Annotated in this window: 41 protein-coding genes (2 of these 41 running past the window's edge); 23 read left to right on the top strand and 18 right to left on the bottom strand. The window is 66.1% G+C overall.

Annotated features, from left to right (window positions below; all coding sequences use genetic code 11):
- From LGY53_RS24720 to secA2, 4 genes are all read right to left on the bottom strand, one after another.
- A protein-coding gene (locus LGY53_RS24720; protein WP_225729083.1) for a non-ribosomal peptide synthase/polyketide synthase crosses the window boundary here: on the bottom strand, nt 1-15,298 show its 5' portion. 13,931 nt of this gene lie to the left of the window's left edge; the window shows 15,298 of its 29,229 coding nt (coding positions 1-15,298); the start codon lies at nt 15,296-15,298; its stop codon lies beyond the left edge, outside the window.
- A gap of 31 nt (nt 15,299-15,329) precedes the next feature.
- On the bottom strand, nt 15,330-16,628 hold the full coding sequence (locus tag LGY53_RS24725; protein WP_225729084.1) for a MupA/Atu3671 family FMN-dependent luciferase-like monooxygenase: 1,299 nt from the start codon (nt 16,626-16,628) through the stop codon (nt 15,330-15,332).
- Nucleotides 16,625-18,325: a fatty acyl-AMP ligase gene (locus LGY53_RS24730; RefSeq protein ID WP_225729085.1), complete on the bottom strand. Its 1,701-nt coding sequence runs from the start codon at nt 18,323-18,325 to the stop codon at nt 16,625-16,627. Before LGY53_RS24730 ends, LGY53_RS24725 begins: the two co-directional genes overlap by 4 nt.
- 544 nt (nt 18,326-18,869) lie before the next feature.
- A complete protein-coding gene (secA2, locus tag LGY53_RS24735) occupies nt 18,870-21,215 on the bottom strand; it encodes an accessory Sec system translocase SecA2 (protein WP_225729086.1) in 2,346 nt (781 codons plus the stop codon).
- Nucleotides 21,216-21,497: 282 nt separating this feature from the next.
- Between secA2 and LGY53_RS24740 the strand changes: the two genes are divergently transcribed.
- A complete protein-coding gene (locus LGY53_RS24740) occupies nt 21,498-21,656 on the top strand; it encodes a helix-turn-helix domain-containing protein (protein ID WP_308102991.1) in 159 nt (52 codons plus the stop codon).
- Here LGY53_RS24740 and LGY53_RS24745 read toward each other — a convergent pair.
- On the bottom strand, nt 21,639-22,433 hold the full coding sequence (locus LGY53_RS24745) for a hypothetical protein (protein ID WP_225729087.1): 795 nt from the start codon (nt 22,431-22,433) through the stop codon (nt 21,639-21,641). The genes LGY53_RS24740 and LGY53_RS24745 overlap by 18 nt on opposite strands.
- A gap of 3,313 nt (nt 22,434-25,746) precedes the next feature.
- Between LGY53_RS24745 and LGY53_RS24750 the strand changes: the two genes are divergently transcribed.
- Nucleotides 25,747-25,995, top strand: coding sequence for a hypothetical protein (locus tag LGY53_RS24750; RefSeq protein ID WP_225729088.1), 249 nt, complete (start codon nt 25,747-25,749; stop codon nt 25,993-25,995).
- 83 nt (nt 25,996-26,078) lie between these two features.
- Entirely contained in the window at nt 26,079-26,828 is a 750-nt protein-coding gene (locus LGY53_RS24755) for a hypothetical protein (RefSeq protein ID WP_225729089.1), read from the top strand.
- Here the strand turns inward: LGY53_RS24755 and LGY53_RS24760 are convergent.
- From LGY53_RS24760 to vanR-Sc, 4 genes are all read right to left on the bottom strand, one after another.
- A complete protein-coding gene (locus tag LGY53_RS24760) occupies nt 26,794-27,108 on the bottom strand; it encodes a WXG100 family type VII secretion target (protein WP_225729090.1) in 315 nt (104 codons plus the stop codon). The two genes, LGY53_RS24755 and LGY53_RS24760, sit on opposite strands and share 35 nt — an antisense overlap.
- Nucleotides 27,105-27,593 carry a YbaB/EbfC family nucleoid-associated protein gene (locus LGY53_RS24765; RefSeq protein WP_225729091.1) on the bottom strand — a complete coding sequence of 163 codons (489 nt, stop codon included), beginning with the start codon at nt 27,591-27,593 and terminating at the stop codon, nt 27,105-27,107. The genes LGY53_RS24760 and LGY53_RS24765 overlap by 4 nt, the downstream gene beginning before the upstream one ends.
- A gap of 815 nt (nt 27,594-28,408) precedes the next feature.
- A complete protein-coding gene (locus LGY53_RS24770; RefSeq protein ID WP_255665140.1) occupies nt 28,409-29,479 on the bottom strand; it encodes a HAMP domain-containing sensor histidine kinase in 1,071 nt (356 codons plus the stop codon).
- A gap of 10 nt (nt 29,480-29,489) precedes the next feature.
- On the bottom strand, nt 29,490-30,167 hold the full coding sequence (gene vanR-Sc, locus LGY53_RS24775) for a VanSc-type vancomycin resistance response regulator transcription factor VanR (RefSeq protein WP_225729093.1): 678 nt from the start codon (nt 30,165-30,167) through the stop codon (nt 29,490-29,492).
- An 86-nt stretch (nt 30,168-30,253) separates the two neighbouring features.
- Here vanR-Sc and LGY53_RS24780 point away from each other — a divergent pair, with 86 nt between their 5' ends.
- Nucleotides 30,254-30,802 carry a M15 family metallopeptidase gene (locus LGY53_RS24780; RefSeq protein WP_225729094.1) on the top strand — a complete coding sequence of 183 codons (549 nt, stop codon included), beginning with the start codon at nt 30,254-30,256 and terminating at the stop codon, nt 30,800-30,802.
- A complete protein-coding gene (locus LGY53_RS24785; protein ID WP_225729095.1) occupies nt 30,799-32,124 on the top strand; it encodes a DoxX family protein in 1,326 nt (441 codons plus the stop codon). Before LGY53_RS24780 ends, LGY53_RS24785 begins: the two co-directional genes overlap by 4 nt.
- An 81-nt stretch (nt 32,125-32,205) precedes the next feature.
- On the opposite strand, the gene LGY53_RS44200 is transcribed toward LGY53_RS24785, so the two are convergent.
- Entirely contained in the window at nt 32,206-33,363 is a 1,158-nt protein-coding gene (locus LGY53_RS44200; RefSeq protein WP_225729096.1) for a sensor domain-containing diguanylate cyclase, read from the bottom strand.
- Between the two features lie 204 nt (nt 33,364-33,567).
- Between LGY53_RS44200 and LGY53_RS24795 the strand changes: the two genes are divergently transcribed.
- From LGY53_RS24795 to LGY53_RS24825, 7 genes are all read left to right on the top strand, one after another.
- Nucleotides 33,568-33,897 (top strand): plasmid stabilization protein, encoded by a 330-nt coding sequence (locus LGY53_RS24795; RefSeq protein WP_225729097.1) that lies wholly within the window; start codon nt 33,568-33,570, stop codon nt 33,895-33,897.
- Between the two features lie 170 nt (nt 33,898-34,067).
- Nucleotides 34,068-35,252 carry an ROK family transcriptional regulator gene (locus LGY53_RS24800; protein WP_225729098.1) on the top strand — a complete coding sequence of 395 codons (1,185 nt, stop codon included), beginning with the start codon at nt 34,068-34,070 and terminating at the stop codon, nt 35,250-35,252.
- A 75-nt stretch (nt 35,253-35,327) separates the two neighbouring features.
- Nucleotides 35,328-36,668 carry an extracellular solute-binding protein gene (locus LGY53_RS24805; RefSeq protein ID WP_225729099.1) on the top strand — a complete coding sequence of 447 codons (1,341 nt, stop codon included), beginning with the start codon at nt 35,328-35,330 and terminating at the stop codon, nt 36,666-36,668.
- 1 nt (nt 36,669) lies between these two features.
- Entirely contained in the window at nt 36,670-37,605 is a 936-nt protein-coding gene (locus LGY53_RS24810) for a carbohydrate ABC transporter permease (RefSeq protein ID WP_225729100.1), read from the top strand.
- Between the two features lie 3 nt (nt 37,606-37,608).
- Complete coding sequence (locus LGY53_RS24815) at nt 37,609-38,499, top strand: carbohydrate ABC transporter permease (protein WP_225729101.1); 891 nt, start codon at nt 37,609-37,611, stop codon at nt 38,497-38,499.
- Nucleotides 38,499-39,779, top strand: a complete 1,281-nt coding sequence (locus LGY53_RS24820) for a 6-phospho-beta-glucosidase (RefSeq protein ID WP_225729102.1) — start codon at nt 38,499-38,501, stop codon at nt 39,777-39,779. Before LGY53_RS24815 ends, LGY53_RS24820 begins: the two co-directional genes overlap by 1 nt.
- 70 nt (nt 39,780-39,849) lie before the next feature.
- Nucleotides 39,850-40,902, top strand: coding sequence for an N-acetylglucosamine kinase (locus LGY53_RS24825; protein WP_225729103.1), 1,053 nt, complete (start codon nt 39,850-39,852; stop codon nt 40,900-40,902).
- Nucleotides 40,903-40,906: 4 nt separating this feature from the next.
- On the opposite strand, the gene LGY53_RS24830 is transcribed toward LGY53_RS24825, so the two are convergent.
- Nucleotides 40,907-41,686, bottom strand: a complete 780-nt coding sequence (locus LGY53_RS24830) for an amidohydrolase family protein (RefSeq protein ID WP_225729104.1) — start codon at nt 41,684-41,686, stop codon at nt 40,907-40,909.
- Nucleotides 41,687-41,782: 96 nt separating this feature from the next.
- On the opposite strand from LGY53_RS24830, the gene LGY53_RS24835 reads away from it, so the two are divergent.
- Nucleotides 41,783-42,136 carry a MerR family transcriptional regulator gene (locus LGY53_RS24835; RefSeq protein WP_225729105.1) on the top strand — a complete coding sequence of 118 codons (354 nt, stop codon included), beginning with the start codon at nt 41,783-41,785 and terminating at the stop codon, nt 42,134-42,136.
- On the opposite strand, the gene LGY53_RS24840 is transcribed toward LGY53_RS24835, so the two are convergent.
- Complete coding sequence (locus tag LGY53_RS24840) at nt 42,137-42,703, bottom strand: MarR family winged helix-turn-helix transcriptional regulator (protein WP_225729106.1); 567 nt, start codon at nt 42,701-42,703, stop codon at nt 42,137-42,139. It lies immediately after the preceding gene.
- A 99-nt stretch (nt 42,704-42,802) separates the two neighbouring features.
- Between LGY53_RS24840 and LGY53_RS24845 the strand changes: the two genes are divergently transcribed.
- From LGY53_RS24845 to LGY53_RS24870, 6 genes are all read left to right on the top strand, one after another.
- Entirely contained in the window at nt 42,803-43,528 is a 726-nt protein-coding gene (locus LGY53_RS24845) for an SDR family NAD(P)-dependent oxidoreductase (RefSeq protein WP_225729107.1), read from the top strand.
- 81 nt (nt 43,529-43,609) lie between these two features.
- A complete protein-coding gene (locus tag LGY53_RS24850) occupies nt 43,610-45,787 on the top strand; it encodes an MMPL family transporter (RefSeq protein WP_225729108.1) in 2,178 nt (725 codons plus the stop codon).
- Between the two features lie 50 nt (nt 45,788-45,837).
- Entirely contained in the window at nt 45,838-47,028 is a 1,191-nt protein-coding gene (locus LGY53_RS24855) for a sensor histidine kinase (protein WP_225729109.1), read from the top strand.
- A gap of 2 nt (nt 47,029-47,030) precedes the next feature.
- Nucleotides 47,031-47,702, top strand: a complete 672-nt coding sequence (locus LGY53_RS24860; RefSeq protein WP_225729110.1) for a response regulator transcription factor — start codon at nt 47,031-47,033, stop codon at nt 47,700-47,702.
- 171 nt (nt 47,703-47,873) lie between these two features.
- The gene (locus LGY53_RS24865; protein ID WP_225729111.1) at nt 47,874-48,305 is read left to right on the top strand and encodes a nuclear transport factor 2 family protein; all 432 of its coding nucleotides are present in this window, start codon (nt 47,874-47,876) and stop codon (nt 48,303-48,305) included.
- A gap of 149 nt (nt 48,306-48,454) precedes the next feature.
- The gene (locus LGY53_RS24870; RefSeq protein ID WP_225729112.1) at nt 48,455-49,165 is read left to right on the top strand and encodes an intradiol ring-cleavage dioxygenase; all 711 of its coding nucleotides are present in this window, start codon (nt 48,455-48,457) and stop codon (nt 49,163-49,165) included.
- A gap of 4 nt (nt 49,166-49,169) precedes the next feature.
- Here the strand turns inward: LGY53_RS24870 and LGY53_RS24875 are convergent, their stop codons facing one another.
- Nucleotides 49,170-50,102: an alpha/beta fold hydrolase gene (locus LGY53_RS24875; RefSeq protein WP_225729113.1), complete on the bottom strand. Its 933-nt coding sequence runs from the start codon at nt 50,100-50,102 to the stop codon at nt 49,170-49,172.
- Between the two features lie 92 nt (nt 50,103-50,194).
- Here LGY53_RS24875 and LGY53_RS44205 point away from each other — a divergent pair, with 92 nt between their 5' ends.
- From LGY53_RS44205 to LGY53_RS24890, 3 genes are all read left to right on the top strand, one after another.
- The gene (locus LGY53_RS44205; RefSeq protein WP_225729114.1) at nt 50,195-51,022 is read left to right on the top strand and encodes an AraC family transcriptional regulator; all 828 of its coding nucleotides are present in this window, start codon (nt 50,195-50,197) and stop codon (nt 51,020-51,022) included.
- Nucleotides 51,023-51,104: 82 nt separating this feature from the next.
- Nucleotides 51,105-52,457 (top strand): hypothetical protein, encoded by a 1,353-nt coding sequence (locus LGY53_RS24885; protein WP_225729115.1) that lies wholly within the window; start codon nt 51,105-51,107, stop codon nt 52,455-52,457.
- Nucleotides 52,457-53,839 (top strand): PQQ-binding-like beta-propeller repeat protein, encoded by a 1,383-nt coding sequence (locus tag LGY53_RS24890; RefSeq protein ID WP_225729116.1) that lies wholly within the window; start codon nt 52,457-52,459, stop codon nt 53,837-53,839. The genes LGY53_RS24885 and LGY53_RS24890 overlap by 1 nt, the downstream gene beginning before the upstream one ends.
- Nucleotides 53,840-53,885: 46 nt before the next feature.
- Here the strand turns inward: LGY53_RS24890 and LGY53_RS24895 are convergent, their stop codons facing one another.
- The 3 genes from LGY53_RS24895 to LGY53_RS24905 form a co-directional block, all read right to left on the bottom strand.
- Entirely contained in the window at nt 53,886-54,329 is a 444-nt protein-coding gene (locus tag LGY53_RS24895) for a hypothetical protein (RefSeq protein WP_225729117.1), read from the bottom strand.
- A 356-nt stretch (nt 54,330-54,685) separates the two neighbouring features.
- Nucleotides 54,686-54,826, bottom strand: a complete 141-nt coding sequence (locus LGY53_RS24900) for a hypothetical protein (protein WP_225729118.1) — start codon at nt 54,824-54,826, stop codon at nt 54,686-54,688.
- A complete protein-coding gene (locus LGY53_RS24905) occupies nt 54,816-55,442 on the bottom strand; it encodes a papain-like cysteine protease family protein (protein WP_225729119.1) in 627 nt (208 codons plus the stop codon). Before LGY53_RS24905 ends, LGY53_RS24900 begins: the two co-directional genes overlap by 11 nt.
- A 289-nt stretch (nt 55,443-55,731) precedes the next feature.
- Between LGY53_RS24905 and LGY53_RS24910 the strand changes: the two genes are divergently transcribed.
- Nucleotides 55,732-56,589, top strand: a complete 858-nt coding sequence (locus LGY53_RS24910; RefSeq protein WP_225729120.1) for a C1 family peptidase — start codon at nt 55,732-55,734, stop codon at nt 56,587-56,589.
- Nucleotides 56,590-56,796: 207 nt separating this feature from the next.
- Here the strand turns inward: LGY53_RS24910 and LGY53_RS24915 are convergent, their stop codons facing one another.
- Together LGY53_RS24915 and LGY53_RS24920 are read right to left on the bottom strand one after the other, a co-directional pair.
- Entirely contained in the window at nt 56,797-57,222 is a 426-nt protein-coding gene (locus LGY53_RS24915) for a hypothetical protein (RefSeq protein WP_225729121.1), read from the bottom strand.
- A 433-nt stretch (nt 57,223-57,655) separates the two neighbouring features.
- Nucleotides 57,656-57,671 carry the final stretch of a hypothetical protein gene (locus LGY53_RS24920; RefSeq protein ID WP_225729122.1) on the bottom strand. 1,481 nt of this gene lie beyond the right edge of the window, so 16 of the gene's 1,497 nt are visible here — the last part of the coding sequence; the start codon falls outside the window, past its right edge — the gene reads right to left on this strand; the stop codon is at nt 57,656-57,658.

Genomic DNA, 57,671 nt, shown 5'->3' on the forward strand with positions numbered 1-57,671 from the left:
CGGCGGGCAGCCGGACCACGACGTGCTGATCGAATCGGTCGAAACCCTTGCCCCACTCCACCATCCACCGCGCCACCGGCAACAGCGGCATCTCTCCCACGCCACCGCCGGCCAACTCCGCCAAACCGCCGCCCTGGCCGTCGTCGAGTCGCGCACATGCCGCCAGCCGTGCCGGGGTCCGCTGCTCGAACACATCCCGCGGGCCGAATACCACGCCCGACGCCCGCGCCCGGGAAACAACCTGGATCGAAACGATCGAATCCCCACCCAGCGCGAAGAAGTCATCGTCCGCACCGACCCGCTGCACGCCGAGCACTTCCGCGAAAATCGCCGCGACGACCTCTTCGGCCGCCGTGGACGGCGCTCGGAACGCATGCGGGCTGAAGACCGGTTCCGGCAGCGCCCGGCGATCGACCTTGCCGCTACTGGTCAACGGGAACTCATCGAGCACCGTCACCACATCCGGCACCATGTATCCCGGCAGCCGCCTGCCGATCGATTGCCTGATCGCCTCCGGATCGACCGCATATCCCGCTTCTCGCCGGACATACGCCACCAAACGTACGGCGGCGTCGGGATTTTCACGCGTGACAACGATCGCCTGCTCGATACCCACGAGCTCGCACAGCGCGGCCTCGACCTCACCCAACTCCAACCGCTGGCCGCGCACCTTCACCTGGAAGTCGGACCGGCCGACGAACACCAGAACACCAGCGCTTGAACCGGTTTCGTCGACAACCCAACGCACCAGGTCCCCTGTTCGGTACAACCGACTTCCCGGCTCACCGAACGGATCGGCGACGAAGGTCGACGCCGTCAACCCGGCCCGGCCCCGATAGCACCGAGCCACACCGGAACCCGACACATACAGCTCGCCGATTACGCCCACCGGCACCGGACGCAACCACGCATCCAGAACCGCCACCGACATACCGCCGATACCCGAGCCGAGGTTCAGCGAATCACCGGCCCGCAGCTCACGGCTGATCATCATGATGATCGTGGCCTCGGTCGGACCATACGTGTTGAAAAACCTTCGCACACCGGCACTGTCGCTATGCGACCACCGGGTGACCAGCTGCGCGGAGTAGCGCTCGCCGCCGACCGTCAGCACGCGCAGCTCGTCCAGCCCTTCCGGATCCATCGATGACACCACCGACGGGGTCAGGAACGCGTGGCTGATCCGCCGCTCGCGCATCAGCTCGGCCAGCGGCTCTCCACCGTATACGTCCTCGGGCGCGATGATCATGGCGGCGCCCGCGGGTACGGCGAGCAGGATCTCGAGCATCGCGGCATCGAAAGTCCTTGCCGCGACGGACAATACACGCGAAGCGGCATCGACCGCGTAGTGCTGGATCTGCGCGGCGGCGACCGCGGCGAGTCCGGTGTGGGCGACCTCGACACCCTTCGGGCGTCCGGTCGAGCCCGACGTGTACACGATGTAGGCGGTATTGCTCGCCCGCAGTACTCCACGCCGATCCGCGTCGGCCACCGACGTTTTCGGGCACCTTCGGATTCGACTTGCCACGGCCGGGTCATCGATAATCTGCCACGACAGACCGTCCACCGGCAGTGTCGCGGCGTATCGATCGAGCGTAATCCCCGCTCGCACACCGGAATCGGCGCACATGAATTGGTTGCGATCGAGCGGATGCGCCGGATCGATGGACAGGAATCCGGCGCCGGTCTTGCTGACCGCCCACACCGCGAGCACCCATTCCAGCGATCGTGGGAGCGCGATGGCGAGGATCGACTCCGGTCGCGCCCCGCATCCGATCAGGAAGTGCGCCAGTCGATTCGACTGTTCATCGAGTTCGCGGTACGAGATGCGACGATCACCGTCGACGACGGCATCGCCATCCGGATTTGCCGTCACCGCCGCGGCCAACAAGACCGGCAGCGTCAATTCGCCCGCGCAGTCCGCGATGCCGAGAACGGTACGGTCGAAACCGCTGTCGCCACCCCAATCCGTGAGCAGCAGTCGCCGTTCTTCCGCCGACAGAATGTCGATGTCCCGCACCGGTACGGTGGGATCGCTGACGACGGCGCGCAGCACCTGTCGCAGGCGATCGGCGAATCCCGCGATCGTGCCCGGGTCGAAAAGGTCGGTGGCATAGCCGAGTTGGACCGGAATGGACCCGTCGCGATCAGGGGTGTCGGTCAGCGTGAGGGTCAGGTCGAACCGTTCGACGCCGGTATCGACGCCGGAGGGGGTCACGTCGACGCCGGGCAGTTCGATGCCGTCCGCGTCGAGGTTGTGGAATGCGAGCAGCACCTGGAACAGCGGATGATGCGCCTGGCTGCGCGGCGGATCCAGCGCCTCCACCACCTGCTCGAACGGAACCTCGGCATGTTCGAACGCGGCCAGGTCCACACCGCGTATCCGGCCGAGCAATTCGGCGAACGACACCGACTCGTCCACCCGCACGCGCAACACGACCGTATTCACGAACATGCCGACCAGCTCGTCCAGCACGGCCGATCCGCGACCCGATACCGGTGAACCCACCGCGATATCGCCGCTGCCGCAAAGGCGCGACAGCACCACCGTCAGGGCCGCGTGGAACACCATGAAGACGGTCGCCCCGTGGGACCGCGCCACCGCGTGCAGTCCGTCGACGACCGCCGGATCGAGTACGAAGCCAGAGGTCCCACCCTTGTGGGATGCGACAGCAGGCCGTGGCCGATCCGTCGGCAGCTCCAATACCTCGGGCAGATCGCGCAATTCGTCGGACCAGTACCGAAGCTGCCGGGACAGCGGCGAATCCGGGTCGTCCGGCGAGCCCAGCGATTCCCGCTGCCACAACGCGTAATCCGCGTACTGCAGCGGCAACGGCGCCCAATCGGGTTGCCGCCCAGTGCGCCTGGACGAGTACGCGGTTGCCAGGTCACGCGCCAGCGGACCCATCGAGAAGCCGTCCGCACCGATGTGATGCACCACCATCACCAGGACGAACTCATCGCGCCCCACGGACAAGAGCCGCACCCGCAACGGAACCCGCTGCGCCACATCGAATCCCACCCGCACTATGCCGGAAATCGCACTCGCCAGCTCGGTCTCGGCCACCGGCGCCGGACTCATGTCCACGTCGACCGCCTCGGCCAGTTCCTCGACCGGAATCACGGACTGGTACGGGACGCCGTCGATGTCCGGGTAGCGGGTACGCAGCACCTCGTGCCGGGCGAGGACATCCCACAGCGCCGCCGACAATGCCGCCACATCCAATCGGCCGGACAGCCGCAGCACCAACGGAATGCTGTAGGCGACCGATTCGGGCGCGAGCCGATTCACGAACCACATCCGCTGCTGCGCGAACGAAAGCGGCACCCGTTCGGGCCGCTCCCGGCGGCCCGGTATCGGGCCGTCGACCGCCGACCGCGCGGAAACCGCTCGCGCCGAGATCAATTCGGCGAGCTCGCGAACCACCGAGGCATCGAAGACGTCGCGCACCGCCACGGCGACGCCCGTCCCCTCGGCCAATCGGGCGGCAAGCCGCGTCGCCGACAACGAATTACCGCCCAGCGCGAAGAAATCGTCGTCGGCCCCGATCCGGTCCGCCCCGAGCACCTCGGCGAATACCGCCGCGACGCGCTCTTCCGACGGTGTCGACGGCGCACGATAATCCGCGCGCGCGAATACGGGCTCCGGGAGGGCCGCCCTGTCCACCTTTCCATTCACGGTCAGCGGCAATTCGTCGAGCACCAGCACCAGATCCGGCACCATGAACCCCGGCAGCCGCCGTCCCAGGGTCCGCCGCACCCGCACCGGGTCGGCGACACCGGTGACATAGGCAACCAGCCGTGCGCCCGAATCGGCCTCGTGCACAACGACAACGGCCTGCTCGATGCCGTCCAGCTCGCACAGTGCGGCCTCGACCTCACCCAATTCCAGCCGCTGGCCACGCACCTTCACCTGGAAGTCGGATCGGCCGACAAAGGTCAAAACCCCGTTGTCCGAACCGGTTTCGTCGAGATCCCAGCGAACGAGATCCCCGGTGCAGTACAACCGGCTCCCCGGCTGCCCGAACGGATCGGCGACGAACCGCGACGCGGTCAACCCCACCCGGCCCCGATAGCCCTGCGCCACACCGGGACCCGACACGTACAGCTCACCGGCCACACCCACCGGCACCGGACGCAACCACGCGTCCAGCACCACCGCCGACATACCGCCGATCACCGAACCCATGCTCACCGGTTCGCCGACGCGCAGCTCCGCACTGCCCGTCACCCAGATCGTCGCCTCGGCCGGGCCGTACAGGTTGTAGACCTTGCGCCGGCCCGCGATGTCCGTCCGCGACCAGCGCGATACCACGGCAGGTTGACAGGCCTCGCCCGCCGCGATCAGTGCTTCCAGATCGTCGAGCCCGACCGGATCCAATGCGGCAGCGACGGTCGGGGTGAGCACCGCGTGTGTGACCCGTTCGATCCGCATCAGCTCGGACAAGGGTTGCCCGCCATAAACTTCCGGTGGAGCGATCACCAGCGCCGCGCCGCCGGAGACCGCAAGCAGCAGCTCGAATACCGCCGCGTCGAAGGTGCGTGCCGCGACGCCGAGCACCCGCGAATCCGGGCCTACCCCGAAACGCGCTCGCTGAGCTTCGCATACGCCCGCCAGCCCGGCGTTGGTGACCTCGACGCCCTTCGGACGTCCGGTAGAGCCCGAGGTGTAGACGACGTATGCCGTACTGCCGACCAGTAATTCGCCACATCGTTCGGCATCGGTCACCGGTGTCTGCGAGCACTCTTCAAGCCGTGCCGCCACCGTGGGATCGTCCAGTAGCAGCCACGAAACCTCATCCCGCGGCAGTGCCTGCGCGTAGCGGCCAAGCGTAATACCAATCCGCACAGCGGAATCCGTGCACATGAAATTGTTGCGCGCCAGCGGATGTCCGGGATCGAGGGACAGAAATCCCGCCCCGGTCTCGGCGATCGCCCAGACTGCCGTCACCCATTCCAACGAGCGCGGCATCCCCACCGCCACCACGGACCCCGGACCGACGCCGTACTCGATCAGCAACCGCGCCAGGCGGTTCGACCGCTCAGACAACTCCGCGTAGGAGATGCGGCAATCGCCATCCACCACCGCGCATCCGGCCGGGTTGGCCGCCACCGCCTCGGCCAACAAGGCAGGCAATGTCGTGGCCGCGATGTCCGCGCTGCCGCCGCCCCAGCGCAGCAGCCGTTCCCGCTCCGATTTCGGCAGGGTTTCGATCGCACGCACTTGGATGCCCGGATCGACGGTGATGGCGCACAACACCTCTCGCAGTCGTTGCGCCAGCATCGCGACCGTGGCCGCCGCGAATGCCTCGGTCCGGTATTGGAGCCGGACTCGCAGGCCGTCCTGCACGGTGACGCTACAGGTCAAGGGGTAGTGCGTGGAATCGGTGGCGGCGACTCCGGCGACCGCGAGATCTCCTTCCTCGGTGAGCCGCCGAATGCCTTGCATATCAACGGGATAGGACTCCAGCACCATCACGGTGTCGAAAAGGCTGTCGTAGCCGGTGAGCTCGTGGATATCGGTCAGGCCGATGTGATGGTGGTCGAGCAGCGCGGCCTGCTCGTGCTGTATCCGGGTCCACAGGCCGGCGACGGTCTCGGTGGGATCCAGGCGGATCCGAGTCGGAATCGTGTTGATGAACAGGCCGATGGTGCGCTCGGCGGCGGGCAATTCGGCCGGACGCCCCGACACCGTGGTACCGAAGACGATATCCGTGCGCCCGCTCAGCTGCGCCACCATCATCGCCCACACCGATTGCACGACGGTGTTCACCGTCACCCCGGCCGCGGCGGCCGTCGCCGCGAGTTCCCTGGCGCCGGTCTCGTCGACCGTTATCCATTCGTCCGCGACGGCACCGGCGCCGGAGTTGCCCGCGACCAGTGTCGGTTCGGCGCCGTCCAATGCGGCCGACCATGCCGCGAGCGCCGCGTCGTGATCCCGAGTAGCCAACCACTCCAGGAAGTCTCGATACGAGCCCGGGGCCGGGATACTGTCGTCGCCCGCGTAGTCGGCGAACAGTTCGGTGATCAGCAGCGGGTACGACCAGCCGTCGAGGATGACGTGGTGGTTGGTCAGGATCACCGCCCATCGATCGGCGCTCAGCCGGGCCACCGTGAAGCGCAGCAGCGGCGGCACTTCCGGATCGAACCGGTGCGCCTTCACTGCGGCGGCCTCTTCCGCCAATCCTGCTTCGGGATCGGGGTGATCCGTGAGATCTATTACCTGCCAGGGCAATTCGATGTCATCGCAGACGAGTGCGACGCGTTGCCCGGTACCGGTGGTGGTGAATGCGGTCCGCAAGCTCGCATGCCGATCCAGAAGGGCGCGTGCGGCCGCGTGCAAGCGGTCGACGTCCAGCCTGCCCGCCAAACGCAGGATCAGTTGCGCGACATAGGCGTCCGGCTCGGTGGCGGCGGTCAGCTCGGTGTGGAAGAGCAGCCCGGCCTGCAACGGTGTCACCGGCCATACGTCGCGCAATGACGGGTGGGCGCGGTCGAGCGCGGCGACTTCCGATTGGTCCAGCTCGACGAGCCGGAAATCGGACGGGGAGTGGATTCCGGCGGGGGCGGTTTCCGCATGCTCGGCGATCGCGGTCAACACCTGCGACCACAGTTGCGCCAACTCGTCGATCTCGTTGGCGTCCAACAGCGTACGCGGGAACCGGAAATCGGCGCGCAAGCGGTCCTCGATGACGATCGCACTCACATCCACCGCGATGGTCACCGGCATCTCTGGGTCGGCGGTGACATTCAGGTCACCCAATCCGCCGTCGATTCCGTCGCGGAAGGCGTTGTCCCCGTTGCCGATCTGGCCGAGGTAGTTGAACCCGATGCGCCCGGGCATCCGGGCGGGCAACAGATCCGCGGTTTCCGGGTTCAGATACCGCAGCATCCCGTAACCGATGCCCTTGTCCGGAATCGAGCGCAGCGTCTCCTTCACCGACATCACCGCCGCCACAACCGCATCCCCACCGGCGGTCACATCTCCCGGATCGATATCGGTCAGGTCGAAGCGCACCGGGAACATCGAGGTGAACCAACCCACCGTCCGCGACAGATCTGCACCGGCAAGCACCTGCTCCTCACGACCATGCCCCTCCAACCGAACCAACACCGACGGCTCGCCGATCCCCTGCCGCTCACGCCAAATCCGAACCGCCACAATCAAACCCGCAAGCAGCCCATCGTTCACGCCACCGTGGAACACCGCCGGAACCCGGGTGAGCAACGATCGCGTCACCGATTCCGGCAGTTCGACCCGCACCCGATCCAGCGTCGCCGCCGTATCGATCGCCGAATCCAACTCCCGCCCGCCCAACACCGGGTCGGCACCCGACACCATCGACTGCCACAACCCCAACTCCGCAACGCGAGTCGGCTCCCCGGCGGCGGCGACCAGCCCGTGCGCCCAGCGCCGCACAGACGTCCCGACCGGCTCGAGCACCGGAACCCCGCCCGCCCGTGCCTGTTCCAACGCCGACATCAAATCCGGCACCAGCACCCGCCACGACACACCGTCGACCACCAGATGGTGCGCCACCACCAGCAACCACCCCGGCACACCAGCCTCGACCGGATCCAGCCACACGAACCGCACCATCACCCCACCGGTCGGATCCAACCGGCTCAGCGCCGAATCCAACTCCGCGGCAGCGATATCCGTCACCACGGCAAGACCGGCCCCGGATTCGATATCAGCACCCGCATCGATCGCGCGTCGGCGCAGCGCCCCACCCGCGCCGGTGTCAGCCGAATCCGATACCTCCCGCCGCATCAGGGCAGCGACCTCGTCCGCCGGGGCAACCACCAGCGACCATTCCCCGGAATCGCTGCGCCGCAACCGAGAACGCAATATGTCATGACGCGCCAGCACCGCGCCTACGGCCGCGGCCAAATCCGCCGCATCTACACCATTCGGCAGCCGCAGCACCACGTGCTGATCGAACCGATCGAAACCCTTCCCCCACTCCACCATCCACCGCGCCACCGGCAACAGCGGCATCTCCCCCACACCGCCACCGGCGAATTCCATCAAACCGCCGGACCCGTCGGCCGACCGCGCATGCGCCGCCAACCGGGCCGGGGTCCGCTGCTCGAACACATCTCGAGGACCGAATACCACCCCCAGCACCCGCGCCTTCGAACAAACCTGGATCGAAACGATCGAATCTCCGCCCAGCGCAAAGAAATCGTCGTCGACACCGACCCGCTCCACCCCGAGCACCTCGGCGAAAACTCCGGCGACGATCTCCTCCGCCGGATTGGTCGGCGCGCGAAACGCCCGCGGGGCCACCACCGGTTCCGGCAATGCCCGACGATCGACCTTGCCGCTACTGGTCAACGGCAATTCGTCGAGCACCGTCACCGTGTCGGGCACCAGGTAACCCGGTAACCGTTCACCCATTGATTCCCGTACGACCGCCGGATCGATCACGAACCCTGCTCGGGCAACGACATAGGCGGCGAGCCGCGAACCGGCGCGTTCGCCCGATGTCTGTAAGACCACGACGGCCTCGGCGATACCTTCCGTCGCGCAGAGCGCGGCCTCGACCTCGCCCAACTCCAACCGCTGCCCGCGCACCTTCACCTGGAAGTCGGATCGGCCGACGAATTCCAAACATATTGCACCCGAGCCGGATTCGTCGACAGACTGCCGCACGAGATCGCCGGTCCGGTACAGCCTGTTCCCCGGCTCACCGAACGGATCCGCGACGAACCGCGACGCCGTCACCCCCGCCCGGCCCCGATAACCCCGCGCCACACCGGAACCCGATACATACAGCTCGCCGACCACACCGGTAGGCACCGGGCGCAGCCACGCGTCCAACACCACCACGGACATCCGCGCGATCGGACCACCGATCCGCACCGGTCGACCGGTGACCAGCTCGCTACCCGTCACCCAGATGGTGGTCTCGGCCGGACCGTACAAATTGTGCACCCGACGCACACCCGCACAATCCGTACCCGCCCACCGCGACACCACCTGCGACGAACACCGATCACCACCGGTCAACACCACCCGCACATCATCCAAACCCACCGGATCCACCGTCATCGCCACCGCAGGAGTCAAAAACGCATGCGTAATATGCCGGTCGCGCAGCAACTCCCAAAGCGGCTGTCCCCCATACACATCCCGGGGAGCCAACACCAAAGCGCCACCACCCGAGACAGCCAGCAACAATTCCAGGATCGCCGCATCGAAGGTTCGCGCCGCGACACCGAGCACCCGTGAATCGGTATCGACAGCGCACCGGCGCACGTGATCGGCGACCACAGCGGCCAGCCCGGCATGCGTCACCGCAACACCCTTCGGCTGCCCGGTCGAACCCGATGTATAGATCACATAGGCCGTATTCGTCGGCCGCACTACCCCGCATCGCTGAGAGTCGGTGACCGCGTCACCCGGGCACAGTTCGAGCTCCGCCGTGATGATCGGATCGTCCAGCGCCAGCCAAACGATGCCGTCCCCGGGTAACGAGGCGCCATCCTGCCGCGTCGTAATGCCCACCCGCACACCGGAATCCGCGCAGACGAAAGCATTGCGCTCGGCCGGATGGTCCGGGTCCACCGAGACGAACGCCGCACCCGTCTTCGCGATCGCCCACACCCCGAGAACCCATTCCAGCGACCGGCCCGATCCGATCGCCACCACGGACTCCGGACCTATCCCCCTGCCGATCAGCAACCGCGCCAACCGATTCGAGGACTCGTCCAACTCCCGATACGAGAGCCACCTGTCCCCGTCCACCACCGCGACGGCATCCGGATCCAGCGCGGCCAGCAAGTCCGGCAGCATCCGATAACCGTCGATGACAGGGAGTTCCACGGTTCCGCTGCTGCACCACTCGCACACCAGCCGATGCCGCTCCATCGGGGACAGGACGTCGATTTCGCGCACCGGGATCGTCGGATCGGCGGTGACCGTCCGAAGTACCTGTCGCAGGCGTTCGGCGAGCACCTCGATCGTGTCCGGGTCGTAAAGGTCCGTGGCATAACCGAGTTCGACCGGTATGGCGCCGTCGCCATCAGGTGCGTCGGTGAGCGTGAACGTCAAATCGAAACGCTCGACGCCGGTTTCGGCGCCGGACGCGGTCGCCACGACACCGGGCAGATCCAGCCTCGCCTGATCCAGATTGTGGAAGCCGAGCATCACCTGGAACAGCGGATGGTGCGCCTGGCTGCGCGGCGGATCCAGCGCCTCCACCACCTGCTCGAACGGCACCTCCGCGTGCGCGAAAGCATCCAGGTCCACGCCGCGGACCTCCGACAGCAGTTCGGCGAACGGCACCGACTCGTCCACCCGGACGCGCAACACCACGGTGTTCACGAACATGCCGACCATATCGTCGAGTTCCGCCGCGCCGCGGCCGGATACCGGCGAACCCACCGCGATATCGGCGCTGCCCGACAGCCGCGACAGCACGATCGCCAAGGCCGCGTGGAACACCATGAACACCGTGACGCCGCGCGCGTGCGCCAGCGCCCGCAGTCGGTGCACCACCGCGGGTTCCACGACGAAATCGAAGGTCGCACCCCGATGCGATGCCACCGGCGGACGCGGCCGATCGGTCGGCAGCTCCAAAACCTCTGGCAGCTCGTGTAATTGGCCGACCCAGTAGCGTAACTGACGGGAGAGCAGCGAATCCGCGTCCGCCGCCGAGCCCAGCAGCTCCCGCTGCCACAGCGCGTAATCGGCGTATTGCACCGGCAGCGGCTTCCAATCGGGCTGCCGCCCAACGGCCCTCGCCGTATACGCCGCCCCGAGATCGCGCGTCAGCGGACCCATGGAGAATCCGTCGGCGTTGATGTGGTGCAGCACCATCACCAGGACGAACTCGTCGGGTCCCGCTGCGAAGAGCCGCACCCGCAACGGAACCCGCTGCGCCACATCGAAACCCGCCGACACCACATCGGCGATCGCATCCGGCAGGTCGGCTGCGGCCACCGGCACCGCGGTCAGATCCACCTCCGCCACCGACGCCAATTCCTCGACCGGCACGATGACCTGGTATGGAATCCCGTCCGCATCCGGGTACCGGGTGCGCAGAACCTCGTGCCGGACAAGCACATCCCACACCGCCGCCGCCAGCGCGGGCACCCGCACCGCACCCGACAGCCGGACGACGATCGGAATGCTGTAGGCCACCGATTCCGGCGCGAACCGGTTCACGAACCACATCCGCTGCTGCGCATAGGACAGCGGCACCTGCTCGGGACGCGGTCGGGCGGTCAGGCGCGGCCCGTCGGATGTCAGCGGCGAATTCGCCATCCGAGCCGCGAGTAATCCGGCGAGTTCGGCGACCACCGAGGTATCGAATACGTCGCGCACCGCGACCGCGACGCCCGCGGCGTCGGACAGCCGCGCCGACAGCCGGGTCGCGGACAGCGAATTCCCGCCCAGCGCAAAGAAATCCTCGTCGACGCCGACCCTGTCGACCCCGAGCACCTCGCCGAACACCGTCGCGACCAGCTCCTCCAGCGGCGTCGACGGCGCCCGGTAGTACGCGCGCGCCGCCGTAGGCTCCGGCAGCGCGGCCTTGTCGACCTTGCCGTTCACCGTCAACGGCAGGCGATCCAGCGCCATCATCACGTCGGGCACCATGTATCCGGGCAGCCGGTCACCGAGCCGGTCGCGGATCAACCTGCCCAAAGATGCCGGGCCACACCATTTCTCGTCCACCCGCAGCAGCTCGGCGCGTTCCTCGCCGAGACTCGGCTCGGCGCAGGCACGGATGGCGTAGACGATATGCAGATCGGTTCCGACGACATTCGGCGAAACGCGTGCCGCCACCTCGAATCCGTGTTCGCACAACAGCTTTTCGACACACGCCAACCGGTCCTCGACATCGTGAACCTCGAGCACCATCCGATCGATCAACGACCAATGACACGGCTCGATACCACGCAACGCATCCAACTCACTACCCTCCACATCGATCTTCAGCAGATCAATGTGATCGATCCCGTATTCGCGGATGATCTGTGACAGGGTGCGGATGGTGACGTCGACCTGCTCGAATTCGAGCCGGTCCGCGATCAGCTGGTCGACATAACTGTCCCCCAGATCGCGGCTCTCCGCCTCGAATTCGTGGTGGATGAAGGATTCCAGGATCTCGTGCTGCACCCTGCTGTCGGTCCCGCGACCGGACAGCACCGACATCTCCGGATAGTAGGTGAAGGTATCGGTCGTCGATTCCGCGCCGATCCCGTACGGCACCAAAGTCGCGTCCAGACCGTGCAACGCCGAATTGGCCGCATACATCCGCCGCAGCTCCGGCATCGGCTCCACGGCAATGATTTTCACGGCCGGCGACATCCGCTTCGCATAGATCGAGAACATCCCGATGTGCGAACCGACGTCCACCACACAGCCGGTCTTCGGCACCGTCACACCGGCGTGGCAGTACTCCGCGGTCTCGAAGATCTCCTCGTACAGGAATTCGACATTCGACCGGTTACGGCCGACCACCGGCATACCGTTCGGCAGCTCGTGCAACTCGTGTGCCTCGATCACGCCAGCACGCTGTAATTCAAGGCATTTCGCGGCAACGGGCGCGTAGCGCGTATCCGGTACGAAGTAGGCCACCAGCTGTTTGGCCGGTGCCGCGTCCGGTGTGACAGGTGCGGTGGTGTGGGTGGTGACCACGGCTTGGGCCACCGCGTCCTGTGCCGCGAGGACCGCCTCGATCTCGCCGAGTTCGATACGGTACCCACGGATTTTGACCTGCTCGTCAATGCGGCCGACGTATTCCAGCACACCGTCTTGCGACCACCGGACCACGTCGCCACTGCGATACAACCGCCCACCGGCGGGATCGAATGGATCGGCGACGAAACGCGACGCCGTCAGACCGGGCCGACCCAAATATCCCCGCGCCACTTGAACACCGGCGACATACAGCTCGCCCGCGACACCATCCGGCACCGGGCGCAGCCACGAATCCAACACGTACACACACAAATTCGCCAACGGCACACCGATCGGGCTCACACCGACCTCGCCGGACCACTCCGCGAGCACCTGCTTCGTCACATGCACGGTGGTCTCGGTAATGCCGTACATATTCACCAGCATCGGACCTTCGGCCGACCGCCAACGCTGTAATCGGCTGGGATCCAACGCCTCACCGCCGAACACCACCATCCGCAACGCCGACTCCGCAGCATCACACCCGGACTCCAGCAATGCGTAGAACGCCGACGGTGTCTGATTCAGAATCGTCACCCGTTCCGAGACGACCAAACCCCACAACTCCGCAGGTGAATACGCCACCTCACGCGGCACCACCACCACACGACCACCGTGCAGCAGCGCACCCCAGATCTCCCACACCGAAAAATCGAACGCCTGCGAATGACACCACGCCCACACATCATCCGAACCGAACCCACACCACACTTGCGCCCCACCGAACAGCGACACCGCATTCGCATGAGTAACCGCAACACCCTTAGGATTACCCGTCGTACCCGACGTATAGATCACATACGCCACGTTCTCCGGACACAACCCGCCCGAATCGACATACCCATCCGCCGTATCCGGCAACTGATCGATACGCAGACACGGAACATCAACGGCCCGAACGAGATCGGCGGTGGTGTCGTCCACAAGGACCAACTCGGGCGCGGCGTCGGTGAGGATATAACCGACCCGCTCCGGCGGCGACGCCGGATCCAACGGCAGATAGGCGGCGCCGCTTCGAAGTATCGCGAGCATCGCCGTGATCAGCGGTATGTCCTTCGGAAGTGCAACGGCGACAATGCTTTCCGGGCCCGCCCCGTATGATCGAAGCACTGCGGCCAAACGATCCGCGTCGGCATCGAGCTCACGATAGGTCACCCGCCGCGCACCCGCGACGACGGCGATCGCATCGGGTGTGTCAGCGACCTGCCGATCGAACAGATCGACAAGGGTCGCACCGGAATCGATCGGGACGGCGGTGTCGTTCCGTTCCCGCAGCAGACGCGAGCGTTCATCGTCGGCGAGCAGTTCGATATCACGCAACCGCGTCGCGGGCTCGGTCACGACGGCCCGCAGGAATTCGTGGAAGAACCGGAGGAACCGGCGGTGATGGGCGGCGAGTTCTTCCGGCGTATACAGGTTGTGGTTGGCGACGAAATCCAGCCTGGTGTGGCCGGAGCGCGCGCCGGAGTAGACGCTCACCGACAGATCCGCGACCAATCCCGGTGTCAGCACCTGGAATTCGCCGACGATCGGGCCGAGGGCGATCCGCGTATCGACCATCATCAGATCCACGTATGGCCCGAAAACCTGTGTCTGGGATACGCTTTGGCCCATATCCCGGAACATGTCCTCTTGCCGGTAGCGCTGCCTGCGGAGTACCTCTATCAGCTGCCGCTGCACCGCCGCGATCAGTTCGCCCGCGGTATCGGTCGGGGCGGTGGTGATCCGGAACGGGACGGTGTTCGCCAGCATGCCGCCGGAACGCAGCGCGGCCGCGGTGACCCGGGCGGAGACGGGCAGGCTGAGTACGACGTCGTCGCCGCCGGTCATGCGGCCGAGGAAGATTCCGAATGCCGCCAGAATCGGCACCGCGGGATTCGTCGATGTCGCTTTGACCGCGGCGTCGAGCAATTCGCAAGTCTCCGGCGGAAATACACCGCTCACCGAAATCGGGTGCGCGTCGGCCTGTGCGTCGCGTCCGGCCAGGCTCACCGGCGCGGGCACATCCGCCAATCGGCGCGACCAGAATTCGCGATCGGATTCGAAGCGTTCGGAGGCGCGATATTGGGCGTCCGCGGCGACCAGATCGGCCAGGGCTTGAATTTTCGCCGCCGCCGGTTCTCTGCCCTCGAATGCGGCGGTGTACAGCTCGCCGACCCGATTCAACAGGGAAATCGCGGCGAGCCCATCCAATGCGATGTGATGGGCGCGCACATACCAGAACCAGCGCCGCTCATCCACCCGCAACACCGCGGTGGCGATCAGCCGATCCCGATGCAGATCCACCGGTCTGCTGTATTCCGCGCGCATCCATTCATGCGCCGCGGCGACCGGATCCGCCGCCGAGCGCATATCCAGGCACCGGAGCGGCTCGTCCAACGGACGGTCCACCACCTGCCGCACCGCGCCGTCCACCTCGATCAGGCGCAGCCGCCCGGCCCCGAACTCGCCGGCCACCCGCCAGAACGATTCGGTGAGCAACTCGACATCCAGATCGCCGCGCAGATCGATACACAGCGCATTGGTGATCGGCGTCGAACCGGCCAGTTGTTGTGCGAACCAAATTCCCTGTTGAGCTGCCGAAAGCGGAAAGGGAACGGTCAATTCGGCTCCTGCGGCTAGAGGCTGGTGGAATTTACGATGCGGAGCGGGACATATTTTCCAGCGCGGCCAGCGAATCGAGCCCGGCGAGCACCTCGGCGCTGGGGATGCCGAAATCGATCAGGCAGGCGATCTCGTCGACACCGATCTCCCGCAGGCGCGCGACCATCGATAACGTGGAATCCGGCGTGCCGAACAGGCCGTTGCTCCGGTAGTAGCGCTCGAATGCGAAATCCAGCACCTTGGCGCGCGATTTCTCGTCCAGGCTGTCCAGCGCGGCGGAGCCCCGCCGCCACAGGTCGACCGAATCCTCGAGATAACTCTTGAACGGTCCTTCGACCGCGCGCCGCACCGAATCGGAGTTCTCGCCGACAAAGGTGTGCAGCATGACCGTGACGGTGCCATCGCCGTCACCGTGCCCGGCCCGGGCCGCGCGATATGCCGCGATCTTGTCCGCCAACTCGTCCACCTCTTGAAACAGCAGTGCGGTAAGCACATTCACGCCGAGCGCGCCCGCCATCTCGAAACGTTCGATGCCGCCACTGCAGGTGAGCCAGGTGGGCAGGGCCGGTTGGACCGGTGCCGGGAATATCCGCACCGAGCGCTGCTCACCCATTCCGTTCGGCAGCGAAATCGGCTCTCCCCGCCACAGCCGCCGCACGGTATCGATACCCGACCGGGTTATCTCGACCCGGTCGGCATAGTTGTGGCCGGCGAGCACGAAATCGTCGGCATTCCAGCCGGTGGCGAATGCCACGTCGACGCGGCCGTCGGACAGGTTGTCGACCACCGACCAGTCCTCGGCGACGCGCACCGGATTATGCAGGGGCAGAACAACACTGCCCGCCCGGATGCGGATCCGCCGGGTACTCGCCGCCAGCGCGGCGCCGAGTACCGCCGGATTCGGGTACAGCCCGCCGAATTTGTGGAAATGCCGCTCCGGCACCCAGATGGCCTTGAATCCGTTGGCATCGGCGAAGCGGGCGCTTTCCAGCAGCAGTCGGTAGCGTTCTTCGGAATTCTGCTGTGCGTCGCTGGAGAAGAACAGCAAACTGAAATCCATTGGCCGCCGGGACGACTCGGAATCGGCGCCGTTGCCCGCCCCGGCCAGTTCGGCGACATCGGCGAGGCTGAGGCCGTCGAAGATCTGTTCCGCGGTGATCTCCGTGCCGTACTGATCCTCCAGAATGGTCATCAACTCGGCCGCTTTCACCGAATCGAGGCCGAGCGAGGTGAGCGGTGAGTGAGGGTCCACCGATTCGCGTTCCAGTCGCGCGGTGGCCCACTCGACGAAGTATTCCAGAACCGCGGGACGGGTCGTGGTTTCGGTCATATCGCGCTCTCCTCCAATGCCGCCGCTGACGAATATTCCGCACGCAAACGTTGCCGCTGAATTTTTCCGCTGGTTGTCTTCGGTACCTCACCTTTACCGACGAATACGACCCGATGTAGGCCGATCGCATGCTCGCGGCTGACGATGTCGCGAATCGAACCCGCCAATTCCGCCGCGCCGTCGTCGTCCAGCGGAGCATCGAGTTCCTGCACGACCATCACCCGGTCCTCGTTATCGATATTCGCCGCGAATACGGCACAGCCACCGGGCCGCAACATCGGATGGCCCGCCAGGATCGTCCGCTCGATATCCTGCGGGAATACATTGCGGCCGTGCACGATCATCAACTCCTTGATGCGCCCGGATATGTACAGCTCGCCGCCGCATACGAAGCCGAGATCGCCGGTCCGGAGATATTCGCACCCGTCCGCGCCGGCGATCCGCGCCGCGAAAACTCGCTCGGTCTCGTCGGGTTTGTTCCAGTATCCGGCGGCGATACTTTCGCCGCGCAGCCATATTTCGCCGACCCGGTTCTCCGCGCACCGCGTCCTGGTGTCCCGGTCGACGATGGCGATATGTTCCGGATCGGCGGGACCCATGCCGAGTAACTCTCGGCCGCACGGGTTTTCGGTCGCGACGCCGTGTTCGATATCCTCGGTCGAGAAGTATCGCGAGCGCGCGCCCGAATGCAGCGGTCCACCGCTGACGTACAGGGTGGATTCGGCCAATCCGTAACAGGGCACGAAGCTTTCCGCGCGAAATCCGCTCACCGCGAAGGTTTCCGCGAATTTCCGCAGCGTATTCGGATCCACCGGTTCGGCGCCGACGAATGCGGCGGTCCAGCCGCTGAGATCGAGCCGCGCCGCATCGGCCTGGGATACCCGCTTCACACAGAGGCCGTACGCCAGATTCGGGCCGCCCGCCATGACGTTGCCGCTCTCGGATATCGCGCGCAGCCAGGTGAGCGGGTCGCGCAGGAAGGTCATGGGCGCCATGAGGGTGCCGGGAATTCCGGCGAACATCGGCAGCAGTATTCCCTGTATGAGACCCATATCGTGATAAGGCGGCAGCCAGGAGACGGTGGAACTGTTCCTGGTGAGCTCGAAATTCCGCTCCATCAAACCGAGGTTGTGGATCAGATTCCGATGCAGTACCGCAACGCCTTTGGGGGCTCCGGTCGAACCCGAGGTGTATTGGAGGAAGGCGATATCGTCCGGCTCGGCCGGCGATTCGAGGCTCGTGCCATAGTCCGGCTCCGGCCTGACCGAACTGCTATCGATAACGCGAATATCGGCACCGAGCAGACCATTGTCCACGGGCACCGCCGCCAGCGGCACGATGGCCGCCGCCACACCGCTGTCCCGGATAATCGCCGCCAGGGTGGCCCGCTGATGTGCGGTGAACGGAAGGTGCGCGGGAACCGCGATACGCCTGGCCGTCAAGCAGGCGAAAAACGCCTCGACGAATTCGGGGCCGGGCGGGCAGAGCAGTACGATGCGATCGCCGGGCGCGGTGACTTCCCGTACCCGCTGCGCCAAGGCGGCCACCCGGTCCCACAGGTGGCGATAATCGACCTCCCGCTTCTCCTCCCGGTGGCCTGCGAATACATATGCGGTCCGGAGCGGGGTCTGCCGCGCGCGCAGTGACAGGATATCCACCAGCGTGCGTGGGCCATACGCAGATTCTTCGTCGACCATTGATACCTCCGCATCGGAAAAAGACAGAGCAAATCCGGTGTGCGAAAACGATTCTCGGCGATACGCCGATACAAACGGCCACAAACCGGTCGGTCAGTTCCGCCGCACGCGGCCGTCAGAAAGCTACGATCTCGGTAGGCAATGCCGGGGGCGGGTACCGCATTCCGTCGACGACCACCCCGACGAATAGACCGATTCCGCTACGGTCGGCGCCTTCCTTCCCGTTACCCGCATGCGCCTGGCTCCTCCCGGATCCTCGGCCGCCTCGCCCGGCCGTCCGTTGTGTCGACCGGCCGGGCAGCGGCTACCCGAAATAGCTGCTAAAGGAATAGTTCAGGCCTCATCTTGGCAGAACCCGGCGGTCACACCGCGATATTCGAACATTACGGCCGATGTGTCGCCCCGTGAGCTGGGTATTCGTCCCGGTCGGTCATCCAATTCCGGTATACCTCGCGGCGCGCCGGAAAAACCCGCCGATGGGCAGATCGGCGGCGGCCGCACCGACGACCGGCGCGGTCCCAGCGGACCGGACATATCCGGCGACTCAGCTCGGCATTCCCAATTTGCTCTCGCCGTCGCGAACAATCCCGCCCAAGAAATCCCGGAAACGCTCTTCCGGTGTGCCGAACGGGTTGTCGTTGATCAGATACGTCCAGGTCGAGGTGGGGCGTTTCAGGCCGAGCGCTTCGAGATCCGCACCGCCGTCGGTGATTTCGACCCGATCGAATGTCTCGGCCGAGAGCCGATACGTCTCCGGTAGGAATTCGCTGAATTCGGCGACCGCGATGCGGTGGAATTCGTCGATGGGAGTCTCCCGCCCCAAGGCGCGCAGGTGAATTCCCTCCCGCACATCGGCCAGGTGTGCCAGATGTTCGCTCCAACCGTGGTCCAGGTGGTAGAGCACGATCGCCCGCGCGGTATCGCTCAGTGCTTCCGCTCCGGCCGTCTCCAGCAGTAGCTCGTATCGTTCCGGGCGCAGTTCGCGCAGTCGCCGCGACGCCTCGTCAGCCGTCAGCACCTGATGGCGATGGTCGAGGACGACCTCGCGCTGGATATTGATCAGGTTGTGGTAGCGCCAGGTGTCGCGGTGGATCTCGAGGTGCACACCCTCGGCGACCCGCTGGGCGTGTGCCATGGCCCGCCGGGCCCGCGCGGAGCGCACCCGTCCGTCCTCGCCCGCCTCGACCCGGCGCCGGGCATCCGGAAGGTGCACGAGCACATCGTCTTCCATGCTGGTGAAGAAGACCGAACTGCCGGGATCGCCCTGGCGCCCGGACCGTCCGCGCAGCTGATCGTCGAGCCTGCTCGTGTGGTAGTGCGCCGAGCCGACCACACACAGCCCGCCGAGTTCGGCCACGCGCTCGCGGCCCGCGCCGTCCACCGAGCCGAGCCGGATATCGGTGCCGCGGCCCGCCATCTGCGTCGAAATCGTCACCCGCCCGAATTCGCCTGCGCGAGCGATGATTCCGGCCTCCTCGGCATCGTTCTTCGCATTGAGCACCACACCGTCGATACCCGCGTCGGCCAGCATGCCCGCGATCAACTCGGATTCGGCAACGCTCAAAGTGCCCAGCAGGACCGGTCTTCCGGTCTCGTGCACGGTGCGCACGTACTCGACGATCGCGGCCTGCTTCTGTGCCATCGTCGCGTACATCCGGTCGGGCTCGTCGTCGCGCACGCACGGCACGTTCATCGGAACGCGTCCGGTCTTCAACCGGTAGAACTCCGCCAGCTGATCGGCGACGGCCACCGCGGTTCCGCTCATCCCGCACACCGTGCGATAGCGACCGATCAACGCCTGCACCAGGATGGAGTCGAGCACCTCGCCGGTCGGGCTGGCGGCGAGCCCCTCCTTGGCCTCCACCGCCGCCTGCAATCCGTCGGGCCAGCGCTGCAGCAGCGCCACCCGGCCGCGGGCGACATTGATAAGCTGCACCTTGCCGTCACGGACCAGGTAGTCGACATCGCGGTGCAGCAGCGCCCTGGCGTGCAGTGCGAGCTGCACCTTGGTGAGCAGTTCGGCGTGTGTGTCGGTGTACAGGTCGACACCGCCCAGCCGGTGCTGGACCAGGTCGATTCCGGCGTCGGTGAGAAAGACGTTGCGCCGGTCGCCGTCGACCTCGTAGTGCTCCCCGGAGGTGAGCTCGCGCACGAGCCGGGCGAAGGTGATCTCGTTGCGCCCACGGTCGACATCGCCCGCCAGCACCAGCGGCACCGTCGCCTCGTCGACCATCACCGAGTCGGCCTCGTCGACGATCACCACGTCCGGGGCGGGCAGCACCACCTCCGCGGGGTCCGTGCGCAGCCGGTCGCGCAGCACGTCGAAACCGACCTCGCTCACCGACACGTAGGTCACGTCGCAGGTGTACGCCGCCCGCCGGTCCGCCCAATCGGTCTGCTGATCCACCCAGCCGACCGAGACACCGAGCAGCGCGTACAGGTCGCGCATCCATTCCGCGTCGCGGCGGGCCAGGTAGTCGTTCACCGACACCACGTGCACCCGCCTGCCCTGCAGCGCGAATCCGGCCGCGGCCAGTGCGCCGGTCAGCGTCTTGCCCTCACCGGTCGCCATCTCGACGACGTAGCCGTTGAGCAGCGCGACCACGCCGACCAGCTGGACGTCGAACGGTGTTTCGCCCAAGGTCCGGTGCGCCGCCTCGCGGCCGAGCGCGCACACCTCGGCGAACTCGTCCCGGTCGAACGGCCGGTCCGGCGTCGTGCGCAGCCGCTCGGCCGCCGCCGTCAGCTCGTCGTCGGACAGTGCGCGCAGCGCCTCCGCGCGCTCGCCCGCCGCCGCGACCACCCGCCGGTAGCGCAGCACGTTCTCGGTGCCGGGCCGCTCGATGAGCCGCCGCACCCGCTGCCACACGCCATCGCCCCTACTGCCCATCGCCAGACCTGACCTCACCGCTGCGCAACAACTGACCGGATGTCCGAACATACCCTCGGCGACAGGCGGGTTCACTAAACGACCCCACTGGCGACGTCCGGACGCGCGCCGCACCGCGGCGGCGTTCGGGCGCCACGAACCTCGGCCTGCCACCCGCGGTGCTCGCCGACGTCGAGATAGGCGACATCCTGGTCCGGCGCTATCTGGACCTGCTGCGCCGGACCGGTACTCCCCAACTGTATCTCGACACGTTGCAGCCCTGTCTCGACAGTACGGCGACTGATCGTCCATCCCAACGCCATTCGATACCGCATCGATCGGTACCATGCGCTCACCGGCGTCGACCTACGCAAACCCGCTGTCGCACTGGAACTTTGGTGGGTGCTGCAGCGGCACCGACTTCCGCCGCCGGGCTGCGCGCGTTCACGGCAGATTCAGTGACGTCCCGGTTCGTCGCGGCCGATCCGGCGCAGTTCCGAAGCTGCCCATGCCTGCCAGATCCGCATCTGGTCCTCCGTCGCCGGGCGTCGGCCGTTCGCCTCCATCGCCTCGATCGTCGCCATCGCCCGGTCGATCGACGCTTGCCGCTGCGGGGGCAGTGTTATGTTGCGCTCCAGCACTTTTCGCGTGATCGTCGTCCAATCCTCGGGGCTGATAGGCATCCGGATTCCTTCCGAGCTCGTCCAGGTGGATGTAGATCCGCGTATCGCCGGGCACGACCGACTCGACCCGGAAGCGGGTTCCCGGCGGGAAAACCACCTCATCGCGCTCGTCACTCGCCCACGAAATATCCTTGCCGTGGCGGGAATTGATGATCAGCTCGACATTGCCCGCCATCGTCGCCAGTTTGTCGCCGCAGGAGAACCCGCTGTCGCGCACGACATTTCCGCTCCGATACGCCTCCAGGAAGGCATCCAACTCGACCGGATCATCGATCCGCATCGACCGGTAAACCGTCCCGGTGTGATCGGGCAGCTTGTTGAATGCGCCGACCAGCGCGCGGATTTCGATGTCGTACCTTTCGAGCAAGGATTCGTCGCCGCCTCGGGTGGCCTGATTCAGTAGGTTGTTGAACGAGGCTGACCGACTTCGGCCGATGAGCTCGATTTCGGCATCGGAGACGTTGGCCAGCTCGGGGTACTCGCCGATTCGGGCCGTGCGGATATCCGCGGACTCGGGTCCGATACCGCGGTCGCGCGCATACTCCCACTCCATCATCGGGTCGTAATAGTCGGAATTCGCGTAGTATGACCTGGCCTCGAGGGGCAGCTTCAACCTGTTCTCGGCTGTATCGGACGGTGAATCGCTGCGATCCGGAGCGGGCCGATGGTGCCGCGCGGGCCTCACACCATCCGGGATGCCACCGAGATACGGCGCCGATATCATGAACGGAACCGGAACCAGCTGCGGTGCTCCATCATTCGCGCCGTCGGCCGCCTGCTCCGTTGCCGGATCCGCGTCCTCGGATCGTCCTGCGGAGGTTGATTCGCCGTGGGCTACCGACGACGCCACTGAAACGTCCTCGGAACGCCGCAGGTTGCCGGATTGCAGTACTTCCTGCCGCACGGACTGGTCCGCACCGAGCTCGGAGCGCGGCGAACCTTCGTGCGTTGCGGTATATGGCGTTTCGTTTCGCACCGCCATCTGAGGTGCTACGGGACCGTCTGTCCGTTGCGGCGCCGCGGAACTCGTCGGCACACCGAGCGATTCGAATCCGGTTGTCGAGCGAGACTGAGCACGACCGGCGTCGAGGCGTTGCGATTCGCCCGAATAGCCCTGTGCGGCAGGTGAGGACGGCTTAGGCACGACAGGACTCACCTCGACACGTTCCTGCGTGCGAGGTTGAGTTGGCACGGAAGGCGTATCGACGCCACTCGACAGGCGCGCCGCTACGGGACCAGAGTCCGTACGTTGCGGTGCATTCGAAGGGATTTGCGGCGGCACTTCGGACCTCGTCGGGGCCGGACCGGAGTCCGTTCGCACCGGCACACCCGAATGCGGCGTCACGACAGCCACTTCCGAACTAGATCGCACACCAGCCGACCCCGAACCAACCTCGCTTCGCTGCGACGCACCCGAATGCGAAGGCGCAACAGGCGATTCCGATCCAGATAGCAACCGAGCCGGAGCGGAAACCGTGTCGTGCCGCTGCGGCGCACTGGGGTTCATTGGTTCCGTCGGTGTTTCGGTCGACACCCTAGCCGGAACGGCATCTGTTCGCTGCGACGTGCCAGGGGCCATCGGCGCGATGGACGAATCGACTCCGGACGGCACACGCCCCGAGGCCGAAGCATCGGCTCGCGGCGGAACAGCAGGATCCGTTGACGCGGCCGGTGTTTCGCCACCAGCTGGCACCCTAACCGGAACGGCATCTGCTCGCTGCGACGTACCAAGAGTCGCCGATACAACAGGCGAATCCGTCATACGAGTCGGCCCCTGACCAACGTCACCTCGCTCCGATGCACCCGAATGCGATGGCGCGACGGGAGATTCCGATCCGGCTGGCAACCGAGCCGGAGCGGAAATCGCGTCGGATCGCTGCGGCGCACTGGGGTTCATTGGTGCCGTCGGTGTTTCGGTCGAGACCCCGGCCGGAACAGCATCTGCTCGCTGTGGCGTGCCAGGGGTCGCTGGTGTAGCAGGTGCATCGCCCCCGGACGGCACGCGAGCCGGCGCGGAAGTCGTGGCGTGTCGCTCTGGCGCGCTGGGGTTCGCTGGTGCCGTAGGAGTTTCAGATCCGGTCAGCATCCTCACCGGAGCGGCATCTGTTTGCTGCGACGAGCCTGAGGGCGCCAGTGCGACGGGCGAGTCCGGCACACGACCCGGAACCGGAGCAACATCGGTTCGCGGCGGAGCGAGATTCGTTGGTGCGGCCGGTGTTTCGGCACCGGACGACACCCTGGCCGGAGCGGTATCTGCTCGCTGCGGCGTGCCAAGGGTCGCCGGTGTAGCAGGTGTATCGCCCCCGGACGGCACGCGACCCGGGCCCGAAGCATCGGCCGGCGGCGGAGCAGCCGGATACGTTGACGCTGTCGGTGTTTCGGCACCGGCTGGCACCCTGACCGGAATGGCATCTGGTCGCTCGAGCATGCCAGGGGGCGCCGGTGCGACAGGCGAAGCCGGCACACGAGTCGGTCCCGGACCGACGTCACTGCGCTGCGATGCACCCGAATGCGACGACGCGGCGGGCGATTCCGATCCAGATGGCAGACGAGTCGGAGCGGAAATCGTGTCGTGTCGCTCTGGCGCGCTGGGGTTCGCTGGCACCGTGGGTGTTTCGGATCCGGTCGGCACCCCGACCGGAGCGGCGTCTGCTCGCTGCGGCGTGCCAGGGGTCGCCGGTGTAGCGGGTGCATCGACTCCGGACGGCATACGACCCGCGACCGGAGTATCAGCTCGCGGCGGAGCAGCCGGACCCGTTGACGCGGCCGGTGTTTCGGCACCGGCTGGCACCTTGGCCGCAACGGCATCTGCTCGTTGCGACGTGCCAGGGGTCGCCGGCGCGACAGGAGAATCCGGCACACGAGCAACATCAGCTCGGGGCGGGGTGGCGGGACTCGTTGGTGCGGTTGGTGTTTCGGTTCTTGGCAGATTGGCCGGGGCTGCGACCACATCTGTTCGCGGTGGCGTGCCGGAGTTCGTCGGCGCGGCGGGCGAATCGGCTTCCGATGACAGCCTGGCCTGTACGGGGACGGCGTCAGTGCGCTGGGGAGCGCCGGTCTGTATCGACGCGGGCACGTCGGTTGACGGGCGGGCCTGGACAGGGGTGGCTTCCGTACGTTGCGGTACGCCGGGCTGCGTTGGCGCAGGCGCGTCGGTTGACGGACGGTGAGATGCGGCAGGGTTGCCGTCGGTAGTTTGCGGGGGGCCGGGATGGGTTGGGGTGGTTGTTATTTCGGATCGCGCCGGGGTGGGGTGGTTGATGGGCTGGCTCGGGGTGCTCGGTTGGGTCGGAACGCTCGGCTGACCTGGAACGCTCGGCTGACCTGAAACGCTCGGCCGCGCGGGGGTCGTCGGCTGAACCGGGAGGCTCGGCTGCGCCGGAGCACTCGGCTGCGTCGAGGCAGTCGGCTGCGCCGGGGTAGTCGGCTGCGCCGGAACACTCGGCTGAACCAAGATGCTCGGCTGAGCCGGGACACTCGGCTGCGCCAGGCTGCTCGGGTGACCCGGAACGCTCGGCTGCGCCGGAAAACTCGGCTGGGTTGGGGTAGTCGGCTGAGCCGGGAGGTTCCGCTGAACCGGGACGCTCGGCTGGACCGGGGTAGTGGGCTGAACCGGAACACTCGGCTGAACCGGAATACTCGGCTGAACCGGGGTAGTGGGCTGAACCGGGGTAGTGGGCTGAACCGGGACGTTCGGGTGGACCGGGCTGCTCGGGTGAGCCGGAACGCTCGGCTGTGGTGTTGTGGCGCTTGGGCGTTGGCCTGGGTCTGTGCTCGGGGATGAGGGCGGGTTTGGACCGGTGGGTGTCGGATTGGTTTGCCGTGGTGCGGGTTCCGTGGTTGTCGGGGTTTCCTGGTGCGGTTGGGGGGTGGTCGAGGTTGAGGTGCTGCGTTGTGTTTCGGCGGTGGTGGGGGCGTCGTGTGCGGTGGGTTGTGTGGTGGTGGTCGGTGCCGAATCGGTCGGTGTGTTGGCGTTCGTCGGGTGGACGACTTCCGGTAGGTCCAGTGATCCGTATCTGGTTGGGTCCGGACTGGTGGACTGGTTTGCCGGATTCGCCGGTGTGTCCTGTGGTGGCTTGGTTTCGGGAACGGATTGGTTCGCGGTGGTGCCGGGTTGATCGGGTGGCGTCGATATGCGGCTGGTGGCGACGAGTTTCTCCGACGGTGTATCACCATCCGGACCGTGCTGGACGGTTGAATCATGCTGCGTCGCAGTGGTTTCGGGTACGGTACGTTCTGTAGACGGTTTCGTGCCGGTGAGATCTTCGGTGCGGCTCGCCGACATCACGTCGCCTGCGACCATCGACGCGGACTTGTCCGCGGAACGAACCGTGGACGCCGTGTCGGCGGCGGCGTCGATATCCGTGGTCAAGGCGCTCGATCCGAGGCGCTGCCAGTCGTCGTTCGAGATGCCGCCGGCTACCGTGCGGGACTGCATGCGTTGGACGAGTTCGCGCATCGCCATCTTGATGGTGACCTGGGTGGCCTTTCGGGCGGCCTCCGCCGCTTCGGACAGCTTCTCCGACTGCGACAGTGCTGCCGACGCCTGGATGGCGAAACTGGTGAGCGCACCGATGATCACCAGTTTGGTGTGCTCGATATCGCTGGCACCATCCCGGAGGTTCTTGCTGAGCGCACGGCCTTTTTCGACGAGACTGTGCAGCGCACCTTGATCGCCTCCGATCCGTTTCCAGTATTCGGCCAACCCGTCGTGGGTCTTGCCCTCGCTGAGCGCGGCGAACACATCGCGCATCAGCCGCTCGGAATCGGTTTCGCTGCCGTCGAGCGCGGTGGCCATCTCCTGCCACGCGGCGGCGGCACGCCGCATCGCGGTCTCGTCGCCCTGCGGCCAATCCCCCTCTTCGAAAACCAGTTTCGCGGCAGAGCGCAGGGAATCCGGGATCTCGATACCCATATCAGGTCGCGAGCCCGCTGGTGGCGGCGGCGTTGACGGCATCCCGCGACTGCATTCCGTCGGCGACTTTCACAACGGCCGCACCGAGTTTCGTGAATACACCGGCCAGGCCATCGATACTTTTCAACCCGGCTTCGGCGGCCTGCTCATAGTTTTTCGCGAACGCCTGCCCTGCCGCATCGGTGCCCCAGCATTCGCCTCCGGCGTCGAGCGTCTGCCGCAGTTTCGTCAGCGCCGTCGCAACTGTGCTCGCAGCATCGTCGAAGCGAGAACTGGTGCGCCGCAAGGCTTCCGGATCGACGTCGAGGCTGGTCATCGTCCGTCCCTCAGGTATGAACCGGTGCGGTAGTACTCATCCTCGTCGATGGCCTGCGGCTGCGAACTATCCGGCAGCATCTCTTGGAAGAGTTCTTTGATCCCGGGAGCACCGGGCACCAGGTCGGGCAGGTCGGGGGCCGCGTCCGCGATATCCATGCTCGCCGCGAACGCGGCCCGGGACCGCTCCTCGGCCAGCGCGGCGGCCGCCCGTGCCGCCCGGGCCATCGCCCGGCCCAGCTTTTCCGGCGTCGAACGCTTGAACGCCTCCGGAACCAGATGGACTTCTTTCGGCACCCCGGACGCATCGCACACCACCCGCACCAGCCGGTCCGGCGACCACGCCTCCGCCGTCATCGCCGCCACCCGCGCCCTCGCCTCGGCGATCTCGCGCCGCTGTTGCTCGAACTGCGCCAGCAGCACCTCAATCCGGTCGCCCAATACCTCGTTGCGCGCCTCCGACGCGCCCTTTGCCCTGGCGTCCATCCGTGCCCCCGTTCCGAGAGATCCGTCAACCTATACCGACGCAACCGAACCGCAATCGGTTCCATCGAATTCACCGCGGCTCGCTCACCCGCGATTCGCGCATAGCGATCAACTTCCCGCGCATGCGATTGGTTACGCGAGAAACTGAAAGCTACGCGGGAACAACGGCATCCGTGGTGGGACCCGAACGCCGCATACCGACACGCGACGGTTCCGTGGTCGCGGTAGCGCGTCCAAGTTCGAGTAGGGCAATCGGCTTTTCGCGCAGCCGCCCTATGCCCGACCACAACCCCCATCGAGTCGCGGCCCTGACTACTGCACACACGAGAAGCTGAAAGCTATCCGGGACTAACGACATCCACGGGTGGACCGCAGCGCCGCAACCAGTGCGCCACGCGGTCAGGCCGATGCGACCCCGTCGTCGCAATAGCGCAACCCATCGGCGAGCCCGTCGATTCGAAGTCCACCCACAGCAATTCGCTTCCCACGCCGACTTGGGACCGCACCGCCGCATACCAACGCACCACGCGGTCAGACCGAGACGATTCCGCCGTCGTAGTAGCGCAACCCATCAGCGAGCCCGTCGATTCGAAGTCCACCCACACCAATTCGCTTCCCACACTGACTTGGGACCGCACCGCCGCATACCATCGCACCACGCGGTCAGACCGAGGCGATCCCGTCGCCGTAGTGGCGCGCGCCCCATCGACGAGCCCGTCGATTCGAAATCCGCGCACAACAATTCGCTTCCCCCGCTGACTATTGCACGCACGAGAAGCCGAAAGACGCGCATGAACAACGTAATCCGCAACAGGTCAGCGGACCGGCAGCTCCACCGTCACGCGCAGCCCACCCCCGGCCCGCGGGGTGAGAGCGAGTGTCCCATCGTGTGCTTGGACAATACTTTTCACGATTGCCAACCCGAGACCGACACCCGCATGATCGCCGCGGATGCGGTCGGTACCGCGCCGGAACGGTTCGGTGAGCGTGGCGACGAGTCCCGCGGTGAGCTCATCCCCGGTGTTTTCGATGGTGAGCAGGACGGATCCGGGTCCGGTGGCGGTGTCGACCCGCACGCAGCCGTGTTCGGGGAGGTTGTGGACGATGGCGTTGTGCAGGAGATTCATCGTCATCTGCAGGAGGAGTGCGGGTGAACCGACGGCGGGGCCGATGGATCCGGAGGTCTCGATGGTGACACCGTGCTTCTCCGCCAGCGGAAGCAGCGTTTCGGCGGCTTCCTCCGCCAGGAGGGACAGGTCGACGCGCTCCCGGGCGAACGACCGCTGGTCCGCGCGGCTGAGCAGGAGCAATGCTTCGGTGAGTTCGATCGCTCGCGCGTTGACGGTGCGGAGCCGCTCGATGAGTTCGTCGCTGTCGCGCTTCGGATCTCGACGGGCGACGTCCAGCAGGGTTCGGGTGATCGCCAGCGGGGTGCGCAGTTCGTGGGAAGCGTTGGCCGCGAACCTGCGCTGTTCGGCGACATGGGCTTCCAGTTTTTCGAGCATGGCGTCGAAACTGTCGGCGAGTTCCCGGAATTCGTCGCCGCGGCCCGGCAGCCGGATCCGATGCGAGAGCGACCCGTCGGCGGTCAGCCGGGTGGCCTCCGTGATGCGAGTCAGCGGGGCGAGCATGCGCCCGGCGAGAATCCACCCGCCCACGAGCCCGAACATCAGCAGGAACACCAGCACCAAGGCCACCGCCGTGCCGAATACGCTCGGTCCGAAGTTGTGGGGGTCGAAGACGCGCCGGATATTGGCGCGGTGCGGAACGAGATTGCTGGCGGGCACGCCCCGCAGCAGGAACGCCCACACGGCGGCGAGCAGCAAAACGCCTGCGAGCATGAGGAATCCGGCGTAGCTGAGGGTGAGTTTGAGCCGAACGCTCAATCCGGGCGCCCTAGCCACGAACCGCGCGCTCGGTGTCGATGCGGTAGCCGACGCCCGCGACGGTGGCGATGATCCAGGGTTCGCCGAGGCGTTTGCGCAGTGCCGAGACCGTGATGCGCACGGCGTTGGTGAACGGGTCGGCGTTCTCATCCCACGCCCGCTCCAGGAGTTCCTCGGCGCTGATGACTCCCCCTTCCGCCGCCACCAGGACTTCCAGCACCGCGAACTGTTTGCGAGTGAGCGCGACATAGCGGCCGTCGCGATAGACCTCGCGCCGGAACGGGTCCAGCCGCAGGCCCGCGATCTCCCGCACCGGTGGCCTGCGGTGACCGCGCCTGCGGTCGAGGGCTCGCAGCCGCAGCACGAGTTCGCGCAGTTCGAACGGTTTGGTGAGGTAGTCGTCGGCGCCGAGTCCGAATCCGGATGCCTTGTCGTCGAGCCGGTCCGCGGCGGTGAGCATCAGGATCGGCATACCGCTGCCGGAGGCGACGACGTGTTGGGCGATCTCGTCGCCGGAGGGTCCCGGAATGTCGCGGTCGAGGACGGCGATGTCGTAGGCGTTGACGCTCAGTAGTTCCAGTGCGGTGTCGCCGTCACCGGCGATATCGGCCGCGATCGCTTCCAGACGCAGACCATCGCGAATGGCCTCTGCCATATAGGGTTCGTCCTCGACAACCAAGACTCGCATATCCGGATGCTACGAGCGCGCGCATATCGTCGGCATACCGAAAATCACATACGGGCGGGCAACACCGCATTGCCTTGACTGGCAGCATGAGTCAGACAACCGCGACAATTCGCAGACCCACCGGCGTGGTCGCGACCATCATCAAAACCTGCGTCCACCGCTCGTCATGGATACCCTTGCGCGGCAGTAGGATTGCCGTGGCGGATGGCGCGATCCCCCGCGGCGTCACGGTGTTCGATGACGAATATCCCGCCATAGCCAACCTGAATCCGGCACTGCTGCGCGCCCTGCGCGAGGCGGCGACCGACGCGGGCATCCGGTTCTACGTCAACAGCGGATGGCGTTCTCCGGCCTACCAGCATCGACTTCGCCGTGCGGCGGTCGCGAGGTACGGCTCCGAGGCCGAAGCCGCCCGGTGGGTCGCCACCGCCGACGCATCCGCGCATGTATCCGGCGATGCGGTCGATCTCGGCTTCGACGCCAGGGTGTGGCTATCCGAGCACGGCGCGGACTACGGACTGTGCCAGATCTATCGCAACGAGCCCTGGCACTACGAACTTCGCCCGGAGGCGAGCGAATATGGTTGCCCTCCCATGTATCCCGACCCCGCACACGATCCGAGGATGCGGAAGTGACCGGCGCGTCGTTGGCCGAAGCCCGAGCCGCCGCGGTGACTCTCGATCAGGTGCGGTGGAAACCGTTCACCCGCATCGCTTTTCGATTCTGCTTCCTGTACTTCGGCTTGTTCTGCCTACTCACTCCGCCGATCGTGTTCGTGTTCACCGGATGGTTCGGCCGCCGACTGGGGCAGTACGCGTCGCTCTGGCCCATCCGGAAATCGCAGCCCGCCCTGAACTGGGTGAGCCAGCACGTATTCGGCGTGACCGCACAGCTGTATTCGAACGGTGTCGGTGATCAGATCATCTTCTGGGTGCTGCTGTTCTGCATCCTGGTGGTGGCGGTGGCGGGAGCCGCGGTGTGGTCGGTACTGGACCGGCGCCGCACGCACTATCGCACGCTCGCGGGCTGGTTCCTGCTCGGCATCCGGCTGTCGCTGGCCGGTCAGATGCTGAGTTTCGGCTTCGCCAAGGCGATTCCGACCCAGATGCCGCAGCCGTCGCTGACCAGGCTGCTCACCCCGTACGCTGATTTCACGCCGATGGCAGTGCTGTGGTCGCAGGTAGGTGTTTCGCGACCGTACGAAATGCTGCTCGGCGCCGCGGAAATCGCCGCGGCGATCCTGCTCTTCATACCGCGGACCGCGCTGCTCGGCGCGCTGCTGGCCATGATCGATACGCTTCAAATCTTCGTGCTGAACATGACCTTCGATGTGCCGGAAAAGATTTCGTCCTCGCACCTGCTGCTGATGTCACTTCTGCTGTTGGCGCCCGAGGCGCGGCGGCTGACGCGAGTACTGCTGCTGAACCGCACCACCGGTCCTTCCGATGTGCCGTATCCGTTCCAAGGCAAGAGATCCCGGCGTATCGCGGCGCTGGCGCAGGCGGCGCTCGGCATCTGGACCACGGTGGCGCTGGTGCAAGGCGGTTGGCACGCGTGGCGTACCGGTGGGCCCGACCGCCCCAAACCTCCGCTGTACGGCATCTGGTCGGTATCGGAGTACACCCGCGACGGCCGGCCGGCGCCACCGCTCACCACCGACGAAACCCGTTGGAAAAAGGTTGTTTTCGACTATCCCGAGGTAATCACCTACCAGCGGATGGACGATACCCTGGTAACCGTTCCCGTCGACGTGGACGCCGCCGACCATCGAATCCGGTTCACCACAGGCACACCGCCGACCACATTGCTATTCCAGCAACCAGCACCGGAAAAGGCCGTGCTCACAGGCGAATTGGACGGTCATCAGGTGACGATCACCCTCGACCGAATCGACCCCGACACCTTTCCCCAACGAAGCATCGGATTCCACTGGGTACAGAACCGCCCGAACCTTTGACGATTCGCGCACAGTGATCAGCTTCCAGCACATGTGATCGGCTACGCCCGAAGCTGAACAACAGCATCCCTGGCGGGAACGCTAACGCGAGACGCCGCTCGCCCGGAACACCACCGAATCGTCGGCCACCACGGCATTACCGCCGCGCTGCTTCGCCCGGTACATCGCGCTGTCTGCGGAGCGGATCAGCTCGCGCATCAACTGTTGCCCGTAGCGGTGGCCGGTCTCGCGGACCTCGGCGCGGGCGACGCCGATGCTGGCGGTGACCGACATGGAGCCGATCGGGCCCGCGACGGCGCGGCGCAATCGGTCGGCGACCTCGACCGCACCGGCGGCGGGGGCGCGCAGCACGATCGCGAATTCCTCGCCGCCGACCCGGGAGACGACGCTGTCGGCCGGCGCGGTGCCGCGCAGGCGGGCGGCGGTGCGCACCAGCACCTCGTCGCCCGCGTAATGCCCGAACGTGTCGTTGACGGCTTTGAAGCGGTCCAGGTCGACCATGATGACGCAGATCGGCAGCGCGCCGGGACGTCCGAGCAGGATCGCCGAGTGATAGTCGAGACCGCGCCGGTTCCAGAGCTGGGTCAGCGGATCGGACAGCATATCGCTGCGCAGCACCCAGTAGCAGAACTGCAGCCCGGGCGGCACCACCACCGCCATCGCCATGCCGAGCAGCATGATGGCCGCCGATGTGGCGTCGCCGCCGGTCAGCAGCGGCACCGACACCGTCACCGCCGTGGCGATCGACCACAGTGTGTGCGCGGCAAGGACTTTCGGAGAGTGGAAGGCGCTCACGTACACCCCGACGATCAGCAGCTGCACCATCCCGACCGACCGCACCACCAGGCCGGGGCTGAGCACGGAGACCGCGGTGACGCACAGGTCGGCGGAGGCGATCAGCAGCAGGGATTCCGCCTCGCCCGGCCACGGCAGCACCCACCAGCGCAAACCCCACACCAGGCCGGCCAGTGCGAGTAACCACAGCGTCGTCCGCGCGACCGAATTCTCCGGGCCCGCGGGGGATACCGCGATGAGCACGCTCATGATCGGTGTGACCACGCCGCACAACCCGATGGCGAACTTCAGCACCCCCAGCGCGGAGCGGGATTCGATGGCGCCGACCACCCAGCGATAGTCGACACCCTCGCCCCACCAGGCCCGCAGCAGCCGCAAACCAACGCCCAAGCCACTTCCGCGCTCGGTCGTGACATGCGCTGTATCGATGGCTCGCTCGCTCACGGACTACCCCTCGGCGTCGACCACAACCTCCCGAACCACTGACCTGACTCCGCTGCCGTCACCACTGCCGCTCAGGTGACGCTTCTCCATTCAGCCACAGTGCAGCAACCTAACGCAGTGTAAGCCGCATCACATCCGATCTGCGCGCTGTCGCGCTGCGTACCCGGCTCGTTGCCGGGTATCCGCTGCGCAAGGAGGTGTGTGATGCCGAAGGAATGGACCAACAAACAGGAACGTCAGTACGAGCACATCAAGGATTCGGCCGCGAAACGCGGCGCGAGCACCGGCCGGGCCAAGGAGATCGCGGCGCGGACGGTGAACAAGAACCGCGCGCAATCCGGGCAGTCCAAGACGGCGAGCCGCAGTTCGGTCGAGGATATGTCGCCGCAGCGGCGGGGCGGTCTGCGATCCGGGCGCGGCGGACCCAAGGGCCCGACCCGCGATCAGCTCTACAACGAGGCGAAGAAACGCAATATCAAGGGACGTTCGAAGATGACCAAGAGCCAACTGGCCAGCGCGCTCGGCCGTAGCTGACCGCCGATCCGCCCCACCCTGAGTTTGTTGCGAATTTGCTGGGGCGGCAACAATTTCCGACCCCACCGGCGGGTGATTGACAGCCCAGTCGGGTAGGCGTACGGTCGCTGCTCAAACAATTGGAAACTTTCCTAATAATCCATCGCAGGGGATGGGGAGGGAGGGCGGCAGTGGCCAATACGCGACACACCCTCGCCGGGCCGCCCAGCCTGCTGCGCGCGATCAACGATCGCGCCGCACTGGAACTGTTGCTCGCCAACGGGCCGCTCTCCCGAACCCAGCTCGGCACGCTCACCGGCCTGTCGAAACCCACTGCGTCACAACTGCTTTTCCGCCTGGAGGCAGCCGGGCTGGTAGTGCCGGTGGGCACCGCTGCGGGCGGCCCGGGGCCGAATGCGCAGCTGTACCAGGTGAATCCGGCCGCCGGATATGTGGCCGGGCTCGACGTCACCAACACCGAGGTGCGGATCGCCGTCGCCGACATCACCGGAACCACCCTCGCCGAACACCGCGTGAGCAGTAGGCGCTGGGCCGCCGCGGAAACCATTCCCCATGTGGCCCAGGCCGTTTCGGAAACGGTCAAGCTGGCCGGACTCGCCGATGACGCGCTGAGCGACGTGGTCATCGGCATCGGGGGCGCACTCGACCCGGCCACCGGCAGGCTGCGGTACGCGGCGCACCGGCCGGGCTGGCACTCCCCCACCCTGCTCGACGATCTGACGAGCGCCATCGGCGCGCCGGTGATGATCGAGAACGACGTGAACCTGGCCGCCGTCGCCGAACAGATCCACGGATCGGCCCAGGGCTGCGAGGATTTCGTGCTGCTGTGGGCCGACGCCGGAGTCGGCGCGGCCATCGTGATCGCGGGCCAGCTGTACCGCGGCTTCACCGGCGGCGCGGGCGAGGTGGGCTATATGCCGCTGCCCGGCGCGCCGATCGTGCACGATGTGCGGCGCAAGAATTCCGGCGGCTTCCAGCAATTGGCAGGCGCCCCAGCGGTTCTGGCGCTCGCCCGCAAGCACGGGCTGACCGCGCCGACGGCCGCCCAAGCGGTCGCCAAGGCCGTCGAGACCCCGGGCGCCGGCGATGATTTCCTCGCCGAATTCGCCGACCGCCTGGCCCTCGGCATGGCCGCGATCGTCTCGGTGGTCGATCCGGAGGTGCTGATCCTGTCCGGTGCGGTGCCGAGGGCGGGCGGGGAGCCGTTGCGCGCACTGGTACAGGACGCGCTCGCCGAGCTCACCATGCCCCGGCCCGAGGTGCGTTGCAGCACCGTTCCCGGATCGTCGGTCCTGCACGGCGCGCTACAGCGGGCCGCGGCGACCGCGCGGGACACCGTCTTCTCCACCCACTAGTTCTGCTCGACCCCGCACCACCAGTTCCGCCCAGCAGTACCCATCGGGTGCCGCGCGCACCAGGAGATCCGTCACATGCGCAAACCAACGCTTCGCACCCTCGCCGCGCTCACCGCATGCACCACCACCGTGCTGCTCACCGCATGTACCGGGCAGAGTTCCGGCGGCGGTGACGACGGTTCGGCATCCGGCAAGGACGTCACCATCACGTTCTGGCACGGCTGGAGCCAGGACAACGAGGTGAAGGCGATCCAGGACAATGTGGCCGCGTTCGAGAAGCTGCACCCCAACATTCACGTCAAGCTGGTCGGCAACGTATCCGACGACAAGATCGAGCAGGCGCTGCGCGCGGGCGGCTCCGACGCACCGGATGTGGTCTCCTCCTTCAGCACCGATCAGGTCGGCAAATTCTGTTCCGCCAATGTGTGGATCGATCTGAATCCGTTGCTGCGCAAGGACAATATAGATCCGGCCAAGACCTTTCCCCCGGCCATGCTCGAGTACAGCGGGTTCGAGGGCGATCAGTGTGCGCTGCCGCTGCTCGGCGACACCTACGGCCTGTACTACAACAAGGCCGCCTTCGCCGCCGCCGGAATCACCGCACCACCGAAGACGTTCAGCGAATTCGACGCCGACGCAGTCAAATTGACCATCCCGAACGGCGATGGCTACAAACAGCTCGGCTTCATGCCGAACTATCACGGCTACGAGACGACGGCGATGCACTATCTCGGCCAGTACGGTGCGAAATACTTCGCCTCGGACGGGAAGTCGAATCTCGCGAGCGATCAGAAGGTGGCCGCGATGTTCACCTGGCAGAAGAACCTGATCGGCAAGCTCGGCGGCTACGAGAAGCTGGAGAAGTACCGCACCACCTTCGGCGACGAGTTCAGCGCCAAGAACCCGTTCGAGACCGGTCAGGTCGCCATGTCACTCGACGGCGAGTGGCGCACCGCGTCGCTGGCCGATGACAAGGTCGGATTCGATTGGGCCACAGCGCCTTTCCCGGTGCCGGACGACCAGGCCGACACCTACGGCCGCGGGTACCAGACCGGCACCATCATCGGCATCGCGAAATCCAGCAGGAAGCAAACGGCCGGATGGGAGTTCGTGAAGTATCTGACCACCGACACCGGCGCGCTGGTGCGCTTCGCCAACGCCATCCACAATGTGCCGAGCACCAACGCCGCGCTGAATTCCCCCGACCTGGTGGCGGATCCGAATTTCAAGACCTTCATCGATATCGCCAAGAACCCGAATTCCTCGACCACCCCGGCCAGCATCAACGGCGGCGCCTACCAGATCTCGCTGCGCAACTTCGGCTACGACTACGAGTCGGGCAAGCAGACCGATCTGCGGGCCGGATTGGCCGCTACCGCAAAGGAAGTCGACGAGGCGATCGCACAGGCGAAGTGAGATGGCCACCGCACTCGCCCGCAGGCGACGCCGCTCCGCGCTGCGCACGCTCGCCTTCCTCGCGCCGTGGTTGATCGGTTTCGGCGTCTTCTTCGTCTACCCGCTGATCTCGATCGTCTACTTCTCGTTCACCAAATACGACGGCTTCTCGGCGCCGACCTTCACCGGGCTGCGGAACTGGAACTACGTGCTCGGGAAGTATCCGTTCTTCTGGCAGGGGCTGCGCAACACGATGTGGCTTGTGCTGGTGATGGTTTCGTTGCGGGTGGTGTTCGGGCTCGGCATCGGGCTGCTGGTCACCAAGATCAAGACCGGGCTCGGATTCTTCCGCACCGTGTTCTATCTGCCCTACCTGGCGCCGCCGGTGGCCGCCACCATCGCCTTCGCCTTCCTGCTGAATCCCGGCACCGGTCCGGTCAATCATCTGCTCGGCGAACTCGGTCTGCCGCAACCGGGTTGGTTCACCGATCCGGACTGGTCCAAACCCGCGCTGACCATGCTCGCGGTGTGGGGCATCGGCGATCTGATGGTCATCTTCATGGCGGCACTGCTGGACGTGCCGCGCGAACAGTACGAGGCGGCCGAACTCGACGGCGCCGGGCCGTGGCAGCGATTCCGGTACATCACGCTGCCGAATATCACGCCGATCGTCTTGTTCGCCGTGGTCACCGGGGTCATCCAGACGATGCAGTACTACACCCAGGCGATCGTCGCGGGAAAGGTGGCCAGCGGCAAAGTCGCGGGCGGCGGTGAGGCTTTCGAGCCCGGCTACCCGAACGGGTCCACCTGGACCCTGCCGCAGATGATCTACAACCTCGGCTTCCAGCGCTTCGACACCGGCTCCGCATGCGTGGTCGCGGTACTCCTGTTCGCCATCTCCATGGCCTTCACCTCGCTGCTGCTGCGGCGCAGATCCGGCTTCCTGCAAGGAGATTGAGTCATGACGCTGACAACGACCCGCCCGGCCCCGGTGACCGGTCCCCCGGCGGAGCCGACGACCGCGCACCGCCGCGACGTATTGAGCTGGGTGGCAACGCATTCGCTGGCGATCGCCGCCGCGCTGCTGTTCCTGATGCCGTTTGTCTTCCTCTTCCTTACCTCGGTGATGTCGGACCGGCAGGCCCTCACCTCCGACCTGCTGCCCGCCGAATGGCACTGGGGAAATTACGTGAAGGTCTGGCGCACACCGGGATTCCTCACCTGGTGGCGCAATACGCTCGTCTACGCGACGGCGGGCACGGCGCTCACCCTGCTGTCCAGCATCCCGGTGGCCTACGCACTGGCCAAATTCCGCTTCCGCGGCAGCAATCTGGCGCTGATGGCGGTGATCTCGATGATGATGCTGCCGCCGCAGGTCACCGTCATCCCGATGTATCTGGTGTGGTCCAAGCAGTTTCACCTCACCGGCTCGCTGTGGCCGCTGATCGTGCCGCTGGCCTTCGGCGACGCGTTCTCCATCTTTCTGCTGCGGCAATTCCTGCTCACCATTCCCGACGAATATCTGGAGGCGGCCAGGATCGACGGTTGTGGCTCGTTGCGCACACTGCTGCGGGTGGTGCTGCCGATGTCGCGGCCCGGCATCGCCGCCGTCGCGCTGTTCCAGTTCTTCTATTGCTGGAACGACTATTTCGGACCGCAGATCTACGCGAGCGAGAATCCGGCCGCCTGGACGCTCAGCTACGGCCTCGAGTCGTTCAAGAGCGAACACCACACCAATTGGAATCTCACCATGGCCGCGACGCTGCTGGTGATGGCGCCGGTGATCATCCTTTTCTTCTTCGCCCAGAAGGCCTTCATCGAGGGCGTGACACTGACAGGGGTCAAAGGCTGATGTCCGCACTGAAACTCGCCGTCGTCGGCGGCGGTTCCACCTACACCCCGGAATTGATCGACGGTTTCGCGCGGCTGCCCGACACACTGCCGGTGGGCGAGCTGGTATTGATCGATCCGGCCGTCGATCGGCTGGAACTCGTTGCCGGACTGGCCCGCCGGATCCTCGCCGCGCAGGGGCATCCAGGGCGGATCGAGACCGCCGCGACGGTGGACGCCGTGCGCGACGCCGACGCCGTGCTGTTACAGCTGCGGATCGGCGGGCAGGCCGCGCGCAACGAGGACGAGACCTGGCCGCTGGACTGCGGCTGTGTCGGGCAGGAGACGACCGGCGCGGGCGGGCTGGCCAAGGCGCTGCGCACGGTGCCCGTTGTGCTCGATATCGCCGAAAAGGTCCGTGCCGCTTGCCCGGAGGCGTGGATCGTGGACTTCACCAATCCGGTGGGCATCGTCACGCGCGCGCTGCAGAACGCGGGGCACCGAGCCGTCGGACTGTGCAATGTCGCGATCGGATTCCAGCGAAAGTTCGCGCGGCACTTGGGCGTCGATCCCGAGCTGATCCGGCTCGACCATATCGGCCTCAACCATCTCACCTGGGAGCGCGGGGTCACCTTGCTCGATCGGCCCGGCGCGGAGACCGGCCAGGAGGCGCTGCCGAAACTGCTCGCCGACTTCGGTGCGCAGATCGCCGAAGATATCCGGCTGCCAACAGAATTCGTCCGACGGCTGGGCGTCGTACCGTCGTACTACCTGCGCTACTTCTATCAGCACGACGCGGTGGTCGCGGAATCGCGGACCAAGGGTTCGCGGGCCGCGGAGGTGGCGGCCATCGAACGACAACTGCTGGACAGTTATGCCGATCCGGCACTGAACACCAAACCGGCGCTGCTCGAAAAACGCGGCGGCGCATACTATTCCGAGGCAGCGGTGCAGTTGCTCGGCGCGCTGCTCGGCACCGGCGGCGGCGTACACGTCGTCGACACCCGCAACGACGGCACGCTGCCGTTCCTGCCCGACGACGCCGTTATCGAGGTGCAGGCGCGGGTCGACGCGGGCACGGTGCGCCCGCTGCCGCAGCGGCCGGTCGAACCGCTCTTCGCCGGACTGATCGCGCATACCGCCGCCTACGAGGAGCTGGCGCTGCGAGCCGCGCTGGAGGGCGGGCGCGACCGGGTATTCGACGCGCTGCTGGCGCACCCGCTGGTCGGTCAGCTGGATACGGCCGACCGGCTCACCGATGAGCTCATCGCCCACAATCGCGCCTATCTGGCCTGGGCATGAACGAATCATGCCCGGCCCCAACGGAATCGAACGGGCAGCAGATGATGATTCGACGGGGGGTGGCGGTCGGATGACGGGTGGGCACGAGCAGGTTCCCGGCGTCCTCGCGATCGATGGCGGCAACAGCAAAACCGATATCGCCCTGGTCGCGCTCGACGGCACCGTCCTCGCCACCGCCCGCGGTGCGGGTTACGCCCCGTACCGCGACGGCGCCGAACGCGCGATCGGCGGCATCCGCCCGCTGGTCGAATCCGTCACCGAACAGGCCGGGCTGCGGCCGGGACGACTGCTCACCACCCGGGTCAGCGCCTGTATGGCCAACGTGGACTTGCCAATTGAAGAGGAACGGCTGCACGCCGCCATCGCGTCCGAGCCGTGGGGCCGGACGGCCGCCGTCACCAACGACACCTTCGGTCTGTTGCGCGCGGGCACCGACGGACCGCACGGGGTGGCGGTGGTGTGCGGGGCGGGCATCAATTGCGTCGGGCTACGACCGGATGGGCGGACCGCGCGATTCCCGGCCCTTGGCGCGTTGACCGGAGACTGGGGCGGTGGCTCGGGTATGGCCACCGCGGCCATGTGGCACGCGGCCCGCGCCGAGGACGGCCGGGGCGAGCCGACCGCGTTATCCGCCGCTATCGGAACGTATTTCGGGCTGCCGGGCGCCAATGCGGTGGCCGAGGCGATCCATCTCGGCGAGCTCGCCGAACATCGCCTGCACGAGCTGGTGCGGGTGCTCTTCGACACCGCCGAGGCGGGCGATCCGACGGCGTTGCGGCTGGTCGACCGGCAGGCCGACGAGATCACCCGGCTCACGCTGGTGGCGCTGCGCAGGCTCGAACTGCTCGATCAGCCGACACCGGTGGTCCTCGGCGGCGGTGTGCTCGCCGCCAGGCAACCGCTGTTGATCGACAATGTCACGGCCCGGCTCGCCGCCGCCGCACCGCTCGCCGAGCCCCGGATCGTCGTCGCCCCACCGGTTCTCGGCGCCGCACTGCTCGGACTCGACCACATCGGTGCGACCCCAGCCGCCCGGCACCGCCTGCGCGACGCCTACCCGACCACGATCATGCCGAGCGTTTCGCCGCGCGCGGACGGGCAGCGAACTCCGGTGCGCGACTGAGGGTTCAGAGCTTCAGCAGCGCCGCGAACGTCTCGCCGAGTACGGCGTCGCGGACCGCACCGGGTGTGGTCACCCGTTCGATCGTGGTGCGGGAGATCAGCGGATCGCCGTACGGCGCGTCCGAGCCGAACAACGTCCGCTCCGGCAGTTCGGCGATGGCCAGCTTCACCGCGAAAATCACCGGGGCGGTTGACAATTCGAGATACATATTGGGGGTGTCGCGAACCAGTTCGATGGCGGTGAGCCAGTTCGCCCCGCCCGCCTGACTGATCACCAGGGGCACCGGATAGCGGCGCGCCAATTCGGCCAGCGTGTGCAGATCGTCGTTGGTGGTCGGGGCGTAACCGTGCACGACCACCGGCAGCCCGCCGTGGTCGGCGGCGGCGCGCAGCACCGGCTCGATGCGCGCGGCCGCGCCCGGCGGCGGTGTCAACTCGCCGATGCCCCGCAGGCCGCGGCCGGCCACCTCACGCGCGACGTACTCCTCGATGTCGTCGGGCGCCAGATCGAGCCGGACCGTCCCGAAGCCGATGAAGCGGTCGGGGTGTGCGGCGAGCGCGTCATCCAATTCCCGCCAGGCCGTGCGGAAACTCTCCGGATCGGAGCGCCCGTCCAGCGCGGTCGCCAGCACGCTCATCTCGTCCCGGAACGTGGCCAGATCGGTGGCCCGCTCCGGATGCGGGCGGGTGGCGAACAGCACCGCACGGTCGATACCTGCCTCGTCGAGCAGTGCGATGTGGTCGCGCACCGGCTCGTGCACGTGGCTGTGGGCGTCGATGATCACGAAATCCTCCGGGTTGGTTCGGTTTGCGGAATACGACCGCCGACCGAGTGTTGAACCTTGACATTGTGGCAAGGTCAAGCGAAGGGATTTGCGCGGGTGTTGATCGGGCAGTTGGCCGAACGTACCGGCACCAGTGAGCGCCAGCTCCGCTATTACGAGCGCACCGGATTGCTCGACGCGCAGCGGCAGGCCAACGGATACCGCGACTACGACGGGTCCGCCGAGCACACGGTGCACCAGATCCGCGCCCTGCTCGCCGCCGGCCTGCCGACCCGGGTGATCAAGCAGGTACTGCCGTGCGCGCTGGGCGACGGCTCGCTGCGCCCGTGCCCGGGCATCGTGTCGACGCTGCGCACCCGGCTGGCCGAATTGGATGAGCGGGCAACGGAATTGGCCGATGCGCAGCGAACGCTGCGGCGGGTGATCGAGGCCGCCGAATCCGTGGGCTGATCAGAGGTCGGCGGGATCGCCGACGTGGGAGACGCCGCGGTCGTCGCGGCGGCGTTGCACATCGTGCAGCAGGATCGTCAACAGCTCGGTCAGCCGGCCGCGCTGTTCCGGATTCAGGCCGGATAAGAGTTCGACCTCTCTGGTGAGCACTCGGTCGACCGTGCGCTCCACCAGCCGATGCCCCGCCGGTGTCAGCTTGACCAGGACGCTTCGTCCGTCCGGGCCGGGACGGCGCTGCACCAGACCTTCGTTTTCGGCGCGGGCCACCCGCTGCGAGATCGCGCCCGCGGTGACCAGGGTCCGTTTGGCGAGTTCCCTGGTGGTCAGCGTGTAGGGCGGCGAACTACGGCGCAGCACACTGAGCAGATCCAGTGTGGCCGAATCGATTTCGGCGTCCGCCAAAACCCTTCTGCGATCTTCGCCGAATAGTTTGGCCAGCCGCCAGACGCGGGTGACGATGCCGATCGACTCGGTGGGCGTGCCGGGCCGTTCGCGCTGCCACGCCTCGGCGATCTCGTCCACCGGGTCCGGATCGGAACCGCCGCCGGTGTCCGATGCGAGCGCCATGAAGTACCTCCTCATTCGATGCCGACAAGGATAAACCGGTTGACGTTCAGCACTGAACGCTACTAGCGTTTAGACCTAAATAGATCGATTGGAGGACTTATGACTCGCACCGTTCTGGTCACCGGCGGAGGAACCGGGATCGGCTACGCGGTGGCCGACCGATTCAGCAAAGAAGGCGACGAAGTATATATCACCGGACGCCGCGAAGAGATTCTGCAAAAATGCGCTGCCGCATTGGGCGACAACGTGCACGCCCTGCCCTGCGACAATACCGATCCCGACCAGTTGGCCGCCGCCGTCGCCGAGCTGCCGGACCGAATCGACGTCCTCGTCAACAATGCGGGCGGCAATACCGACTTCACCACAACGCCGCGAGATGGGCTGCACGCGCTGGCCGACCGATGGCTGGCCAACCTCAATTCCAATGTGCTCAGCGCGGTGCTGACCACGCATGCCGTCGGCGACCGTCTCGCCACCGGCGGGACCGTCGTTCATATCGGCTCGATCGCCGCGGACCAGGGCGCCGGATCATACGGCGCCGCCAAGGCCGCGGTGGCGGCCTGGAATGTCGACCTCGCCCGCGAACTCGGCCCGCGCGGGATCACCTCGAATGTGGTGTCACCGGGATATATTCAGGACACCGAATTCTTCCACGACAAACTCACCGCGGACCGCATCGACTATCTGATCTCCCGCACGATGACCGGCAGAGCCGGTGCGCCCTCGGATATCGCGGAAACAATTTATTTTCTCGCCTCGCCCGGCGCCCGGCATATCACCGGGCAGGTAATCAATGTGAACGGTGGCGCATTCACCAGTCGATAGCGACTACTGCATCTTCAGTACGGCCGAATGCCTGCACCTGTATGACGACGACTACCGGGCCGCGGCTAGATCATCGAGCCCATGGCTACCTTTCTCAACCGGCTCGGCCGGTTCTGCTTCGAGAAACGGCGGATCGTCGCGCTGTTCTGGCTGGGTCTGCTGGCCGTGCTGGCATTCGGCGCGGCCAGATCGCCGGATGCGGCCGACAGCGCGATCTCCATGCCGGGCACGGAATCGCAGCGGGCATTCGACCTGCTCGATCAGCGCTTCCCCGGACTCGAATCCGATGGCGCGGACGCGCGAATCGTCTTCGCGGCGCCGCCCGGCCAGCAGATCACCGCCCCGCAGAACAAGGCGGTGGTCGACAAGGTGGTCGCGGATGTGGCGCACGGACCGCAGATCGCACGCGCAGTCGACCCGTTCCAGGCGGGCACGGTCAGCCAGGACAGGACGACGGCCTACGCGAGCATCAGCTATAACGCCGCCAGCAACAACATCACCGACGCGACCAAGTCCGTATTAGAGAAGGCGGGCGACGCGGGCCGCGCCTCCGGGCTCACCGTCGAATTCGGCGGCACGGTGCTGCAAGCGCCGCCCGAGATGGGCCCCACCGAGGTGATCGGCGTCGCCGTCGCAGCGGTCGTGCTGCTCATCACCTTCGGATCCCTTGCGGCGGCGGGACTTCCGCTCATCACCGCGCTGGTCGGCATCGGCTGCGGCGTCGCCGCCATCGTGACGCTCGGCCAGTCGTTCACCACCAGCATGCTGGCCATGATGCTCGGGCTCGCGGTCGGCATCGACTACGCGCTGTTCATCGTCTCCCGCTACCGGGCCGAGCGCGCCGCCGGGCACTGCGCGGTCGACGCCGCGGGCCGCGCGGTGGGCACGGCGGGGTCGGCGGTCGTCTTCGCCGGTCTCACCGTGGTCATCGCGCTCGCGGGACTGTCGGTGGTCGGTCTGCCCGTGCTCACCAAGATGGGTTCGGCGGCGGCGGGTACCGTGCTGGTCTCCGTATTGATCGCGCTGACCCTGCTGCCCGCGCTCCTCGGCTTCCTCCAGAACGCGGTGCTGCCACGCGGGTTCCGCACCCGCACGGACCGAAACACCAAGGACGGCTTGGGAGTTCGCTGGGCACGCTTCGTCATCCGCAGGCCGATCCCGGTGCTGCTGATCGCGGTGGCCGGGCTCGGCGCGCTCGCCTTGCCCGTGCGGGATCTGACGCTCGGCATGCCGAGCGATGCGACGAAACCGACCTCCACCACGCAGCGCCGCGCATACGATGCGCTCGCGGCGGGATTCGGTGTCGGCGCCAACGGACCGTTCACGGTGGTCGTCGATGCGAAGGACGCGGCCGACCCGAAGGCCGCGATGGCCGAGGCGGCGAAACTCCTCACGGGGACAAAGGGAATCGTTTCGGTCTCCCCGCCGATGCCCAATCAGGCCGGTGACACCGCCGTGCTAACCGCGATACCGGCGACATCGCCGACCGCCGACGCGACCAAGGATCTGGTGCCCACCCTGCGCGCCGAGTCGGGCGTGCTGCGTTCGGAGACCGGGGCGCGGATGCTGGTCACCGGGTCGACCGCGGTGAATATCGACATGTCGCAGAAGCTCACCGACGCGCTGCTGCCCTACCTGGCGGTGGTGGTCGGGCTGGCAATCCTGTTGCTGATCATCGTATTCCGATCACTGCTGGTTCCGCTCAAAGCGGCCCTGGGCTTCCTGCTCTCGGTGGGTGCGGCGCTCGGCGTGATCGTCGCGGTATTCCAATGGGGTTGGCTGGCCGATCAACTCGGCGTCGAGGCGACCGGGCCCGTGATGAGCCTGATGCCGATATTCCTCATCGGCCTGGTATTCGGCCTGGCAATGGATTACGAGGTCTTCCTGGTCACCCGGATCCGGGAAGCCTACGCGCACGGCGAATCTCCCGCCGCGGCCGTCGTCACCGGATTCCGGCACAACGCGAAGGTCGTCGCCGCCGCGGCGACCATCATGATCGCCGTCTTCGCCGGATTCGCGGGCACCAGCGATTCGATGATCAAGATGATGGGAATCGGCCTGGCGGCGGCGGTTTCGTTCGACGCGTTCGTCGTCCGCATGTCGGTGGTTCCGGCCGTGCTCGCACTGCTCGGCGACAAGGCGTGGTGGCTGCCGCGCCGCCTCGGGCGGATCCTGCCCAACGTGGATATCGAGGGCGACAGTCTGCGCGATCTCGACACACCCGATGAGACAGGCGAACTCGTATCCGCCCACGAGTGATGCGGCCAGCGCGGGGAAGGCCTTAGTTTCGGTGCACAGGAAGGGAGCCGATGTCCAGAGACTTGTGGCAGCCGCTGCAACGTCATCCGCGGCTGGTCGACATCACCCTCGCGGTCGCGCTGTGCGGGATCGCGCTCCTGGCAAGCACATTGGACACCAACGGCCGCGCACCCGAAATCGTCCGGCCCATCTCCCCCTCGGTCGTTCCGGTCGCCGCGATCGCCGCCGTCGCGCTGCTGTGGCATCGCAGCCGCCCGCGGGCCGTGCTCGCGGTGACCACCGGCTGCGGCATCGTCTTCGCGGCGATGGGGTACGACATCTCCGCGCCGCTCGTCGGCCCCACCTTCGTCGCGGCGTATTCCGTCGGCTGGCGGGCTGATCGCGATTCGGAGTACGTCTACCCGCCGCTCGCCGGGATCGTGCTGTTGACCGCGGCCCTGGTATTACGGCCCGGCCCGCTCTTCGGCGCGGGCCGGGTCACCCTCGTCGCCGGATTCCTGCTGGCCGGCGCCTTCGCCGAAATGTCGCGCAGCAGAAAGAACTATCTCGCCGCCATGCGCGCGCGGGCGGAACTGGCCGAACACACCAGGGAGGACGAGGCGCGCCACCGCGTCGCCGAGGAACGGGTCCGCATCGCCCGCGAACTGCACGATATCGTCGCCCACCACATGGCGCTCGCGCACGCGCAGGCATCCACCGCCGCGTACCTGGTGCGCACCAAACCCGAACAGGCGCAACAGGTTCTCGATCAGCTGGCCGCGACCACCGCGTCGGCGCTGCGCGAACTCGGGGCGACGGTCGGACTGCTGCGCCGCGAGGACGATCCGGAGGCTCCGCTGGAACCGGCGCCGGGACTGTCCCGCCTCCCGGAACTGCTCGCCTCGTTCGAGCAGATGGGATTGCGCGTCTCGCTGTCGGTGGTCGGTGAGCCACAAAAACTTTCCCCCGGTGTCGATCTGACGGCCTATCGAATCGTGCAGGAGGCCCTGACCAACGTCACCAAACACGCTCCGGCGGCGGCGGTTTCGGTCCGATTGGCCTATTCGCTTTCGCTGCTGACGATTACCGTCACCAACGACGCCGACGGCGCGCAGCAGCCCGGCGAAGCCGGATTCGGCCTGATCGGCATGAACGAGCGAGCCCTCTCCGTCGGCGGGCAATTCCTGGCCGGATCCCGGCCGGGCGGCGGCTTCGAGGTGTCGACGAGACTGCCGCTGGAACCGCGCGGGCAGGAGAACTGACGATGACCATCCGCGTCGTGATAGCCGACGACCAGGCGCTGCTGGCGGGCACCTTCCGGATGCTGATCGATTCCGCCGACGATATGACGGTGGTCGGCGTCGCCGGAAATGGAAGGCAGGCAATCGATCTCGCGCGCGCGACGAAACCCGACGTGGTCCTGATGGATATCCGCATGCCGGATCTCGACGGTCTGGCCGCGACCCAGGAGATCTGCCGAGATCCGGATCTGCAGACCACCCGGGTACTCATCCTCACCACCTTCGAACTCGACGAATACGTGGCCAGGGCGCTGCGTGCCGGGGCGAGCGGATTCCTCGGCAAAAGCGTGGGCCCGGAAGAACTCCTGAGCGCCATCCGCACCATCGCCGCAGGCGATGCCCTGCTGTCCCCCACTGCCACAAGGACACTCATCGCCCACTTCCTCGCCCGCCCCGCGGTGCACAATGTCACCGCCGATACGCTGACCGCGCTCACGGCTCGGGAGAGCGAGGTCGTGGAGTTGGTCGCCGAGGGGCTGTCCAACGAGGAGATCGCCGAACGAATGTTCTTGAGTCCACTCACCATTCGCACGCACGTGCAGCGCGCGATGTCGAAACTGGGCGCCCGCCACCGCGCCCAACTGGTCGTCATCGCATTCCAGTCCGGATTGGTTCGGGTCGAGCCGCCGCGCTGATGCCTTGTGCGGCAATACTTTCGAGGTGGTGTCTGATTGCGCTCCAACGCTTTTCGCGTACCAGGCAACATTTGCGTGCGTGCGCACGCATATAGTAACGTGTGTCGCGGCCCGATCTCCTACTCGCACAAGGCAACCCGGTTCGCCGCCGATCAGAACGGATTCGACGAAATGCCCGCATACCAACCCGAACAGGTCGATTACGAACTCGCGCACGCGTTCAACGACGGCGACCTCGAACGCGCCTGCTCCCTCTACGAGGCGGGAGCGGGCGTGCGCCGACTGGCCGAGGACGGCGGCACCGTCGCCACCGGCGACCAGGGCATCCGCGAGGCCATGGCCCGCTACGTGAACCTCACCCCCACCATGCGGATCATCGTCCACCACGTAACGCGCGCGGGCGATATCGCACTGCTGCGCAGCCAGTGGATCATCACCGGCACCGATACGGCGGGCGCACCGATAGAGTTGTCCCACAACGGCATCGAGGTCGTCCGGCAGCAAGCGGACGGCACCTGGAAATTCGTCATCGACCACCCCTACGGCGCCGACCCCGAGTTCGAACTCCCCGTCGCCGACATCCCCGCCCCGCCCGTCGGTTGAATCGACGCGAATCGGGTTCCCCAGTGCCGCCTTCTCCCTGGGACGTAAAGAATCCCCAAATGGAAGCATCGTCGGTGCGGCGTGGTGCTTCTAGGTTCGACTGTATGACTGATAAAGGATTTCGGTCGAACAGGCGACAGGTCTTGGGAGTGCTTGGCACTGCTGGGATTTCGGCGGTCGCGGCGTCCGTGGTTACCGGCGCCGTCTCGGGGGCACGGACCACCGCGCCCGCCGAACTGTCGTGTTCGACGATACTTTCACCAGAGGAAATCGAAGGCCCGTACTTCGTCGACAACGAGCCGGTGCGCGGCGATATCTCCGAGGGGAAGCCCGGGCTCCCGGTGAACCTGCGGCTGACGCTGATCGATGTCGGGTCGTGCACGCCGATGGTCAATGCCATGGTCGCGGTCTGGCACTGTGATGCCTTCGGCTTCTACTCCCGGTTCACCGACCAGCCGCCCAACGGTCCGGACGGACCGCCGATGCCGCCGCCCCCGGACGACGGAACCTTCCTGCGCGGCGTCCAGTTCACCGGCGCCGACGGCACGGCGACCTTCCGCACCGTCTTCCCCGGCTGGTATGTCGGCCGGGCCGTGCACATACATGTGAAGGTGAAGGCCAACGGCGGCAGCAGCTATATCCACACCGGCCAGCTGTATTTCGACGAATCGTTGACCGAGCAGGTCGCCGCCCTCGATCCGTACAACCAGCACGACTTCCGCCGCTGGCACAACGATGAGGACGATATCTACACCCAGCAGGGCGGCGCCGATTCGATGTTGACCGTGACACCGGTGAATCCCGACTCGCTCGCCGACGGACTCGACGCCTCGATCAACCTGGGCATCCAGCCGACCTGATACTTCAGTATCGGTCGGTGAAGTCGCGGAGCAGGGGTCCGGTGTCGGCGGGATCTTCGAGCATGGGGCTGTGGCCACAGTCGAGGGATTGGATGCGGATGGCCGGGACGCGGCGGTAGTCCGCGAAGGCGGACGGCTGCCAGCGGTGGTCCTGGGTGCCGTAGAGAAGCATTGTGGGAAGGGCGATTTCGGTGAGGCGATCGGGTTCGGTGCGCTCCCGCAGATAGGTGTCGGAGGCTGCGGAGCTGGCGGTGAGGCTGCGGTAGGTCATGCCCTTGAAGTCGGCGACAAGTTGGTCGGGGATTTGTACGTCTCGGGAGATGGCGCTGCTCATCGCGTAGCGGAGGGCGGGGGCGGGCAGGATGGACCAGAGGGGTTGGCCGATGGCGGGAATCAACAGAAGGTTGCCCAGCGGGCCGTTGTCGAGGAAGGCGTCGAGGCGCGGGCCGGTGTCGACGAGTGCGATGGCGCTGACGAGGGGGCGGCGTTGTTCGGCCAGCGCGGTGGCGACATAGCCGCCGGAAGAGTGGCCGACGAGTACCGCGTGGTCGACACCGAGCCGGTCGAGAACCGCACCGACTCGGGTGGCTTGTTCCGGAATGCTGTAGCCGGTATCGGGTTTATCGGATTTGCCGTGGCCCAGTAGGTCGATTCGCACGACGAAGCGACCCGCCATCGCGGGCATGATCGGATCCCACCAGGAGGTGGAGGCGGCGAGCCCGTGGATCAGGACCACCGCGTGCGAATCGGGTGTGCCGGTGGTGACCACGTGGATCGCGCCGCCGGGCAGGTCCATCATCTGCTCGCGGGACGAGTCAGCGTCGGCGGTCGCGACGGCCGCGGCATTACCGCCGACCAGCGCGAATACGATGGCGGCGGCGATACGGGCGATGCGGTGTCGTCGGTTCGGCAGTGCGGCGGCGGGATATCCGCGCATGAGAGCTCCTTCGGTAATCGGTGACACCACTACGCTGCTGCAGCGCAAGGGGATTCGTATTGAAGAAATGTCATCGGACATAGACTTGCGGTGTGAGCTGGGAAATCGCGCGACCGTCACGGATGTCCGCGTTGCGCGGCATCGATATGGCGGGGTTCCGGATTCGCGGTGACGGACCCGAATCGGTGCGCGCCATACCGCATCCGGCCGTCACGCTGGTCGTCGAATTCGGTGAGCGCAGTTTCGATATTCGCGATTCGGCGGGGCGCAGCCACTCGGGCAGCCTGGTCTGGGGGCTGGGCGGGAACGCGGCCCCGGCGCGGGTCGACACACTCGAATGTGTGCAAGTGCGCATGTCGCCGGTCGTCGCGGCCGCGGTGCTCGGATTTCCGCTCGCCGAACTCAGCGGGAATATGGTTGGGCTCGAGGATCTTTGGGGTCGCGAGGCGGTCCGTCTGCGGGAGCGGTTACACGAGACTGCCTGCTGGCAGGAGCGATTCGCGCTGGTCGACTCGATGCTGGCGCGACGTCACCGCGAAGACCGTCGGATGGATCCGGAGGTCGCGTGGGCGTGGTCTCGAATCATGGTCGGCCGTGGGCGGTTCCGGGTCGAAGAACTGGCCGCCCAGGTGGGATGGAGCCGCCAGTGGTTGTGGTCGCGCTTCGGCACCCAGATCGGGCTGACACCCAAACGCGCCGCCAAACTCGTTCGCTTCGACCATGCGGTGCATCGGCTGGTGCAGGGGCATTCACCCGCGCGAACGGCGATCGAGGGCGGATATGCGGACCAGTCACATCTCATTCGGGACATTCGCGAATTCACCGGCGTGCCACCGACATCCGCGGCGGTCGAACCCTGGCTGACGATCGACGACAGGGCGTGGCCGTCGACCGTTATCGGCAGGCCCGCGGGCGCCTGATATAGGCTTCCCACTGTTGGGAATATCGAAACAGTCTGCGCTGTAAGGTTTTGCTGTTGTTCGGCTCGACAGGACGGATATTGTGGAGGATCGGCTGCCCGAGGCGGAATCCGATGGCGCCCAGCAGGATACGCGGCGGCCATCACGAGCGGTCTCCGGGTGGACCCTCGGTTTGACCTGCCTGGCGATCGTGGCGGCCGGTGTGATCGTCGCCGGGTTGCTGCACAAACCGGAGCCCGAGCTGACGACGAAACCGATTCCGAAGACGTCCGAAGCGCCACCGGCCAAGGTCGTCGAGCCGCCGGTGACCTACCCGGTGACGATTCCGGGTTGTGACACGGTCGAGCCACCATCCAAAGGCGGATTGCACGGTGTGGTCGGCACGATGCCGTATACCTATGACAATCCGGCCTATCCATGGTTCACCGGCGCCAAAGCCGAAGCGATGACGCAGGCGCTGCGGAACGCCCTACCGAGCGGTGTCGAAATTGCCTTCGCTCCAATCGAGAAATCACTGGTGTTCCGGCCCATCCCGATAATGAGCGGAGAACCGGACAAGTTGCCCGACGGCACCACCGATGCGGACGCCACCGTGGTTCGTGGCGATCTCTCGGGCTCACTATGGGTTACGGTGCGGCAGTCGACCCGCCCGATTCCGCCGCCGTGTGTGGCCGGATCATTGGACGAACGGCGGCATCTTGCCGACGGCGTTGTCGCCGACACCCGAGACAGCTGGTTCGAGGTCGGCTCGACGCGCACCCGTACCCGCACGGTCGATGCGTACCTGCCCGACGGCACCGTCGTCAGAGCCGAGGCCAACGATTCCCTGCCGGACCAGAAAGGCCACTCCGGCGGTGTGCCATTGACCATCGATGAGCTGGTGACGATGACTACTTCCGCACCCCAACTCCGGGTCACCACACCGGCCCCACCCGCGACGCCGGAACCACCCCAAGGCTGCAGTGCTTCCGGTTCCGGCAAGAGCATCGACCGGAACACGGCCACCCGACTGAACGCGGTATTGGCGCGAATCCCGTTGGACGGACTCGCCCTCGACCGGCCACTCGGCGATCTGCACCCCGGTGGTTTCGGCTTTCCCCGTCCTACCGGCACCGTTGACGGGCTGTGCCAGATGGTCCGGGTAACCGCCGGGCAGGAGCGCTCGGATTTATCGATCGCGATCGGTACGCGCCCTCCGGACGGCGACGAGGAGGAACACGGAACCACCCGGCAACTGCCGAATGGGGTGAGCGTCCAGCATCAGGAGTACGGGGTTTCCGGCAGCGAACCGAATTCGACGATGAAGTCCGGCAGGACCGTGATCATTACCTACGCCTCGGGTTCGTGGGTCTCGATATCCTCCGCCGGGACGCCACCGCTGACGTACGACCAGCTCGAGGCGATCGCGCTGACGCCAGGACTCGAGGTGTCCTGATGCGCCGAATTCCCGGTCTGCGCAACCTGTTACTTGCCGCCGCCACGGCGCTGATCACCACCATCGGCGCGGTCGTCGTGATCCTGCAACCGGCCGACACCACACGCAAGATCACGGGTACCAATGCCGCTGCGCCTGGCCTCGGCTGGTCGCTCGACGCCGCGACCACATACGGGCATGCGGGCGCACGATTCCGCGATCCCACCGATGGCACCCAATCCGACATGCACACAATAGGATTCGTCGACGCGGGCGCCACCCTGCTGACCGTGCTGGGCATCCCGAACGGGGATACGCGCGAACTGCGCAATCCCGAGCTGTTCGGTATCGACGCCGCGACCGGCACCACCCGCTGGCGGACGCCTGCCCCCGATTTGGACCGCTGCGCGGCCGCTCCCGTCGACGGCCGTCTGGTCTGCCATACCTTCGGGGGCGCCAGCGGAAAGCCCGCGTTGATCGGCTATGACATCGCTACCGGATCCGTCACTCGGACGCCGACCGATTGGGATGTCCTCGGCCTCGCCGCGATGGGCGATCACCTGTACGTGACCGAGAAGGACTACGACTCCTATTCCGACGACTTGTCTGTGCACGCCGGAACCCTCACGAATCCCGACGCGTTCTGGACACGCACCTTCGCCGACGCAGACAGCTCCGGCTCGATAGATGTATCGCACGGACAGGGCGTTCTCGGCCTCGGTGGGAACGGCATCGGATTCGATCTGGCGACAGGGGCTCCCACCTGGACCACCGAACGGATCCCGTGTTCGGAGACCAGCACGATGAGCCCCGCATTGGTCGTCCGCATCCGAGCGGAATGCCATAACGGCGTCATCGGCTCCGACCTCATCGACCGCACCGGCCGCACCATTGCCAGCACCGACCGAAATATCACCCACCGCATATCGATCGATGCACCCGCCGACGATTCCGTGCCGATCCTGCTCGCCGACAGCGCATACGACCGCCGCACCGGCGCCTTGGTATGGACCAGCCCGGACCTGCGGTCCACCACATCCGATCCCAAATCGCTCAGCGGCACCGCGATCGCCGTACTCGGCGATACCGCACTGCTGCAAGATCTCATGGCGCGCACCATGACTGGTCTCGATATGCACACCGGGCGCCGGCTCTGGCAGTTCCGGGACGACCGGCTCCCCTCGCTGGGAGACTGGGACGGCAGCCGCGCGGTATTCATCGATACCGACGGACTGCGGGCGATCGACCTACGAACAGGTAAGACCGTCTGGGATATTCCGTTCCTGGCCATCAATGACAAACCGCACACGTTCGACGACCAGGGCCACCTCACCGCGCACCGCGGCGGCCGATATTTCTATACCTCCGCCCGCACCATGATCAGCCTGCGCCCACTCCCCTGACCTGCCCGGAAACGTCGAATCCGTTGCCTGGCACGGTGATTCCGCATCAGGTGAACAACGAACCGGTGCGCGGGTTGATAAGGAACGGTACGCCGTTCACGAAACACGCACTGCCGGTGTTGATTCCGACCCGATGCACCTCGATATCGAGTCTTCCCACCGAAATCTGACCGTCGGGTGCGAATTGACGCACCTCGATGGCGTGCCAGCCGACGTTGCCGGGCGTCCAGAGCACCTGCGGGTCGCTGTTCGCGTCGAGGGTGACCGGCTGCAACTGTATTCCGTTGTCGGTGATCTCGTACCGGCTGCCCGCCGGATTCGTAATGCCCGCCATGATCGTCTGCGGGCAGCCCATCACCGGCCCCTCATTACCGGTGTTGTAGACGATGATGCCGACGATATCCGCACCGGCGTGCGGCATAGCGGGAAGTATGGCCGCGACCGAACATGCCGCGATGGCCAGGCCACGCCGGAAAAGCTCAACTGTCATGATGCGGATCCCTTCGGTGAGATGTTCATCGATCAGGGTCGTGCCGTGTCAGCAGCCGTCGGCTTTCACCTTCCGCGTCATTGTCCAACACCGTGGCAGTGGCCCCGACAGCGCCCCGACCGCGAGCTCGGTGCCAAGGTCGTCAAGGGCGAAATGCGATGGGGCTGAACCAAATTCATTCATGAACCAGGACCGAGTACTCGGCCTGCACCGAAGCGACGGTGCGGACACTCGCGGTGGTGCCCCAGACGGGAGTCGAACCCGCTTACGGCCGCTTTAGAGGCGGCTGCTCGGCCGTCGAGCTTCTGGGACTGTTGGGGTGACAGGCACGCCACCGGTCACCTCATCATGACCGATCAGGCTACGTCCGGGTCGTAGATCCGTTCCCGCAGTTCGATATTCGCGATCTCGTCCCTGGCGGCCGGGTACTCCTCGGCCGTCAGGGAACGCCCGAGTTCGTCCAGCGTGCGCAGCACGATCACTGGCTCATCCGGCAACGATGCCGTAATCCTCGCCGAACCACACCCAGTCCGGATTCCGGCTGTAGGAATCGAGGGTTCGGGTGACGCTGCGGCGCGAGGTGGGCCAGGGGTCGCCGTAGGTGATGGTGCCCGCGTCGGCGTCGAAGCCGTAGATGACCTGTGCGTGCCCGCCGCCCGCTGTCCAGGCGATGCCGGTGAGGATGGGCCGGTTCGCGGAGATTTCGGTGACCACCTGGGTCATCGAGAGCGGTGCGCCTACCGCGGCGGTGAAGCCGATTTTCCGGAAGGCCGCGGCGATCTGTTCGAGCGAGGCCGCCGCGTTGGGGCAGCCTTCGGCGGTTGTGCCGTGCACCAGTTCGCAGTATTCGCGTTGGCCGATAGGGTGATTCAGGTAGGTGGCGATGGACGATCCGTTGGCGGCCCAGCACCATTGGTCCTCCGTTTGAATTTGCTGGAAGTACGGCAGGATTCGTGCGCCGGATACGGAGATTCGCGGTTCCGGGACCGGGGGCAGATTCGGGGTGACAACGAGGCCGTGCGGGCGCGCGGGATCGGCGCTCGCGATACCGCCGGATGCGCTGACGACGAATACTGCGATGACGTTGAAAAGAAGTTTCCATTTCGGTCGCACACCGCCTCCTTTCCACGGAAATGCCCGAAATTATGCATACATCCGAAGTGAGCGCAACTCGAACGGCTCGAATCACCCCAGCAGACTGGCATTTTGCACAAGCTTCTTTATCGCGGATTGTATTCGGCACCGGATCATAAAATTCACGGAGATTCTATATTGACCGGAGCGCCGCCGGTCTGGAACACTCTCGACTCATTCCATTCGGAAGTTGGATCGGTCAAGGATCTCTTCCCATTTCGCTCCGCAGTGGGCCGATCATGCAGGTCTGTCGTCGTCAGGAGGAATCTTGCAGTATTCGCGTTTATCCGCCGCGCTCGTCCTCGCGGTGGCGGCCGGACTCATCGCCGACGGCGCCGCGGGCGCCGAACCGGGTGCGCCGGAGGTGAAACATCACGCCTTCGGGCTCGATCGCGGGGCCGCGCACGACAGTCTCGGCCGCGACACGACCGTCGGTCTCGCGTTGCCGGTCGACGTCGGTGCGGCGGGCGCGCCGCCCGCTTCGTATTCATTGCAACGGTTCGCTTTACCCGCGGGCGATCAGGGGCCGGTCGGATCGTGTGTCACCTGGGCTACGGGCTACACCGGATACGGCATTCTGATGAACGAGCAGCAGATCGGCGGCGGACCGCAAGCACCGATGTACATCTACTCGCAGATCGCGAAGGGTAACGACACCGGAACATATGCGGGCGTCGCGCTGCCGCTGGAACAACAGCAGGGCATCGACACGAAATCCGACTATTGGCAGGGCGATTTCGACTACACGACCCAACCCGATGCCGCGGAACGCGCGAACGCCGCACACTACAAACTATCCGGAGCGAAGGATCTCACCAAGGGCGATATCGTCACCAACATCAAACAGGCAATCGCGTCTGGCCTGCCGGTACCCTTCGGATTCGATGTCAGGGAAAGTTTCGAGAATCTGGACGCCACCAATTATCAATACAATCCGTCGCCCCGGGAAAGAATCCTCGGCGGGCACGAGGTCACCATCGTCGGCTACGACGCGAACGGTGTCACCATCGAGAACTCATGGGGTGCGAGCTGGGGCCACAACGGCTTCTTCACCGCACCCTGGTCGTTCATAACCGGCGGAGATGTCAACGAAATCCATTCGATGGGCCGACTACTTCCCGCCTGACCCGATGCGGACCGGGTCGGCAGGTCGCAGGAGCGGGCACGCGTCTAATAACCCGGCGCGAGCCGATCCGGTCCCACAGATATTCGTCGTACTCGCGATCTTCGCGGTAGTAGCGCTGGGTGAGCGGCGTGAGCCGATTGATTTCGGCGACCGTGACCGCATGGCTGGCGGGCTTCCCCGATCCTCGTTCTGGACCGAGTACATCGATCATGTGTCGAACAGCTGTATGTGGACGTAGCGATTCGATACGTCCCGCTCGTCAACGGTGACGATCCGGTGTACCGACTTGCCGTCCGAGTGTCGGTAGATGTCCTCGGACTGCAGGATCGATGGCGAGGTGTCCAGCGGCGGCCCCGCGATGGTGGTCTCGGTGACCCGGTACACCTTGTTCAGCTGCGCCGAGAATTTCGATGCGGTCAACAGCAGGGTGAGGCCCTGCTGATCGGTGGATAGCGCCAGTTGATACAGCGTGTCGATGCCACTCTCCGACCGAGCGCCGAGAACGGTGACGCCCTGTGGGATGACGATTCCGCCGAATTCAGCGGCCTCCCTGATGGTGTCGGCGACCGACGAAGTTGGGGTCACCTGCGACCGCTGGTCCGCGTCCCGGTGTTCGCCCCCGCAGCCGATCATGGCCACCATCATAGTAATCAGACCGGCGAGAGCGCCGGCCAGCCTCACTCGCCGTATTCCGCGCATCGGATGCATCATCGGGTGGGGTCACTCCTGTCGCCGTCTCGGCTGTCGTGCGCACCGGGCAGGTTGATCGGTCCGGTCGAAGGGATCGTCCTCTCGTATCGTCGGACCCCGCTGGCACCGATATCTTGCACATCCAACTTGAAGCCGACGAGCTTGGATACATCGACGGCGAAATCGACCATTGAGCCCCCATGTTTGCGCGATACACAGACTAACCAGCGCGGTCGCAGCCTAACAGCCTCACGCGGGTGCCTTCGTTCCGGGCTCGGCCACCGGCGAAGTCGGTGCCAGCACCTGCAGGCAGCCTGCGCTGATACTGAGTTGGCTTGTGCCGCATGGAATTCGGCCTTATTCGGTGCCCGATCCGTCAACGACCGGTGTCG

This window comes from Nocardia sp. JCM 34519.1 (assembly GCF_020361265.1).
GTDB classification, from domain to species: Bacteria; Actinomycetota; Actinomycetes; order Mycobacteriales; family Mycobacteriaceae; genus Nocardia; species Nocardia arthritidis_A.

Coding starts and splice junctions, on each gene's coding strand:
- LGY53_RS24725 (WP_225729084.1), bottom strand. CDS start 16,628: ATGACCGAAACCACGACCCGTCCCGCGGTTCTGGAATACTTCGTCGAG.
- LGY53_RS24730 (WP_225729085.1), bottom strand. CDS start 18,325: ATGGTCGACGAAGAATCTGCGTATGGCCCACGCACGCTGGTGGATATC.
- secA2 (WP_225729086.1), bottom strand. CDS start 21,215: ATGGGCAGTAGGGGCGATGGCGTGTGGCAGCGGGTGCGGCGGCTCATC.
- LGY53_RS24745 (WP_225729087.1), bottom strand. CDS start 22,433: ATGATGGAGTGGGAGTATGCGCGCGACCGCGGTATCGGACCCGAGTCC.
- LGY53_RS24755 (WP_225729089.1), top strand. CDS start 26,079: ATGCTGCGTCGCAGTGGTTTCGGGTACGGTACGTTCTGTAGACGGTTT.
- LGY53_RS24760 (WP_225729090.1), bottom strand. CDS start 27,108: ATGACCAGCCTCGACGTCGATCCGGAAGCCTTGCGGCGCACCAGTTCT.
- LGY53_RS24765 (WP_225729091.1), bottom strand. CDS start 27,593: ATGGACGCCAGGGCAAAGGGCGCGTCGGAGGCGCGCAACGAGGTATTG.
- vanR-Sc (WP_225729093.1), bottom strand. CDS start 30,167: ATGCGAGTCTTGGTTGTCGAGGACGAACCCTATATGGCAGAGGCCATT.
- LGY53_RS24780 (WP_225729094.1), top strand. CDS start 30,254: ATGAGTCAGACAACCGCGACAATTCGCAGACCCACCGGCGTGGTCGCG.
- LGY53_RS24795 (WP_225729097.1), top strand. CDS start 33,568: ATGCCGAAGGAATGGACCAACAAACAGGAACGTCAGTACGAGCACATC.
- LGY53_RS24805 (WP_225729099.1), top strand. CDS start 35,328: ATGCGCAAACCAACGCTTCGCACCCTCGCCGCGCTCACCGCATGCACC.
- LGY53_RS24810 (WP_225729100.1), top strand. CDS start 36,670: ATGGCCACCGCACTCGCCCGCAGGCGACGCCGCTCCGCGCTGCGCACG.
- LGY53_RS24815 (WP_225729101.1), top strand. CDS start 37,609: ATGACGCTGACAACGACCCGCCCGGCCCCGGTGACCGGTCCCCCGGCG.
- LGY53_RS24820 (WP_225729102.1), top strand. CDS start 38,499: ATGTCCGCACTGAAACTCGCCGTCGTCGGCGGCGGTTCCACCTACACC.
- LGY53_RS24825 (WP_225729103.1), top strand. CDS start 39,850: ATGACGGGTGGGCACGAGCAGGTTCCCGGCGTCCTCGCGATCGATGGC.
- LGY53_RS24840 (WP_225729106.1), bottom strand. CDS start 42,703: ATGGCGCTCGCATCGGACACCGGCGGCGGTTCCGATCCGGACCCGGTG.
- LGY53_RS24845 (WP_225729107.1), top strand. CDS start 42,803: ATGACTCGCACCGTTCTGGTCACCGGCGGAGGAACCGGGATCGGCTAC.
- LGY53_RS24850 (WP_225729108.1), top strand. CDS start 43,610: ATGGCTACCTTTCTCAACCGGCTCGGCCGGTTCTGCTTCGAGAAACGG.
- LGY53_RS24855 (WP_225729109.1), top strand. CDS start 45,838: ATGTCCAGAGACTTGTGGCAGCCGCTGCAACGTCATCCGCGGCTGGTC.
- LGY53_RS24860 (WP_225729110.1), top strand. CDS start 47,031: ATGACCATCCGCGTCGTGATAGCCGACGACCAGGCGCTGCTGGCGGGC.
- LGY53_RS24865 (WP_225729111.1), top strand. CDS start 47,874: ATGCCCGCATACCAACCCGAACAGGTCGATTACGAACTCGCGCACGCG.
- LGY53_RS24875 (WP_225729113.1), bottom strand. CDS start 50,102: ATGCGCGGATATCCCGCCGCCGCACTGCCGAACCGACGACACCGCATC.
- LGY53_RS24890 (WP_225729116.1), top strand. CDS start 52,457: ATGCGCCGAATTCCCGGTCTGCGCAACCTGTTACTTGCCGCCGCCACG.
- LGY53_RS24895 (WP_225729117.1), bottom strand. CDS start 54,329: ATGACAGTTGAGCTTTTCCGGCGTGGCCTGGCCATCGCGGCATGTTCG.
- LGY53_RS24915 (WP_225729121.1), bottom strand. CDS start 57,222: ATGATCGGCTGCGGGGGCGAACACCGGGACGCGGACCAGCGGTCGCAG.